At 55.2% G+C, this 57,671-nt stretch carries 47 protein-coding genes (1 of these 47 running past the window's edge); 34 read left to right on the top strand and 13 right to left on the bottom strand.

Features of this window, described 5'->3' with window-relative positions:
• The 6 genes from ACTVJH_RS06895 to ACTVJH_RS06870 all read right to left on the bottom strand — a co-directional run.
• Window positions 1-360, bottom strand: the 5' portion of a protein-coding gene (locus ACTVJH_RS06895) for an ABC transporter substrate-binding protein (RefSeq protein ID WP_455988823.1). Its footprint begins 1,395 nt before the window's first position; 360 of the gene's 1,755 nt are visible here — the first part of the coding sequence; the start codon lies at window positions 358-360; its stop codon lies beyond the left edge, outside the window.
• 92 nt (window positions 361-452) lie between these two features.
• Window positions 453-731 (bottom strand): DUF2160 domain-containing protein, encoded by a 279-nt coding sequence (locus ACTVJH_RS06890; protein WP_455988821.1) that lies wholly within the window; start codon window positions 729-731, stop codon window positions 453-455.
• A 250-nt stretch (window positions 732-981) separates the two neighbouring features.
• Entirely contained in the window at window positions 982-1,785 is an 804-nt protein-coding gene (locus tag ACTVJH_RS06885; RefSeq protein ID WP_455988819.1) for a carbohydrate ABC transporter permease, read from the bottom strand.
• Window positions 1,782-2,654, bottom strand: a complete 873-nt coding sequence (locus tag ACTVJH_RS06880) for a carbohydrate ABC transporter permease (RefSeq protein WP_455988817.1) — start codon at window positions 2,652-2,654, stop codon at window positions 1,782-1,784. Before ACTVJH_RS06880 ends, ACTVJH_RS06885 begins: the two co-directional genes overlap by 4 nt.
• Window positions 2,651-3,757, bottom strand: coding sequence for an ABC transporter ATP-binding protein (locus ACTVJH_RS06875; RefSeq protein WP_455988815.1), 1,107 nt, complete (start codon window positions 3,755-3,757; stop codon window positions 2,651-2,653). Before ACTVJH_RS06875 ends, ACTVJH_RS06880 begins: the two co-directional genes overlap by 4 nt.
• 17 nt (window positions 3,758-3,774) lie before the next feature.
• Window positions 3,775-4,851, bottom strand: a complete 1,077-nt coding sequence (locus ACTVJH_RS06870; RefSeq protein WP_455988813.1) for an ABC transporter ATP-binding protein — start codon at window positions 4,849-4,851, stop codon at window positions 3,775-3,777.
• Window positions 4,852-5,121: 270 nt separating this feature from the next.
• On the opposite strand from ACTVJH_RS06870, the gene glpA reads away from it, so the two are divergent.
• From glpA to glpK, 5 genes are all read left to right on the top strand, one after another.
• Complete coding sequence (gene glpA, locus ACTVJH_RS06865; protein ID WP_455988811.1) at window positions 5,122-6,699, top strand: anaerobic glycerol-3-phosphate dehydrogenase subunit GlpA; 1,578 nt, start codon at window positions 5,122-5,124, stop codon at window positions 6,697-6,699.
• The gene (gene glpB, locus ACTVJH_RS06860) at window positions 6,696-7,988 is read left to right on the top strand and encodes a glycerol-3-phosphate dehydrogenase subunit GlpB (protein WP_455988809.1); all 1,293 of its coding nucleotides are present in this window, start codon (window positions 6,696-6,698) and stop codon (window positions 7,986-7,988) included. Before glpA ends, glpB begins: the two co-directional genes overlap by 4 nt.
• A gap of 3 nt (window positions 7,989-7,991) precedes the next feature.
• Window positions 7,992-9,671 (top strand): 4Fe-4S dicluster domain-containing protein, encoded by a 1,680-nt coding sequence (locus ACTVJH_RS06855; protein ID WP_455988807.1) that lies wholly within the window; start codon window positions 7,992-7,994, stop codon window positions 9,669-9,671.
• Window positions 9,668-10,471 carry a CoB--CoM heterodisulfide reductase iron-sulfur subunit B family protein gene (locus ACTVJH_RS06850; RefSeq protein ID WP_455988805.1) on the top strand — a complete coding sequence of 268 codons (804 nt, stop codon included), beginning with the start codon at window positions 9,668-9,670 and terminating at the stop codon, window positions 10,469-10,471. Before ACTVJH_RS06855 ends, ACTVJH_RS06850 begins: the two co-directional genes overlap by 4 nt.
• A 179-nt stretch (window positions 10,472-10,650) precedes the next feature.
• Window positions 10,651-12,162 carry a glycerol kinase GlpK gene (gene glpK, locus ACTVJH_RS06845; RefSeq protein WP_455988803.1) on the top strand — a complete coding sequence of 504 codons (1,512 nt, stop codon included), beginning with the start codon at window positions 10,651-10,653 and terminating at the stop codon, window positions 12,160-12,162.
• A 185-nt stretch (window positions 12,163-12,347) separates the two neighbouring features.
• On the opposite strand, the gene htpX is transcribed toward glpK, so the two are convergent.
• The gene (gene htpX, locus ACTVJH_RS06840) at window positions 12,348-13,202 is read right to left on the bottom strand and encodes a zinc metalloprotease HtpX (RefSeq protein WP_455988801.1); all 855 of its coding nucleotides are present in this window, start codon (window positions 13,200-13,202) and stop codon (window positions 12,348-12,350) included.
• A 154-nt stretch (window positions 13,203-13,356) separates the two neighbouring features.
• Window positions 13,357-13,812, bottom strand: a complete 456-nt coding sequence (locus ACTVJH_RS06835; protein ID WP_455988799.1) for an Hsp20/alpha crystallin family protein — start codon at window positions 13,810-13,812, stop codon at window positions 13,357-13,359.
• A gap of 211 nt (window positions 13,813-14,023) precedes the next feature.
• Between ACTVJH_RS06835 and ACTVJH_RS06830 the strand changes: the two genes are divergently transcribed.
• The 7 genes from ACTVJH_RS06830 (at window position 14,024) to ACTVJH_RS06800 (ending at window position 18,042) form a co-directional block, all read left to right on the top strand.
• Window positions 14,024-14,449, top strand: a complete 426-nt coding sequence (locus tag ACTVJH_RS06830; RefSeq protein WP_455988797.1) for a Fur family transcriptional regulator — start codon at window positions 14,024-14,026, stop codon at window positions 14,447-14,449.
• A gap of 93 nt (window positions 14,450-14,542) precedes the next feature.
• Entirely contained in the window at window positions 14,543-15,118 is a 576-nt protein-coding gene (rbr, locus tag ACTVJH_RS06825; protein ID WP_455988795.1) for a rubrerythrin, read from the top strand.
• Window positions 15,119-15,171: 53 nt separating this feature from the next.
• Window positions 15,172-15,369: a rubredoxin gene (locus ACTVJH_RS06820; RefSeq protein ID WP_455988793.1), complete on the top strand. Its 198-nt coding sequence runs from the start codon at window positions 15,172-15,174 to the stop codon at window positions 15,367-15,369.
• Between the two features lie 46 nt (window positions 15,370-15,415).
• On the top strand, window positions 15,416-15,577 hold the full coding sequence (gene rd, locus ACTVJH_RS06815; RefSeq protein WP_455988791.1) for a rubredoxin: 162 nt from the start codon (window positions 15,416-15,418) through the stop codon (window positions 15,575-15,577).
• Window positions 15,578-15,914: 337 nt separating this feature from the next.
• Window positions 15,915-17,123, top strand: coding sequence for an FprA family A-type flavoprotein (locus ACTVJH_RS06810; protein ID WP_455988789.1), 1,209 nt, complete (start codon window positions 15,915-15,917; stop codon window positions 17,121-17,123).
• The gene (locus ACTVJH_RS06805; RefSeq protein ID WP_455988787.1) at window positions 17,113-17,847 is read left to right on the top strand and encodes a DVU0298 family protein; all 735 of its coding nucleotides are present in this window, start codon (window positions 17,113-17,115) and stop codon (window positions 17,845-17,847) included. The genes ACTVJH_RS06810 and ACTVJH_RS06805 overlap by 11 nt, the downstream gene beginning before the upstream one ends.
• A gap of 21 nt (window positions 17,848-17,868) precedes the next feature.
• The gene (locus tag ACTVJH_RS06800) at window positions 17,869-18,042 is read left to right on the top strand and encodes a hypothetical protein (RefSeq protein WP_455988785.1); all 174 of its coding nucleotides are present in this window, start codon (window positions 17,869-17,871) and stop codon (window positions 18,040-18,042) included.
• A 257-nt stretch (window positions 18,043-18,299) separates the two neighbouring features.
• Here ACTVJH_RS06800 and ACTVJH_RS06795 read toward each other — a convergent pair whose 3' ends face one another.
• The 5 genes from ACTVJH_RS06795 to ACTVJH_RS06775 all read right to left on the bottom strand — a co-directional run bounded on the left by ACTVJH_RS06795 (window position 18,300) and on the right by ACTVJH_RS06775 (window position 24,355).
• Window positions 18,300-20,978, bottom strand: coding sequence for a cytochrome ubiquinol oxidase subunit I (locus ACTVJH_RS06795; RefSeq protein ID WP_455988783.1), 2,679 nt, complete (start codon window positions 20,976-20,978; stop codon window positions 18,300-18,302).
• A 3-nt stretch (window positions 20,979-20,981) separates the two neighbouring features.
• Window positions 20,982-22,046 carry a hypothetical protein gene (locus ACTVJH_RS06790; protein ID WP_455988781.1) on the bottom strand — a complete coding sequence of 355 codons (1,065 nt, stop codon included), beginning with the start codon at window positions 22,044-22,046 and terminating at the stop codon, window positions 20,982-20,984.
• Window positions 22,047-22,228: 182 nt separating this feature from the next.
• Complete coding sequence (locus tag ACTVJH_RS06785; protein WP_455988779.1) at window positions 22,229-23,107, bottom strand: hypothetical protein; 879 nt, start codon at window positions 23,105-23,107, stop codon at window positions 22,229-22,231.
• 112 nt (window positions 23,108-23,219) lie between these two features.
• Window positions 23,220-23,618, bottom strand: coding sequence for a cytochrome c3 family protein (locus ACTVJH_RS06780; RefSeq protein WP_455988777.1), 399 nt, complete (start codon window positions 23,616-23,618; stop codon window positions 23,220-23,222).
• A 143-nt stretch (window positions 23,619-23,761) separates the two neighbouring features.
• The gene (locus ACTVJH_RS06775) at window positions 23,762-24,355 is read right to left on the bottom strand and encodes a superoxide dismutase (protein WP_455988775.1); all 594 of its coding nucleotides are present in this window, start codon (window positions 24,353-24,355) and stop codon (window positions 23,762-23,764) included.
• A gap of 361 nt (window positions 24,356-24,716) precedes the next feature.
• On the opposite strand from ACTVJH_RS06775, the gene ACTVJH_RS06770 reads away from it, so the two are divergent.
• From ACTVJH_RS06770 to ldhH, 22 genes are all read left to right on the top strand, one after another.
• Window positions 24,717-24,875 carry a rubredoxin gene (locus ACTVJH_RS06770; RefSeq protein ID WP_455988773.1) on the top strand — a complete coding sequence of 53 codons (159 nt, stop codon included), beginning with the start codon at window positions 24,717-24,719 and terminating at the stop codon, window positions 24,873-24,875.
• A 497-nt stretch (window positions 24,876-25,372) separates the two neighbouring features.
• The gene (locus ACTVJH_RS06765) at window positions 25,373-25,720 is read left to right on the top strand and encodes a DsrE family protein (RefSeq protein ID WP_455988771.1); all 348 of its coding nucleotides are present in this window, start codon (window positions 25,373-25,375) and stop codon (window positions 25,718-25,720) included.
• 178 nt (window positions 25,721-25,898) lie between these two features.
• The gene (locus ACTVJH_RS06760) at window positions 25,899-26,147 is read left to right on the top strand and encodes a DUF4492 domain-containing protein (protein WP_455988769.1); all 249 of its coding nucleotides are present in this window, start codon (window positions 25,899-25,901) and stop codon (window positions 26,145-26,147) included.
• Between the two features lie 87 nt (window positions 26,148-26,234).
• On the top strand, window positions 26,235-27,758 hold the full coding sequence (locus ACTVJH_RS06755; protein ID WP_455988767.1) for a cytochrome ubiquinol oxidase subunit I: 1,524 nt from the start codon (window positions 26,235-26,237) through the stop codon (window positions 27,756-27,758).
• A gap of 3 nt (window positions 27,759-27,761) precedes the next feature.
• On the top strand, window positions 27,762-28,898 hold the full coding sequence (gene cydB / locus ACTVJH_RS06750; protein ID WP_455988765.1) for a cytochrome d ubiquinol oxidase subunit II: 1,137 nt from the start codon (window positions 27,762-27,764) through the stop codon (window positions 28,896-28,898).
• A gap of 709 nt (window positions 28,899-29,607) precedes the next feature.
• Window positions 29,608-30,663: a potassium channel family protein gene (locus ACTVJH_RS06745; RefSeq protein ID WP_455988763.1), complete on the top strand. Its 1,056-nt coding sequence runs from the start codon at window positions 29,608-29,610 to the stop codon at window positions 30,661-30,663.
• Window positions 30,664-31,245: 582 nt separating this feature from the next.
• Window positions 31,246-33,264, top strand: coding sequence for a FapA family protein (locus ACTVJH_RS06740; protein WP_455988761.1), 2,019 nt, complete (start codon window positions 31,246-31,248; stop codon window positions 33,262-33,264).
• A 484-nt stretch (window positions 33,265-33,748) separates the two neighbouring features.
• Complete coding sequence (locus tag ACTVJH_RS06735) at window positions 33,749-36,436, top strand: hybrid sensor histidine kinase/response regulator (RefSeq protein WP_455988759.1); 2,688 nt, start codon at window positions 33,749-33,751, stop codon at window positions 36,434-36,436.
• Window positions 36,437-36,487: 51 nt separating this feature from the next.
• Complete coding sequence (locus ACTVJH_RS06730) at window positions 36,488-37,909, top strand: sigma-54-dependent transcriptional regulator (protein ID WP_455988757.1); 1,422 nt, start codon at window positions 36,488-36,490, stop codon at window positions 37,907-37,909.
• 567 nt (window positions 37,910-38,476) lie between these two features.
• Entirely contained in the window at window positions 38,477-40,756 is a 2,280-nt protein-coding gene (locus tag ACTVJH_RS06725; protein WP_455988755.1) for a heterodisulfide reductase-related iron-sulfur binding cluster, read from the top strand.
• Window positions 40,757-40,932: 176 nt separating this feature from the next.
• Window positions 40,933-43,149 carry a 4Fe-4S binding protein gene (locus ACTVJH_RS06720; protein WP_455988753.1) on the top strand — a complete coding sequence of 739 codons (2,217 nt, stop codon included), beginning with the start codon at window positions 40,933-40,935 and terminating at the stop codon, window positions 43,147-43,149.
• Between the two features lie 127 nt (window positions 43,150-43,276).
• A complete protein-coding gene (locus ACTVJH_RS06715; protein WP_455988751.1) occupies window positions 43,277-43,702 on the top strand; it encodes a hydrogenase iron-sulfur subunit in 426 nt (141 codons plus the stop codon).
• Window positions 43,680-44,849, top strand: a complete 1,170-nt coding sequence (locus tag ACTVJH_RS06710; protein ID WP_455988749.1) for a 4Fe-4S dicluster domain-containing protein — start codon at window positions 43,680-43,682, stop codon at window positions 44,847-44,849. Before ACTVJH_RS06715 ends, ACTVJH_RS06710 begins: the two co-directional genes overlap by 23 nt.
• A gap of 10 nt (window positions 44,850-44,859) precedes the next feature.
• Window positions 44,860-47,928 (top strand): FAD-dependent oxidoreductase, encoded by a 3,069-nt coding sequence (locus ACTVJH_RS06705; protein ID WP_455988747.1) that lies wholly within the window; start codon window positions 44,860-44,862, stop codon window positions 47,926-47,928.
• A 27-nt stretch (window positions 47,929-47,955) separates the two neighbouring features.
• A complete protein-coding gene (locus ACTVJH_RS06700) occupies window positions 47,956-48,459 on the top strand; it encodes a 4Fe-4S dicluster domain-containing protein (RefSeq protein ID WP_455988745.1) in 504 nt (167 codons plus the stop codon).
• Between the two features lie 2 nt (window positions 48,460-48,461).
• The gene (locus tag ACTVJH_RS06695) at window positions 48,462-49,346 is read left to right on the top strand and encodes a CoB--CoM heterodisulfide reductase iron-sulfur subunit B family protein (RefSeq protein ID WP_455988743.1); all 885 of its coding nucleotides are present in this window, start codon (window positions 48,462-48,464) and stop codon (window positions 49,344-49,346) included.
• A 357-nt stretch (window positions 49,347-49,703) separates the two neighbouring features.
• Complete coding sequence (locus ACTVJH_RS06690) at window positions 49,704-50,099, top strand: type II toxin-antitoxin system VapC family toxin (protein ID WP_455988741.1); 396 nt, start codon at window positions 49,704-49,706, stop codon at window positions 50,097-50,099.
• Window positions 50,099-50,338: a type II toxin-antitoxin system Phd/YefM family antitoxin gene (locus ACTVJH_RS06685; RefSeq protein WP_455988739.1), complete on the top strand. Its 240-nt coding sequence runs from the start codon at window positions 50,099-50,101 to the stop codon at window positions 50,336-50,338. The genes ACTVJH_RS06690 and ACTVJH_RS06685 overlap by 1 nt, the downstream gene beginning before the upstream one ends.
• Window positions 50,339-50,605: 267 nt before the next feature.
• Complete coding sequence (locus tag ACTVJH_RS06680) at window positions 50,606-51,700, top strand: SWIM zinc finger family protein (protein WP_455988737.1); 1,095 nt, start codon at window positions 50,606-50,608, stop codon at window positions 51,698-51,700.
• On the top strand, window positions 51,697-54,414 hold the full coding sequence (locus ACTVJH_RS06675; protein WP_455988735.1) for a DEAD/DEAH box helicase: 2,718 nt from the start codon (window positions 51,697-51,699) through the stop codon (window positions 54,412-54,414). Before ACTVJH_RS06680 ends, ACTVJH_RS06675 begins: the two co-directional genes overlap by 4 nt.
• Window positions 54,415-54,838: 424 nt before the next feature.
• Window positions 54,839-55,462 carry a lactate utilization protein gene (locus ACTVJH_RS06670; RefSeq protein ID WP_455988733.1) on the top strand — a complete coding sequence of 208 codons (624 nt, stop codon included), beginning with the start codon at window positions 54,839-54,841 and terminating at the stop codon, window positions 55,460-55,462.
• Window positions 55,462-57,618: an L-lactate dehydrogenase (quinone) large subunit LdhH gene (gene ldhH / locus ACTVJH_RS06665; RefSeq protein WP_455988731.1), complete on the top strand. Its 2,157-nt coding sequence runs from the start codon at window positions 55,462-55,464 to the stop codon at window positions 57,616-57,618. Before ACTVJH_RS06670 ends, ldhH begins: the two co-directional genes overlap by 1 nt.
• Window positions 57,619-57,671: the final 53 nt, after the last annotated feature.

The following is a 57,671-nucleotide window of genomic DNA, read 5'->3' as shown; positions in this document are numbered from 1 at the left end:
CTGGATCTTCTCGATAACATCCCCTTCACCGATCAGGTCATGGGTGACCTTGATCCCGGTGATCTCGGCAAAGGCCTGGGCCAGAACCTTGGATTCATACTCATGGGTGGTGATGGTCTCGGAAACGACCTTGATATCCATACCCCGAAAGGGTTTGGCCGCCTGGATAAACCACTGCATCTCCGTCATCTGCTCGGCCTTGCTCAGACTGGACGGCTGGAATTCCTGATCGATCCATTTCTTGGCCGCAGCCTCGTACTGACCCTCAGCGGCAACCCCGACACCGGCCATTCCCACAAGGGCCATACTGGTCATGGCAATCGCCAGGAAATACAGCAAGTTCGACAGGTTCAACTTCATGCTCTCCTCCATTGGTGAAATGTGTTCCAACACAATGTCAACACCAACCACTATACGCTTCCGTCTATTGTCCCGCTTATGGGCCAGGCAACCTATCCCTTCCAGATGACCAGCGCGAGAAAACATACGGAGATGAGCGTGGCGAAATACAGGGGCGCCGTCACAAGCCCGATCCAGGCCAGATGGATGTACGCGCTTCCCAGAAGCCCAATGAAAAGACGATCCCCCCGGGTGGTGACCATGGGCAGAAACCCCTTGCGCGGCACGGTGGGACACACCGCCTGCCATACCCCCATGGTCACGAGCATCACCCCGATGAAGACAAAAAACCATGCCGTAACCGGCGTCCAGGCCATCCATTGCATATTCATGGTCCATATCCTCTGATCAATGCATTCAAATCACCCGCTAATGGGTCACCCCCAACCAGATCAACAATGTCGCTGCTTGATAGAAACAACGCATGCCTTGTCTCTACAACTTTTCGAAGCAGCATGTATTTGGGCCAAAAGGTGCCCAGCTACGAGACGCAAGGGGTTTTGAAACCGCAGTGTATACCAATACATGAGGATTTCAAAACTCCGCAGCACCGAAGTAGATGGGCGCGTTTTGGCCCAAATACTAGACCCGCCCCATGGCAAATCCCTTGGCCATATAATTGCGCACGAACCAGATGACGATGGCCCCCGGAATCAATGTCAGTATGGCCGCAGCGGCCAATCCGCCCCAGTCCATACCCGAGGCGCTGATGGTCCGGGTCATGATCGCGGCAATGGGCTTGGCGTTGACCGTTGTCAGCGTCCTAGCAAGAAGCAGTTCAACCCAGCTGAACATGAAGCAGAAAAATGCAGTCACCCCGATTCCCGCCTTGATCAGCGGGATGAATATGGTGATAAAAAACCGGCCAAAACCATACCCGTCAATGAATGCGGTCTCGTCGATCTCCTTGGGCACCCCGGACATGAACCCTTCCAGAATCCACACCGCCAGAGGAACATTGAACAGACAATGGGCCAGGGCCACTGCAATATGGGTATCAAAAAGGCCCACTGTCTGATAAAACTGGAAAAAAGGAAGCAGAAAAACGGCCGGAGGAGACATTCTATTGGTCAGCAGCCAGAAAAACATGTGCTTGTCCCCGACGAACGCATACCTGGAAAACCCATAGGCCGCAGGGAGAGCCACACTTAAAGAGATGACCGTATTCATGGCCACGTATTTCATGGAGTTGACATACCCCATGTACCAGGAGGGATCCGTGAAGATCATGGTGTAATTGGCCAGTGTGAATTTCTCTGGGATCAGGTTGAAGGCCCCGAGAATCTCGTCCGTGGTCTTGAAGGACATGTTCAGCAACCAGTACAGGGGCAGGACCAGGAAGACGAGATAGGCCACCAGGGCCACGATTTTGACGTTGATTTTCATTGTCGTTCTCCTTTGCCGATGTGCATCATGGCCGTGTAGAACACGAAACAGAACAGGAGGATGATCAGGAAGTACATGAGAGAGAAGGCCGCTGCCGGACCGATGTCGAATTGCCCCAGGGCCATCTTGGTCAGGTACTGGCTGAGAAAGGTGGTCGAATTGCCAGGACCGCCGCCGGTGAGCACAAAGGGTTCGGTATAGATCATGAAACTGTCCATGAATCTGAGGAGCACAGCGATGAGCAGAACCCCCTTGAGTTTGGGGAGCTGGATATATCGGAACACCGCCCATTTGGAGGCCCCGTCGATGCGCGCGGCCTGGTAATAGGCCTCGGGAATGGCCTGCAATCCGGCGTAACAGAGCAGAATGACCAGGGGCGTCCAATGCCAGACCTCCATGACCACCACGGTGAGCCAGCTGTCCAGGGCATTGGACGTAAAATTGTAATCAATACCCAGCCAATTCAAAAATACCCCGGCGAGTCCGATATCCGGACGGGCAAAAACCACCCAGGTAGTCCCGACCACATTCCAGGGGATGAGCAAAGGCAGGGCCAGAACGACCAGACAAAAAGAGGCCCCCCACCCCTTTTTGGGCAGGGTCAGGGAGATTCCAATACCCAGGACAAGTTCGATGGACAGCACGGTGAAAGAGAAGATGATCTGCCGGAGCAATGCCTCGTGGAGCCGGCTGTTATGAAGCATCTCCCTGTACCATTCCGTACCCACAAAATAGGCCTGCCCGGGCCCGAAGATGTCCTGGACCGAATAGTTGACCACGGTCATCAGGGGGATGATCGCACTGAAGGCCACGACCGCGAAGACCGGCAGGATCAACAACCAGGCCTTGTTACTTTCCCATTTGTTCATTGGCCCACCTCCACGCCGACCAGATTGTCATCACAAAAGAGCCTGGTTTTTTCGGAAGGAAAACAGACCCAGCACTCCGTACCAGCGCGAGGGACATAGGTTCCCTCGATCCGACGCGACTTCAGGATGTCACTACCCATCTTGAGGGTGACGATCCTGCTGCTGCCCTCGTCTTCCATACTCACCACATGGGCCTGAAACCCGTTTGCACACGGCTCATCCGCAAGATCGAGATACAAGGGACGAATGCCCAATTGGAACTTTCCGTTCATGGCCTGAGCCTGTTGGGCCAGATCCTCGGACAGGACCAGGGAACCTGCTGAAAAAACAGCCCTGTCACCTTCAAGGATACAGTCCATAAAATTCATCCCCGGACTACCAATGAAATAGCCTACAAAGGTATGGGCCGGATTTTCGAAAAGCTCCTCGGGCGTACCGATCTGGACCAGCCGACCTTCATACATGATGACGATTTTTTCCGCAAAGGTCATGGCCTCGGTCTGATCATGGGTCACATAAATGAGGGTCAAACCGAACTGCTTGTGGATCTCCTTGAGCTTGCGCCTCAGCTGCCATTTGAGATGAGGATCAATGACCGTGAGCGGCTCGTCAAAGAGAATGGCGGCCACATCGTCACGGACCAGACCGCGTCCCAGGGAGATCTTCTGTTTGGCATCTGCGGCCAGACCGCTGGCACGTTTATTCAAAAACGGGGTCAGATCCAGGGCCTCGGCAATTTCGTGCACCCTTTTTTTGATAAACCCCGGATCCTTGCCCCTGTTTTTCAAGGGAAAGGCCAGGTTCTCGAACACGGTCATGGTGTCGTAAAGCACCGGGAACTGGAACACCTGGGCGATATTTCGTTTTTCCGGAGGAAGGGAGGTCACATCCCTGCCATCGTACAAAATTTTTCCATGACTGGGGGTGAGCAGGCCGGAGATAAGATTGAGCATGGTTGTCTTGCCGCATCCCGAGGCCCCGAGCAGGGCGTAGGCTCCTCCGTCATCCCAGACGGTATCGACCTCCTTGATGGCGTAATCCTCAGGGTCTTTCGGATTTTTCAGGTAACTGTGGGCAATGGAATCGAGCTTGATCTGGGCCATGAAATCCTCTGCAACCTCTAGTTTTCCGGGGAAACCACCAGATTCCCCTGTTGGTCGAAGACATAGAAATACTGGGGCCGGACGTACACGCACACCCCGTCACCCACGGCCCGGGAATGAACCCCCTGTTCCTGCATGACCAGAGATCGGTTACGGTAATGGAAATGCAGAAAGGTCTCCGACCCGTTGATCTCGCTCAACTCAACCCGGGAACAGATTTCCATATCCCTTTCGGAATGGGGCTTCAGACTGAAATGATGGGGGCGGATACCGAAATAATAGATCCCCGGGGTAAGCCCCTGGAGATGTCCGGTGAGCGGAAAATCGATGTTGATGCGCAGATGGGCGGTTCCCCCGTTCACCTCGGCCCGGACAAAATTGATCGGGGGATCGCTGAACACCTCGGCCACCCTCATGGTCGCGGGATGGCGATAGATCTCAGAGGTAGGACCGACCTGCAGGATGCGTCCTTCGTGCATGACAATGACATTCCCCCCAAGCATGAGGGCCTCGGAGGGCTCGGTGGTGGTGTAGACGACAATGGATTCGCGTTCGGCAAATATGCGCAGCAGTTCGTCCCGCAATTCCTCACGAAGCTTGTAGTCCAGATTGACCAGGGGTTCGTCCATGAGCAGCAGCTGGGTATCCTTTGCCAGGGCCCGGGCGATGGCCGTGCGCTGCTGTTGTCCACCGCTCAGTTCCTCGGGAAGCCGGTTCAGCAAAGGTGTGAGATGGAGCATGGCGGCAATGGATCTCACCCGCCGATCGATCTCGGTCTTGGTCATCCGGGCGTTTTTCAAGGGAGAGGCGATATTTTTATAGATAGTTAGGGAGGGATAATTGATGAACTGCTGATACACCATACTGATATCGCGCTTGCGCACGGAAACCCCGGTGACATCCTTGCCATTCATGAGCACGCTTCCCGAGGTGGGCTTGTCCAGCCCGGCCATGATTCGCAGCAAAGAGGTCTTACCCGCCAATGTCCGGCCCAGAATCACGTACCTGGAGCCCGACTCCAGGGAGAGGTCTATATCTTTGAGATACATCTCCCCTGCCACGATTTTGTCAATATTGGCCAATTCAAGCCCCATGCATACCTCGTTGTTAGCTGATCGTCGGGTTGTTGTGACTCACAGGGAAGCCTGTAGCAAGCTTTGATCGATAAATCAATGAGATGGTGAAATTTTTTCAAAAGAATTTGAATCATGGAAATATACGCACAATCTGTCCGTACGCGATGCTGTCCTCAGAAATAGTGAAAAAAAATTCTCCACAAATCCAGGCTGTTTTGGTAGCGATCTGAAATATCGATCAACACATCGCGCCTCTTTTGCCCTCAACCTCATGGTATTACATCACTCATGCCCATTCAAACCCACGTACTGATCATCGGCGGCGGGGCCACGGGAACCGGCCTGGCCAGGGATCTGGCCCTTCGAGGTATTTCCTGCGTTCTGGTTGAAAAACGGGACATCAATGCCGGTGCCTCCGGCGGGAACCACGGTCTGCTGCACAGCGGGGCCCGGTATGTGGGCGGGGACAGCGAGGCGGCCATGGAGTGTCGGACAGAGGGAAAAATTCTCAAGAAAATCGCTCCCCAATGCATCGAAAATACCGGCGGACTCTTCGTGGCCGTGGCCGGGGATGATGAAAACTACGTGGCCGATTTCCCGGACATGTGCCGCAAAAGCCATATCCCCTACCAAGAAATCTCGCCGGACCATGCCCGTGAACTGGAGCCCTGTCTGTCAAAGAATGTCATCAGGGCCTTCGAGGTGGAGGACGGAGCCATCGATCCGTTCATGCTCTCCCTGGACAACCTGGCCCATGCCGTATCCCTGGGCTGCAGGGTCATCCGGAACGCACGGGTCACGGGATTTGATATCGAGGGCAGAACCATCCGGAGCGCCCAGCTCGTCGACGAAACCAGCGGCAAGGAGTTCCAGATCCAGGCCGAACTCGTGGTCAATGCGGCGGGCGCGTGGGCAGGAACCATCGCGGCCATGGCCGGGGCAGAAATCCACATTCTTCATTCCATGGGCAGTCTGCTGATCACCCAGGACCGGTTGGCCAAACGGGTCATCAACCGCCTGCGCAAGGCCGCGGACGCGGACATTCTCGTTCCCGGGGGCACGGTCTCCATCCTCGGGACCACCTCCGTACCCATCGACGATCCCGACACCTGCCGTCCGACCATCCCGGAGGCCGACCGGATGATCGAGGATGCCACGGCCATGATTCCGGTCCTGGCCACGACCAGGTACATCAGGGCCTATGCCGGGGTGCGCCCCCTGGTCTTTCACGGCCACGGTGCAGACGGCCGGAGCCTGAGCCGTGGATTCTCCCTCATCGATCACGCCCGCGACCAGGTGAACAATTTCGTCTCCATCACCGGGGGCAAGCTGACCACCTATCGGCTCATGGCCGAAAAAACAGCCGACATGGTCTGCCGGAAACTCGGGGTCGACACACCCTGTACCACACACACCACCCCCCTTCCCGCATCCAGTCAGGGCCATTGGACCGAACCCGGATTCGCCCCCAGATCATGGATCAGGGACAGGACAGACGATGATCTGATCCTGTGTGAATGCGAGATGGTCTCCAGAAAGGGGATCGATCATATCATCAAGGATATGAATGAAATGCGCGGCCGATCCCTGCTCACGGCCATCGGCCTGCGCAGCCGGATGGGCAAGGGGCCGTGCCAGGGAGGATTCTGCGGTCTACGCGTCACCGGCCACCTCTACGACCAGGGTCATGTCTCTGGCGACCAGGGAATCAGGGAGCTGCAATCCTTTATCGAACGTCGCTGGCAGGGATTCTCTCCGATTCTCTGGGACCTTCCCCTGATGCAGGCCGAACTGCAGGAGGCATTGTATTGCGGCATGCTCGATCTTGAACTTCACAACCAGGAACAGGACAGAGAAAAGCCATGATCGAGCATGAAGAACCATTTGACATCATGGTCATTGGAACGGGATTCGCGGGCATGAGCGCGGCCCTTTTCGCGGCCAACCGGGGAATGACGGTGGGGTTGTGCGGTTCCACCGGCGGCATCGACTTCAGCACCGGACTCATCGACCTCATGGGCATCCACCCCGTGGGAATGGGCATCTCCTGGGACGATCCCTGGGCGGCCCGCAAGGCGGTTGTAAAGGACATTCCCAACCATCCCTATGCCCGGGTGAGTCGGGAACATACCCAGACGGCCATCGACGAATTCTGCGACTTTTTGGCCGACCAGGGGCTCCCCTACGCAGGCCATGAAACGACCAATGCCCGCATCCTCACCCCCCTTGGGACCGTCAAGCCGACCCTTAGGGTTCCGTTATCCGCCTGGGAAGGTGTCCGGGCCCTGGAGGAAAAGGGATCCACGCTGATCGTGAATTTTGACGGACTCAAGGGATTCAGCGGCAGGCAGATGGTTGAAAATCAGGGTGCAGACTGGCCCGGGCTGCGCAGTGCGGTCATCGACTTTCCGGGATGCGGCGGAGAACTCTATCCCGAGCATCTGGCCTGGATGATGCGCGATCCCTCGGTGCGCGAGCAGCTGGCCAAAAGGATTCTCGCCCTAGGCCATGACACGGAATACATCGGTTTTCCGGCCATACTGGGGATTGCCGAACCCATGCATATCCTCGAGCATCTCCAGATGCTCACCGGGAAAAAAATCTTCGAGATCCCCACCCTTCCCCCGTCCATTGCCGGAACCAGGTTGCGCCAGGCCTTTGATCGCGGTCTGCCCGCCAAAAAGGTACGTACCTTTTCCCAGAAAATGGTCCTCGATGCCTCCATACCCTCATACGACTACGCCCCCTTTGTCTTCAACCTGGGCACCTCGGGACCGGAAATCCGGCTCCATGCCCGCTACGCCCTGCTGGCCACGGGCCGCTTTCTGGGCAAAGGGCTCAGGGCCGACCGCACGACCGTCAGGGAAACCGTCTTTGATCTTCCCATCGCCCAACCCGGTCCACGGACAGGCTGGCACAATCCGATATTTTTCCATCCCCAGGGCCACCCCATCAACCAGTGCGGCCTGGAAACGGATGCGACCATGCGTCCGCTGGACGGCTCGGCCAAGCCCATCCACCCGCGTCTCTACGCCGCAGGGGCCATCCTGGCCCATCACGATTGGATGCGCATGAAATGCGGGGCCGGCCTGGCCCTGGCAACGGCCTTCCAGGCGGTGGCCCATATCCACGAGCAACACACGGCACAGGAATAATTCATGGATTTGCTGAACACAGGTGTGCGCATCGCACTTTTCATCTGCCTGATCGGCACGGTCTGGCGCGTGCGGGGCTGGTTTTTCCCTTCACCCCTTTCCCCCTGGCAACGAGCGGAGCATTCTTCCAAGCGGGTGAACCGAATCGGGACCATCAGAGGATGGTCCCACAAGGGGCTGGCCCTGATCCTGGATGTGCTGCTTCTGAGGCGGACAGCAGGAACGGGCAGGATCCGCTGGGCCATGCACATGCTTATCTTTTACGGGTTCATGGGCCTGCTCCTTTTCCACGCCTTGGACGATCAGATCACCCTGATCCTGTTCAATGACTACCAGTCCACACTCAATCCCTGGCAGTGGCTGCGTAATCTTTTCGGTCTGATGGTCCTTACGGGCGTCTTGCTGGGGATATGGCGACGGATGCACGACACAGCTCTTCGCTCCCAGTCGCGCGTCCAGGACTGGGCACTTCTTGCCCTTGTCGGGACCATCTGCCTGTCGGGTTTCTTCCTGGAAACCAGCAAGATCATCTCCCCGGCCGTGTTCGAGCGGATGGTCGAGGAATACGCCGGACTGGACGACAAAGACCACCTGGCTCTCACCACCCTGTGGGTCAGGGAGTTCGGCCTGGTGGTCCCGGAACAGGTCGGTTCCGATCCGGCCATCCTCGAGGCGGGCCGGGAGATCCACGAGGACAGCTGCGCATTCTGCCACTCCCCCATGGGTTCGGCCTTTGTCTCCTATCCTCTGGCGCGGGCCATGGCTCCTGCGGCCGGTTTCCTGAACAATGCCGGGGCAGACCGCATTTTCTGGTACGTCCATGTCCTGCTCTGCCTCGCGGGACTGGCCCTGCTTCCCTTTGGCAAGTTCTTTCATATCCTGGCCACTCCGACCAATCTGGTCATACGGGAAGGGCGCAGGGAGAGTGTCAACCAGGTGGATACGTCCGGTTGGCAAAAAATCGCAACCGGCCTGGGACTGGACGCATGCACGCGCTGTGGGGAATGCAGTCTCCACTGCAGCGTAAAGCCCGCCTTTGCCATGCTCGGCAATACCGACATCCTGCCTGCGGAAAAACTCCTTTCCCTGCGCAAAGTGACCAAAGGCAAGTCCCTTGGCCACCATTCCATGGAAGCCCTGGTGGAAGGCAGCCGCATTTGCACGAGGTGCATGCGGTGCACGGACATCTGCCCGGCAGGCATCGACCTGCAACGGTTGTGGATCGAGTCCACCGAGGGTCTGCAGCGTGCCGGGCGGGGCGGCCCCAATTCAGACATCCGAAAATTCCCGCCGGCAACATGGGCCAAGGCCTTTAGTTCGCAGGAAGCAGAGATTACCAATACACCGGGTGGCGAGGGGCTGGCCGACAAACGAGCCTCTTTCTGGGCGTGCATCCAGTGCACCACCTGCACCAGCGTCTGTCCGGTGGTCGCGGTCAGCGAAAACCCCACCAGGGACCTGGACCTGACCCCCCAGCAGATCATGAACCTGCTGCGCATGGGCCTCAAGGAGGAAACCCTGGCCGCGCGCATGGTCTGGAGCTGCACGACCTGCTACAAATGTCAGGAACATTGTCCGCAGAACATTCCCGTGGCCGACATCCTCTACGAGCTGCGCAACATCGCCTCGGCCCGGCTCAGACACCGGCGTTTCCAACATCCCCGCACCGAGACAAAATCATGACCTACGCCTATTTTCCGGGATGCAAGATCCCCTATCATCTCCCTGAATACGGGGAGTCCACAAAAAATGTCTGCGCAGCCCTTGATATCGACCTTGTGCAGATCGAATTTTCCTGCTGCGGATGGCCGCTTCGCCACCGCAGTTTTGAGGCGTCCATGTACTCGGCGGCCCGCAACCTGGCCCTGGCCGAATCCCGGAAACTGGATATTCTGACCCCGTGCAAATGCTGCTTTGGCAATCTCAAACATGCCCAGGAACGACTCGCCAGGGATCCGCGATTATATGATATCGTGGCCAAGCAACTTGAAGAGGAAGGGCTGAGCCCGGCTCAACATATCCAGATCAAACATCTGTTGACCGTTCTGGATGAGGATGTGGGAGCCGATCGTCTCCGCCAAAAAACCGTGAACCCGCTGACGGATCTGAGAATTGCCTGCCACTACGGCTGCCACGCCCTCAGACCAAGCAGAGTGACCGGGTTCGAAGATCCCTTTGCCCCGACCATCTTCGAGCGGATCATCCAGGCCCTTGGGGCCACAACCGTTGAATGGGACCTGCGCCTGGAATGCTGCGGCTATCCCCTGCGCGGCAGAGACGATGTCGTCTCCACCGCGCTGATGCGCAAGAAACTCGAAGACGTGCGCACCTCCGGGGCGAACCTTATGGCCACGGCCTGCACCTACTGCCAGATGCAGTTCGGCCAGGAACGGTCCAAGCTGCCTGCAAGCGATCCCCTGCACACGGCACCCGAAGCCGTTTTATTCACACGGTTGGTGGAAAAAGCCTTTGGATCGGGCTAAAAAACCGGGCAGCTCACTTGAATCTTTGAGAAATGTCTCTTATCCGGAATATCCAGTGTGTCTGATACCACACCACGCGTTCATTGCCTGATACGCAGACAGGAAACAATCATCCGCCCACATTGTTTTGTGGTCATCCGAGTCCTCGGATCCACAGGGGAACAAGCAAAGGAGAGACCATGGCACCCTACATTGGCGCAATCGATCAGGGAACCACGAGCAGCCGGTTTATCATTTTCGACACCCACGGACGCATCGTGGGCATGGATCAGAAGGAACACAAACAGATCTATCCCCAGCCCGGCTGGGTGGAACACGATCCCATGGAAATATGGACCAATACGAAAGAGGTCATTGCCGGGGCCCTGGCCAAGTCCGGGATCAAGGGAAGTCAGCTCCATGCCGTGGGTATCACCAACCAGCGGGAGACAACGGTCGTCTGGGACCGGAACACGGGCGAACCCTTCTACAACGCCATAGTCTGGCAATGCACAAGAACCCATGAAATCTGTAAAAAACTCATGGCCGATGGGGGGCAGGACCGGTTTCGAGAAAAAACCGGCCTGCCCGTGGCCACCTATTTCTCGGGCCCCAAGATCAAGTGGATTCTGGACAACGTCCCCCGGGCCAAAAAGGCGGCCCTACAGGGGGACGCCCTTTTCGGAACCATCGAGACCTGGATCATCTGGTGGCTCACAGGCGGTCCCAGAGGGGGGGCGCACGTGACCGACGTGACCAATGCCAGCCGGACCATGCTCATGGATCTGCACACCCTGGCGTGGGACGAAGAGATTCTCTCCATCCTGGATATTCCGGGGCGGGGACTTCCGCGCATCGTGCCCTCGTCCGACGCAGCCACCTGGGGTCCGACCAGCGAGCAGGGGCCGTTTGGGGCGCGCATTCCGGTCTGCGGGGCGGTGGGTGACCAGCAGGCCGCCCTGGTGGGACAGACCTGCTTCGCCCCGGGCGAGGCCAAGAACACCTATGGGACGGGCTGCTTCCTGCTCATGCACACCGGACACGAACCCATGGTCTCCAAGCACGGGCTGATCACCACCCTGGCCTACCAGTTCAGCGGCCGCAAGCCATCCTACTGCCTGGAAGGCTCCATTGCCATTGCCGGGGCCCTGGTCCAATGGCTCAGGGACAATCTGCAGATGTTCGACTCCGCCCCCCAGGTGGAAGAGCTGGCCCGTCAGGTGGACGATACCGGAGGCATGTACATCGTGCCCGCGTTCTCCGGCCTTTTCGCTCCCTATTGGCGGCCCGACGCCCGGGGGGTCATGGTCGGCCTGACCCGGTACATCACCAAGAACCACATTGCCCGGGCCGCCCTGGAGGCCACGGCCTATCAGACAAAAGACATTGTCGAGGCCATGAACAAGGATTCCGGGGTGGAACTGAAAAAGCTCAAGGCAGACGGCGGCATGGTCGCCAACAACCTGCTCATGCAGTTTCAGGCCGACATCCTGGACGTCCCGGTTGTCCGCCCCAAGGTCGCCGAGACCACCTGCCTGGGGGCCGCCTATGCGGCCGGCATCGCCAGCGGCTACTGGTCCGGGCGCGAGGATCTGTACAACAATTGGGAAGAGGACATCACCTGGTACCCGGACATGGCCCAAAAAATCCGGAACAAGGGATATGCAGGCTGGAAAAAGGCCGTGACCAGGACTCTGGACTGGGAAGCGTAGAGATCCAGACGGCCCCAAAGCCCCTGATCGGGCCTTGGGGTTGCACAAAAAGCCGCCAGACTACCTTCCACTGGCGACACAATAAAAGGTCCGAATCTGTAAACAGATCCGGACCCTTAGTTACAATCACAATGAGCAGTCACTTGTGTACACGGAGAGATCGGCCTTGAACCGATTTTCGTATCCTAGCGCAAGCGCCCCATACTTCGAAGTCGTTGAACACGCTCCTCGGTCGGAGGGTGGGTGCTGAAGAGTTTGGCAGCAGATATGCCTGCAAAGGGATTGACAATGAACATGTGCTCGGTGGCCGGACTGCCGTGCTGCAAGGGAACCCGTCTGCTGTACGCATCGAGCTTTTCCAGGGCATTGGCCAGATAATTGGGATTGCCGGCCAGTTGGGCCCCTGTTTCATCGGCCAGAAATTCCCTGGACCTGGAGATGGCCATCTGGATGAGGGTTGCCGCAATGGGGGCAATCAGGGCCAGGACAAAGGCGAATACGGGATTGCCGCCTTCCTCGTCGTTATGACTCCCGAATCCGAACAGGGTAGCCCACTTGACCATGCTGGCCACGATCATGATCGCCCCGGCCAAGGTGGCGGCAACGGACTGGATGAGGATATCACGATTCTTCACATGCCCCATCTCATGGGCCAGGACGCCCTTGATCTCTTCGGGCGACAGGGTCTGCAAAAGCCCCTGAGTCACAGCCACGACGGCATGTTTGGGATCACGCCCTGTGGCAAAGGCATTGGGGGCGTTTTCGGGAATCAGAACCACGCGGGGCTTGGGCAGCCCGGCCCTTTGGGTAAGTTCATCCACCATGGCATGGATCATGGGGGCATCCGAAGGTGCCAGATCAACGGCCCGGTACATGGACAGGACAATCTTGTCCGAATACCAATAACTGCCCACATTCATGACCATGGCCAGCATAAAGGCAATGACCATCCCGGTCTGCCCGCCCAGAAGACGGCCAAAAAGAATGATCAGAGCGGTGAGTGCCGCCAAAAGAATCCCTGTTCGAAATTGGGAACTCAAGATGATCCCTCCGATTGTTTGCTATAACCACCTAATGCGGCCAAGCCGCAGTTTTAGGTTTTAGGTTTTAAGTTTTAAATTCAAGCGGTTATAAAATTTTCTTGTTTTTTATGGCAGACTTTCACGAATAAGCTACTAAAACCTCAAACAGCCCTTACCCCTCAAGGATCTCTATCCGTCTGCCGACCGATTTCTTGTCCTTCTTGGGAACGGTCACGCTCAAAATACCCTGCTGCATGGTCGCCTTGATGGCCGTCACGTCGGTACTTTCGGGCAGATCGAATCGCCGGGCAAACGGTCCGTAGGAACGTTCCAGAACATGATAGGCACTTCCTCCCACATCCTTTTCGTGCCGGCGTTCGCCGTAAATGACCAATTCCCGGCCAAGGACCTCGATGTTCACGGCATCCCGCTGCATTCCGGCAAGTTCCACCTGGATGACGTACGCGTCCCGGGTTTCATAGACATCGGCTACGGGCTTGAAATGGGCCTGACGTTCCCGTAAGAGACAATGCGATGACTCATCTTGAGGAGTTTCATCCATCATTCTTCCAATTTCGTCTTTCATGGCCTGGATCTCAAGCCAGGGATTCCGCGTGAACTTGGCCATCAAACCATCTCCTATCCGTTTAAGGGTGTCGCCAAAAAAGGACCAAGCTACACGCTATGGTTCCCAAAAAAATACATGGGTTCTGATTGTAACCATCTGAATGATCGTGTCAATATCGCTTCTGACTTTGATATGATCAATGGAAAAACTTGACTTATTCCATCGCGATCAATAAGTAATAATTATTGATAACATCAACAAGGCCTCGACTATGAATGTATCCACTCCCGCACGCAGGTTGACCAAGCAGCGTAAGATCATATTGGAAAAACTTTGCGCGGTCACGTCTCATCCCACGGCTGACGAAATTTACGACATGGTTCGCAAGGAACTTCCCAAGATAAGTCTTGGAACGGTTTACCGCAATCTGGAGGTCCTGAATGCTGACGGCCACATCCAGATCATCCGTGCCCCTGGTGGACAAAAACGCTTCGACGGCAACACCACCCCTCACCATCACGTGGTCTGTATCCATTGCGGCGCCGTGGGAGATGTGTTCAATACCCCTGACTGCCTCGTTGATCAGACCAACCTTGTCTCCACCTTTACCATCCTTGGGCAGACGACTACTTTTTACGGCATCTGTCCTGAGTGCCTCCAGCAACACGGATCCGAAGAACTGGGAGATGTCTCGTAAAGTTTTCCGTCCCTATTGCCCTATCCCGTTTTTTTACTTATAAGTCCCTGAAACACTATTTGTAATCTACCACAAAACCATAAGGAGAAGTACATGGGCTCGATCAAAGGAACTCGTACTGAAAAGAATCTGCTCATCGCATTTGCCGGGGAATCCCAGGCCCGCAATCGCTACGACTATTTCGCCAGCAAGGCCAAAAAGGAAGGATACGTCCAGATCTCCCAGGTTTTTGCTGAGACCGCCCTGCAGGAAAAAGAACATGCCAAAAGGTTGTTCAAGTTCATGGAAGGCGGAGATGTGGAAATCCAGGCCGACTATCCCTGCGGTATAATCGGAAGCACCGAAGAGAATCTTCTGGCCGCCGCCAGCGGCGAACATCATGAACACGAAAGCATGTATCCTGAATTTGCCGATATCGCCCAGGAAGAAGGGTTCCCCATGATCGCCGCTGCCATGCGCAATATCGCCGTGGCCGAGAAACAGCACGAAAAACGGTTCCTGGATCTGGCGGAAAATATCAAGCAGGGACGGGTGTTCAAACGTGAGGAAAAGGTTGTCTGGCGATGTATCAACTGCGGTTTCATCATCGAGGCCACTGAAGCACCGGCCAAGTGCCCCGCCTGCGACCACGAGCAGAAGTACTTTGAATTGCTGGGCGAAAACTGGTAGCAAGAAGATTCACAGCAATATCCATAACGTCAGCAGCACGCACGAGGTAACTTATGGCCAACCCGGAAGAAATGTACCGCTGTCAGACCGTCAATTGCGGGTATGTGTACGATCCCGATCGGGGTGACCGGAAGGGAAAAATTCCCAAGGGAACGTCGTTCAGCGATCTGCCCGATGACTGGAAATGTCCTGTCTGCGGAGCCTCGAAAAAAGCCTTTCGCCCCCTTGCCGGACCTGATGCCGTCGGGTAAAAGGAACCTTTCGACTTTCAATTTTACATGTAAGGAGAAACACACCATGGAAAAGTATGTCTGCACTATTTGCGGCTATGTCTACGATCCTGCTGAAGGCGACCCTGACAACGACGTCGCTCCCGGGACCACTTTCGCCGATATTCCTGAAGACTGGGTCTGTCCCGTTTGCGGTGCCGGCAAGGACGCCTTTGCTCCGGAAGCATAACACCAGACCACAATTCCCCGGAGTCCTGATCTCCAGGATTCCGGGGAAAATTAAATATTTTAAAGTGTTAGGTTTTAAGTTTTAGGTTTTAGGTAAAGGCCTTCCTGTTTCTTCCCGCTCTTTGCGGTGAAAGGACGTTTGGCGTGTAAGAAGAAAAAAACCGATACTACGCCCCACCCTTACCAGGGTAGTGGATTCATTTGTTCGGTATACCTTGGGCTATCATATTTCGTCAGGCGCCCTGAATGAATCGGTCCTCGTCTGCAGCCTCCGAGCCCTTACAACCTACAACTTAAAACCTAACACCTAAAACCTAAAACTACCCCCCGGAGTTTAAATGGCTGTCGTACAAATAAAGGACAACGTCTACTGGGTCGGCGCCATCGACTGGAACGACCATGATTTCCATGGGTATTCCACCGCGCCCAAAGGGACCACCTACAATGCCTATCTGGTGATCGACGACAAGATCACCTTGTTCGATACGGTCAAGGAAGAGTTCAAGATGGACCTCTATCATCAGATTCGCAGTCTGGTGAAACTTGAGGACATCGATTATATCGTGGCCAACCACATGGAACCCGATCATTCGGGCGCCCTTCCCTGGATCATGGAACAGGTCAACCCCGAAAAACTGTTCTGCTCCAAGATGGGCAAGAAAGCCCTGTTGGAACTCTATCATCACGAGGAATGGCCCTATGAAGTCGTAGGTACCGGTGACTCCATCTCTTTGGGCAAGAAAACTGTTCATTTTTTGGAAACCCGCATGGTCCACTGGCCGGACTCCATGTTTTCCTATATCCCCGAGGACAAACTGCTCATCTCCCAGGATGCCTTCGGCCAGAATCTCGCCTCTGTGGAACGGTTCGACGATGAAGTGGATCTTGAACCCCTCATGAATGAAACCAGTTTCTACTATGCGAACATTGTTCTTCCCTACTCCCCCCAGGTTCGCAAGGTCTTCGAGAGCCTGGAAAAGTCCGGCTGGGATATCGATATGATCGCCCCTGACCATGGCGTTGTCTGGCGTTCCCATGTGGACAAGATCCTTGAAGCCTATGATCGGTACAGCCGTCAGGTTACCAAGGAAAAAGCGGTCATCGTCTATGACACCATGTGGCACAGCACGGAAAAGATGGCCAAGGCCATTGGTGAAGGGCTCAGCGATGAGGGGGTCAGCTACACGCTCATGCACCTCAAGGCCTATCATCACAGTCAGGTCATGGGCGAACTCGCCGATGCCACGGCCCTGATCTGCGGATCATCCACCCACAACAACGGCATCCTGCCCCTGGTGGCGGACTTTTTGACCTACATGAAGGGACTGCGGCCCGTGGGACGATTGGGTGCTGCCTTTGGATCATACGGGTGGAGCGGAGAATCCGTAAAGCATATCTCGGATTGTATGGAGTCAGCCAAAATCGAAATGGTCGGTGAAGGTGTCCGAGTCAGAAATCGGCCCACCCACGAGGATCTTGCCGCATGCCGTGACCTTGGTCGTGATGTGGGCAAGGCCATCAAAACAAAACTTGCTGATGATGAATAGACCTGCCGCAATCAAATCAAGCTCCCTTTCAGGACGCACGGTCAAGAAAGCGGTTTTCGATGTTCTTGAAAGTGAAAACTGGGAAGAACGACTCGCCGAGTTCGACAGGTATCCCCCGGAAAAGGTCATCGGGCCGCTTTTTTCAGCCTTGTGCAATAGCGATCCCCTGGTCCGCTGGCACGCCATCACCGGATTTGGCCGGGTCATGGTCACCCTCACCGCTCAGGCACCGGAACGCGCCCGGGTGGTCATGCGCAGGTTCATCTGGAACCTGAACGACGAATCCGGGGGCATCGGCTGGGGGGCTCCCGAGGCCATGGGTGAAATCATGGCCAATGAACCCACATTGTCAAAAGAATTCCACCCTGTGCTCATCCACTACATCTTTGATCGGGACGGCAAACCGGATAGTTTTCTGGAACATATGCCGCTGCGGCGGGGTGCCTTCTGGGGGATAGGACGACTGCTTCAAGAGCGTCCGGAATTAGGGGCCAAGGCACTTCCCCTGCTGATCAGACAACTCGAACGTGAAAATGATCCCGAAATCATTGGTTTGGCCATACGGGCTCTTGGTTTCATCAACGACATGAACGCGAAAAAGGCTATCGCCCCATTCACCGAGGATGCCCGACACATCGACGTCTACATCGATCGCAGGTTCCTCTCCACGACTATCGGTGAACTGGCGCAAAAGGCACTCGATACCCGGCCTGAGACCCCGTAATATCAACAAAAAGGAATGATCATGACCGAGACAACGGAAACCGTGGCCTGCCCCATGTGCGCGACCCCGTGTGAAATATCGACCAATGGTTCCTGGTATTGGATTCAATGTCCGGTGTGCGGCTATTTGAGCAAAAAATACGACTCCAGGGACAAACTCAAAGAAGCCCTTGATCCGACCTCCGGGAAAAAATAACCAACGAACCTCCCTACGCATACGAGAAAGCCCCCTGTGCTGCATGCAGCACAGGGGGCTTTCTCGTATGAAAGACGAAAGGCATTTCTCGCGCAGAGGCGCAGGGACGCAGAGGTTTGAAGCGGAGCTTCAAACAAAAACCAAGCGCTCCATCTGGAACATGGGCTCAGGATTCCGGAGCCGGCCGATCACCAATGACTTCATCCTTCCTCTGCGCCTCCGCGTCTCTGCGCGAGACCGCCTTTATCTTTTCGCCGTTATTTCGTTGAAATCAGATCCTTATTCCGAAACGGCATATTCATCCCGAAATGATGCCCGTCCATACCCTCCATGGACTCGGTGTGACAGACATTGCAGTTGTTGTTGGCCCCTATGGGCAGATTGTTTCCCTGATACTGCAGGGGCGGAATATTGTCCCGGTCACGGCCGTAGATATTGGTGGCCGGATAATTGGCATGGGTCGATCCGTGGCATGCCTCGCACATGATGCCCATATCCCCGGTTCGGGACCGGAAGAGCTCCTCGGGGCCCGTGGTCCAGGTGTTGAAGCCCGAGATGTCCCTGGATGCCGGTGGTTCGAAATATACATGACAATTCAGGCAATCGGGCTCGTTCTCCCAGGGGTTTCTGGGATTGATGGCCTCCCGGGAATCAACCACCCGAGGCGTCAGATTGGCCATCAGCCGTGAGGCACCTTCAATGCCCCGCTGTTCCTCGAACTTGAGCAGACTCAGGGCATGGTCCTCGAGCGTGCCGTGGCAGTTGATGCAGGTCAGTCCGACACCGGCGTGAACTCCGCGCAAACATCCTGTGGCCCCGGTATTCTTGGAGGGATGACACCGGTAACAGGCCTTTTCATCCCGCTCGGTCAGGTAATTGGCATGCCAGCCATGGATGGCCGCGGGAAAGTTGAGCACCCCGTCCATCCCCTTGGTCCCGAGCACAGGGTCGGCGTGGCAGCTCTGGCAGAGGCGGGGTTTCCCGTTACGGGCATCCTCGAGCAGGGTGGTCTTGTTGATCCGGTCATGCACAGCCAGAATATCGGCAGAGGTCTCGTCCGTGAATCCGGCCACGCCCGCAACACGCCAGGTCCCGCCATGACAATTCTTGCATCCCATTTCCGTGGAGGTAGGGGCCACGCATCTAGTGGTGGCCAGCACCTTCCCGGTTTCCTTGTCCCTGGCCGTGACCGTGAACAGGGGATAGGGATTGAAGGTCCCGTCATCCGGATAAGGAACCACCGGAATGAGGGTGGCCTCGAAACCGTTGCCCCCGTGAATCGGCTGCATCACGCCAGCAACCTTGTTTCCGGAAAGCCCGACATTCTCCGCAAGAGATTTGTCAAGGCCGAACAACGGCTGGGCAAACTCCCAAAACCGGACATGACCGGCGGGATTCTCAAATCCGGCCTCGACCTGATACGACAGCTCGACATCCTGGGTGATTATTTCAGGCCACTCTCCCCGCTTGATGAGCTGGGCAAAGATATCATTGGCCGGCGGCAGCAATGTCCAATAGGGATCACTGTCGGAGATGCAGTGCATACCCAGATTGTTCCAGGCCAGAAGCACGTAGTCGTCGTTCTCCTTGGCCGGGACGGGTGTTGGAAGCTGGGCCGGCTTCTGGGCCGGACCATCGCTCAAATGCGGATTGCCCTTGTGCAGTCCGTCAACCACATATCTGGCCAGGGCCCATCGTTCCTGTTGGGTGCCCACAAAAGGCGGCATGTACCTGACGAGTTTGCCCTGCCCGTTGAGATGGGAGTCCATCCCGAAGACCGTGAATTTCTCGGTCAGCGGGAGAATATTGTTCATGGGCCCGCCAATGGAATGGCAGCTGGCGCATTCGAGCTGAAAGAGCTCCTTTCCGGCCTGGATCTCGTTTTCCGGGGACACGGATTTGACCGCAGCCCATTTGGCGACCGGGAGGACGCCGGAGGTGTTCAGCGCCTCCACCTGAGAGGGCAGAATGGAATTGGAATACATATATTCATTGATCAGATAGGGTTTTCTGGCCGCCTCGCGGGAGAACTCGAAACACCCCATGTATCCCAGCCCGATGGCCAGAAGCACAAACGCTGCAGGCCGTTTGATGGTCGCGGGCATCCTGATGGCCATGAACAATCCACCGAGCATGATCACCCCGCCAAGAACCAGAAATCCAGGCACGAACAGACCGAGCTTCTGGATCTTGAAGACGACCATCTCGTAGGCGAAATCGGGCAGCGTGGCCACATACCACCATCCGGACAGGATCACCCCTATAAAGGGAAGTATGGTCCACAGGGAACAGGAACGAACCACGGACAAACGGGTGGTTTCATCCTCTATGCGGGTTGCGGTGACAAACCCGAACAGCCCGGCGAAAATACAGGCAATAAAGGTTCTGAACAATACCGATGGCCAGAATACCGGGTTGAAAAAGCCGTCCCAGAAATTACCCGTTTCGATCCAGTTGCCCGGGGCGAGCATGAAATTGATGATCCCGGTGATAAAAAACAGGGAGAGCCAGGCAAAAACGAAATACAGCCAGCCCACAATGAGGTGATCGCGGGCCTTCATGCGGTCAAAGGCATAGAAATACACGAGCAGGGCAACGATTTCACCCAAGAAACAGACCCATTCCGTGGCCCAGCCAAACACGAAGGTGTGGATGAGGGTTGAAGTGGCTTGAGGACTGATCAGAGCAATGGAGAACCAGATTCCTACCCCGGTGAGCCCTCCGAAAACCATGCTCAAAAGCAGAAAAAATTTGGTATGCTTCTTCACATAGGCGAGCATGGTCGGCGAGTTTTCCCTGCGGGCCTTGTGTTCCGTCAGGACGAGAAAAAGTCCGCCGCCTACGGCGAAATGGGCCACATAGACGTGGACCACGGCAATCAGAGCGATCCAGAAACCGCCGGCCAGCGTTGTCAGTTGCCAGATGGGATATTCCACGGATCAGCCCTCCTTACCCGAACGCAGATAGAGATTGATCATATAAGCCACAGCCACAAGGCCGATAGCCAAGGTGACAAGGAAGAGAACAAAGGGAGAAACCTGCGGCGCAAGGGTCAGATCCGAGGGATGAAAATAGGGTTTGAGATACTCCAATCGAACCATGGACCGAACAGTGGCCATCAAGGAAACCGTCACTACAATCGACCCGACGGACAGGAGAATCCTCCGGGTAAACCCCGCGTAGAGGGCCACCAGGCTGACAGTCAGAGCTGACAAAAAAACCCCGGTTGCAATCCCGTTATCTCCCATAAAGGCGAGCATGACCTCGCGCTTGAGGCTTAAAAGAAACCAGGTCCCAATGATGAACTGGGCCAGGGTCAGGGAGGTGAACCATTTCAGCCCGATGGAGATATACGGTTCCCCTTCTTCGCCCTTGCGGGTCAGCATGTATCCGAGGAGCGCGACAAACAGCCCGCCGACCGCCATGGAAGCGGTCACGAAATGGAGGTACCGGGGAATAAGGGTCGGGTCCGAAAGATTGAGCAATGTTCCGGATGTGTTGGAAAAATAACCCGTCCAAACATCAGGAACGATCATCAGGGTCATGGCGTTGCTAAAGGTGAATGAAACCGCCACGAGAAGGGCTATGGCAAGGCCCAGGACCAGCTTGCGGTTTCCACCCAGGACATCGAATTTGAAATCGTAATAATACAATAAATAATAGGCAGAAATGACCAGAACAATGATCGAAAGCCAGTACACGGCTATGAGGATGGTGGTTGTATACAAAAGATGCCCATAAATGACCTGGGCAAAGAGCAGCGGGGCCACGCCCATGTTCACTGTCAGGGCAACCAGAGTGGGGAGTTTGGTGGACAAGGACTTGGCTACGGGGGAAATCCCCTGCCCGTTCCGTCCCTTGACGAAAAGGGCGATGATGCTTCCTCCGAACATGGCGTTCATGAACAGAAGATGCAGGACAAAGGTCAAGATACCCAGAACCTCGAACCAGATCCAGGGTACGGAGATGGGGTCGGTAGCAGGGATGAGCTGTGAGGGGTCCATGGTCACTCTTCCTGGTTAGAATGGAAAACAATCGGAATACGGGCAGGGATAACGTATTCCAGAAAATTGTTCAAGAATGTATGGGGATTCCTGCAGGGCACATTTGTTCTCAGGTCCGGCTCTCCCGGTTGGAGGCCTTTTCTGTGCACTGCGTCCTGAACACTGCGCACTCCTGTCGAGTCCTATGCCTCCCTGACAATATCTCTTCCGTGCTCGTCCGGTTTCACGAACCGGATCCAATAGCGGCAGGCCAATTGAATGCCCACGGCAAAAAGAATGGCCACAACCCCCAAAAGGACGTCGAAATAGGGAGGAGCGGACAGGCCGATGCGCATGAGCGTGGTACTCACTGCCAGACCGGCATTGCGAAAGACACTCGGAAAAAAGGTAAAATACTGCTGAGCAATGAGGACGATGAAGATATCGGCAAACACCAGGGCGGTATAGCAGGTGGAAAAGAAAGGAATCAACGGGATACCGTCCAGGGCGTGAATCACGTTGTACGCCCCCACACCGAGAAAAAAGCCAAGCAGGACCAGGGCCAGGAGTTTCTTGGTGGCCACGAATCCATCAAGAAAGGAGAGGTCGCTGAACCGCTGCAAGGGTTGCCTCAGGGCAGAGTACACCCCCAAAAGCAGAAAAATGACCAGGGCTCCGAAGCCGTCGGCCATGATCCGCAGCACCGGATCGACGTGATCGGCAAGGGTCAGGACATCGGAAAAATGGACCAGTTCATTAAAGGCGTGACGGAGAAGAATCAGACAGAAAATCTGGAATTGCTTGCCCACGGCCCGGGTGAAGGACTTGGGCAACACAAAGACCATCTCAATGATCTCGACAACGAGCACCAGGGTGAACACAATGTGCACAGCCTGGAAGAGATTGGTGGGGATGAAGGAGGCCGGGAATCCAGGAAGGAATCCCCATTCGTTGGTCTGAATGAGAATGAGAGAGAGGACAAAAACAAAGGCCAGGGATCGGCCGAACCAGACATGTATCCTGTTGAAATACTCATGACAGATATCAAAGAATCGGGAAGCGTATTGCAAGGCAACCTGCATCTACCTCTCCTCTGTGCCCGTCATGAACAATTGTCATGTCTGGCCCGACCCGCGATCCCCGGCCGTTATGGTGAGAATTTGCGAGAGGGGTACAACTTCGGCAAGATTGACTCTACTTAGGATGACACTGGGTACATGACATGGGACCAGTAGGCTTGCCGGCCTTTTTGAGATCCTTGTGACAGCCCTTGTAGCACAGATTGTGATAGGCTGTTTCAAAGTACTTGACGTTTTTCTTTTCAGCGCCCTTTGCAGCCACGATATCGTGGCAGCCGGAATCCGTACACTTCTTGATGGGGCTTGCTCCGTCCCATGTGTGGTGACAGTCCTGGCATTCGAACTCGGCATGTTTGACATGTGAGAAGTTGACAGGGTTTTTCTTGGCATCGGCACCTTCAGGGGCCTTGAGCAGCATGTCTTCGGCCGGTGCATCAACAGCGAAGGCACTGGGTACGGCAAACATGCAGATCAGGGCCATGCTGAACAGGCTGACCAGTAAAGACTTCTTCATAATAATTAACCTCCAACGCATCAATGATACAAATAAACGCAACAGATACAGCGTAATACTTCACCCTCTCGCAAAAAGTGAAGGCCACTTTCTTGTTCCTGCCTGTAATCTTCAGAGGGCGAAATGGCAAGCGCCGGATTTCACTATTTCAAATTGGCGTTGACAAAATCCCAGTTGACCAGCTTGTCCAGAAATGCGGCCAGATAATCAGGACGGCGATTCTGATAATCCAGATAATAGGCATGTTCCCAGACATCGGCTGTGAGCAGAGGATTGAGGCCATGGGCCAGAGGCGTATCCGCATTCAGGGTTTTCATGATTCGCAAGGCATCACCGTCCTGAACCAGCCAGGCCCATCCGCTGCCAAACTGGGTTGCCCCGGCGGTTTTGAAATTATCGGCAAAGGTGTCATAGGAACCAAAGGTCGATATGATTTTATCTGCAATAGGACCGGTAGGTGCACCGCCGCCGCCGGGTTTCATGCATTTCCAGTAAAAGGCGTGATTGAAGGCCTGGGCGGTGTTGTTGAAGATGCCGACACGGGCGTCGTCTCCAGCCGTTTTCTTGATGATCGTCTCCATATCCTGACCTTCGAGATCAGTCCCCTGGAGCAACTTGTTCGCATTGGTCACATAGGCGTTATGATGTTTGCCGTGATGAAACTCCAAGGTCTGGGCACTGATGACCGGTTCAAGGGCATCTTTGGTATAGGGAAGTTCGGGAAGCGAAAAGGACATCTTGATTCTCCTCCTGGTTGATGTGAGATTGCAGACAATCGTAAAAATAGTTCTTATTAATTAAAATCTAATCATTCTTTCGCCAAAATCAAGGCAAAAGGCAAGGAATAAAAAATGTGCAGGGAATACACCAACTGCCCGCACGATTCCGCTTCCGCTTCCAGGCACCCCCGTAAACGCATGAATCAGCGGCCATGTGCCATGCCATTTCTCGGATTTTCCCTGACGTATTGACAAAAAATGCCAAATACTCAAAAAAAGTTATTACTATTCAACTGCGTATTTCCAACAATCAGAATTCTGAATGGAAGAAATTAAACAAGTCTGTTTGTCCAGGCGCAAAGATACAAGGAGACGAGCTATGAAAAAATTCGAATGCCCCTGCGGGTATGTCTATGATCCCGAACTGGGCGATCCCGAAAACAGTATTCCGGCAGGAACCCCCTTTGAGGACCTTCCTGAAGACTGGGTTTGCCCCAAATGCGGGGCTGAAAAAGAGTTTTTTGAAGAATTGGATTAAGCTGGATTTTGAGCACGACGAGGCGGAACCTTTTGGTTCCGCCTTTTTTACTCCTTTTCAAACCACCTGCCCCTACCTGATCGACTCCTGAAAAAATCGCACCTCTTCAGCACGAGAACGCGCCATGAGGTAGTGTCTTTTACCGGGAGGATCAAAACATGATGGGCCACCAGTAGCCGGCCAGTACAATAATTGCTTTTTTCTGCGCACTGCGCCCTGTGTCCTGCGCACTTTTGCCCTACGCACTTTTGCCCTACGCACTTTTGTGTCCCGTCCCTTTCACGACCCTTTTTTCCAACTTTCTCCTTAACCGTCTCTGGTCCACCGAGCAGGCACAAAAGATATAGCGATAACAGTTCCTGATATGGACAATGAATCCGATTCGGGTTATCGAAAAAAAGCTGCGTCATGTGGTTTTTCTTCTTGGAATCTTGAAATTTTTTATGGTATTTTTTAAGTATAGTTACGCTCAATCACTTATGCACCCGGAGGTCTGTATGAAAAAAACAGTTCTTTTTGCCTTTAACGGCGACCCCATGTGTTTTGTCCACGTTCTGCTCAATGCCCTGGATATGGCACAAAAAGGCCGGGAAGTGGGAATCGTCATGGAAGGTGCGGCCGTGAAACTTGTCCCGGAACTCGCGAAAAACGATCACCCGCTCCATCAATTATACACCAAGGCCACGGACAAGGGACTCTTTTTCGGGGCCTGCCAGGCCTGTTCCGCCAAGCTCGGGGTCCTTGCCCAGGTCAAGGAAACAGGCATGACCATGCTCGCGGACATGAATGGCCATCCCTCCATGGCCGGCTATATGGATCAGGGATTCACCGTGATCACCTTCTAATGCGGCCAGGCCGCAGTTTTAAGCTTTAGGTTTTAAGTTTTAAGTTCAAGCGGTTACGGAATTTTCTTGTTTTTATTACAGAATTTTCTGAGTAAGGTACTAACGGGTCCTGCACGACCATGCCCTGTTCGCAGTCGGTTTCCCGGCCAATGATCACCCTTCATCCAGGGAGCAAATCATGCCCTCCTTTGTCAAAAACATGTGCTCACTCTATGTGGACGGTTTCCGATCCATGGTCCTGGGGCGCACGTTGTGGAAGATCATCCTGGTCAAGCTCGTGGTGATATTCGGGGTGATCAAGATCTTCTTTTTCCCTGATTTCCTGGCCACCACCTACGCCACGGACCAGGAACGGACCGATCATGTGCTCTCGGCGCTGACCATGGACACCAACGATCCGTCATCCGAGCTGTTGGACACCAAATGACGGGGTGTCATCTTTCATAAGGTCGTTTCAACCTGTATAAGATATCATTCATCCTGCATCTTTTATCTTCCTCAAAAGGGGCTCACCGTGTTAGAACAAATCGATTGGAGTCAGGTCAATTGGGCCAGGGCTCAATTCGCCCTCACGGCCATGTTTCACTGGATTTTCGTGCCTCTCACCCTGGGACTTTCCTTTTTGCTCGCCTTTTTCGAGTCATTGTACGTGAAAACCGGCAATGAAACCTGGAAAAGGATCACCAAGTTCTGGATGTCCCTTTTTGCCGTCAATTTCACCATTGGAATCGCCACCGGACTGATTCTGGAATTTGAGTTCGGCACCAATTGGGCCAACTATTCCTGGATGGTCGGAGATATCTTTGGTGCCCCGCTGGCGGCTGAGGGCATTTTTGCCTTTTTCATCGAGGCCACCTTTTTCGCGGTCATGTTCTTCGGCTGGAATCGAGTCTCTAAGGGATTCCATCTCTTTTCCACCTGGATGGTGGCCATTGGATCAAACCTCTCGGCCCTGTGGATTCTGGTAGCCAACGGGTGGATGCAATATCCCGTGGGCATGGCCTTCAATCCCGAGACCGCCCGATTCGAGATGGAAAATTTCTGGCAGGTTCTCTTCTCCCCCACGGCCATCGGCAAGTTCACTCATGCCACCAGTTCGGGATTTCTTCTGGGCAGCCTCTTTATGGTCAGCATCTCCGCATGGTTCCTGCTCAAAAAACGACACACGGACATGGCCAAGAAGAGCATGGTCGTCGCCTCGGTCTTCGGTCTGCTGACCTCGGCCTTTGTCATCTTCACCGGTGACGAGGCCGCCTATACCAGCGCCCGGGTCCAGCCCATGAAACTCGCGGCTATGGAAGGTCTGTACAAGGGAGAAACCAACGCCGGCCTGGTCATGCTCGGCATCCTCGACCCTTCACACATGCCGGGAGAGGACGACGATCCCTTTCTCTTTGACATCAAGATCCCGGGAGTCCTCACCCTGCTGGCCAACCGGGAGCTGGGCACCTTTGTCCCCGGGGTGGACGATATCGTCTATGGCAACGAATCCCAGGGCATCATGAGCACGGGTGACAAGATCAATCAGGGACGGGCAGCCATCAGGGCACTTGACGATTTCAAGAAGGCCGACAATGAAGCCCAGGCCCAGGTGGCTTTGAACGAATTCAACAAGTACAAGGAATTCCTGGGATACGGCTATCTGACGTCTCCGGAACAGGCCGTCCCTCCTGTGGGGCTGACCTTTTACAGCTTCCATATCATGGTCATGCTCGGGTTCCTGTTCCCTGTGATCTTTCTTGGCGTCCTGTTCTTCCTGTTCAAAAAGACCCTGGAAAAACAGACCTGGTTCCTGCGCTTCACGGTACTCTCTCTGCTGCTCGGATATGTGGCCCAGGAAACCGGATGGATCGTGGCCGAAGTCGGACGCCAGCCCTGGGCCATTCAGGGACTTCTGCCCGTGGGCGTGGCCATTTCCGATCTGACCACGGGAACCATTCAATTGACCTTTTTCATGTTCCTGACCCTTTTCACTGTCCTGCTCATCGCCGGCATCAGGATCATGACCCGACAAATCGCTCTCGGACCGGAGGAATAATCCATGTTTGGACAACTCACACACAGCCAACTTCAGGAACTCTGGTGGATCGTGGTTTCCCTGATAGGTTCCTTGTTCGTGTTCATGACCTTTGTTCAAGGGGGGCAGAGCCTGCTGGGCACCCTGGCCAAGACGGACCGGCAGAAATCCCTGGTCCTCAATTCCCTGGGCCGTAAATGGGAGCTGACCTACACGACCCTGGTTCTGTTCGGCGGGGCCTTTTTCGCGGCCTTCCCCAAATTCTACGCCACGAGCTTCGGCGGGGCCTATTGGGTGTGGATCCTGATTCTCTTCACCTTCACCCTTCAGGCAGTGAGCTATGAATTCCGGAGAAAAGAGGGCAACCTGCTCGGTCCCAGGGTGTATGAAACCTTTTTGTTCATCAATGGATCCCTTGGCATTCTGCTCATCGGCGCGGCCGTGGGAACCTTTTTCACGGGTTCGCATTTCCAGATCAATGCCTTTAACCTGGGTTCGTGGAAACACCCCTTGCGCGGACTCGAGGCCGCCCTGGTCCCCTTTAACCTGGCCATGGGCCTGCTCCTTGTCTTTCTGTCCCGTGCCCTGGGGGCCATGTACCTGGTCAACAACATCCGACACGCAGAGATCGAGAAAAAAACCAGAGCCGCGGCCTTCAGAAACTTTCTCTATCTGGTCCCCTTTCTCCTCTATATCCTCTACAGCCTGCTGACCATGCAGGGATTCGCCCTGGATCCGGCAACCGGAGCCATTTCTCTGGAAAAGGGCAAATACTTTGCCAATCTCATGGCCATGCCCGTGGTCATGCTCCTGCTCATCGCAGGTATCCTGCTCATTGCCACAGGAGCCGTGGCCACCGGATACACAAACAAACGGCTGGGCATCTGGCTCGCCGGACCGGGTACGGTGTGCACCTGTCTGGCCCTCTTCTTCCTGGCCGGATTCAACAACACGGCGTTCTATCCGTCGGTCTTTGATCCCCAGAGCAGTCTGACCATCTACAACGCCTCGAGCAGCCACTACACCCTCACGGCCATGTCCTATATCGCCCTGGCCGTGCCCTTTGTCCTGGCCTACATCGCCTGGGTCTGGAGATTGATGGACAGAAAAAAGCTCGACGTATCCGAATTCGAAGGGGAAGCAGCCAAGGAATTATACTGAAAAAGTACGCAGGACGCAGTGCACAGTGCGCAGAAAAAATGCGAAAGGCATGCACACGCCAACGATGCAGCGCCATCTCGTAGGGGCACGGCGCGCCGTGCCCTGTTTGAACGGCCCCGGGGAGACGCGTGTTAACCAGATTCATCCTCACGGACATCTGCCCCGACCACCAAGCCACCAAAGGAGACCATCATGTCAGCTGTACTTCTCATCGGATGGGTCATTCTCATCGCGGCCTCGTACAAGGGGGCCGAATTCGTGCTCAAAAAGACCAATCTGCTCTAACCGCCGGGGGATGATTCCTTGCAGACAGGAATCATCCCCCGATTTACACCCAGGAATCAGGCATGATTTGCCCCTTCCCTGCCGTGTACGCGCTCCTTCATGACCAAAACAACTGTCTGCATTTCCTGGTATCTTTCATGGTCGGACAATCTCGTTTGATAACGAATCCGACCACAGGACGTGAAAGCAACAGACATACCCCCGTGATTGCCCATCCTTCTTGACGCATACGAGGCCGACACTTAGAGAGACAGGACGCTTTCAAGCTCTCCTGCGCAAAGGGGGCGGCCCAGGAGCAGCCCCTTTGACGAAGCATCGTGTCCCAGCCCGGATTCCGGTTCAGGAAGGGGTATGACACGCACCACCCGGGCTCTTTGCCTGCATCGGCCTTTTTCCGTCACTGTGGAATCCGGACCTTCATGCCATGAAAAAACGAACCATCTTTCTTGTGTTGGCAATCCTGGGGTATCTGACAATTATCATCGCCCTTCAGTCTGTGGAGTCTACTGGTCCTGACTCGAATATCCGAACCCTTTTCGACGCATTCTGGTATTCCCTGGTCACGTTGACCACAGTGGGGTATGGCGACTATTATCCCACAACCATACCGGGCAAAATCCTTTCCTTCACCCTGGTGGTAGCCAGCATCGGGGTACTTGGATATTTTGTCGGCAAACTCACCGAACACATCCAAACCGCTGCAGAGAGGCGAAGAATGGGATTGAACGGCACTGATTTTACTAATCACGTGATCATTGTAGGCTGGAACGATTTTTCCGAAGGAGTTGTTACCCAGTTGATCAATGCAGGCAAAAAGGCCTGCGTGATAACAGATACCAAACCACATATCGATCTGGTCTATGACCGCTTTCCACGTTCGCAGGTCTTTGCCATCCATTCAGAATACGGATGCCGCGATTGCCTGATCAAGGCCAATGCTGCCAAGGCGATCAGTCTGATGCCCTGTCTGGATGACGACACCAAAAATCTCATTTTTATTTTGAATGCCAAGAAGGACTATCCCGACCTCTCTTTTGTGGTCACCCTGGACAACGCCGAACTCAAGGAAACCTTTTCCAACGCCGGAGTCAGCTTCACCATTTCCAGAAACGAAGTGGCTTCCAAAATCGTGGCCAGCTATGCCTTCGAACCCTCGGTGGCCCGATTCAACGAAGATCTGCTCGCCTCGGCGTCCAAAAATGAGGATTACGACATCCTCCAATACTATGTCACGCCAACCGGTCCCTTTGCCGGAACATCCTATGGCAACGTATTTACAACATTGAAGGATACCTGCAACGCATTGGCCATCGGCCTCAGCCGGAAGACCGGCAGGGAACGAACCCTGTTCAAGCTCCCGGGCAACGAGATGCAGGTCCTGGCAAAGGATTATATCCTGGTCATGGCCTCGGGCGGCTCCCTGAAACAATTGTCCGAACTCTTCGGCTGCCCCGAAGGTCTGTACGAGGGCGACCGTTGAGACTGTTTCTGTATGCAGGGGGCTGGTGATGACTGAACCTCTTTTGAACCCGTGCCGCTATCCCGGTCTTTGACTCCTTCCAGCCTCCGGCACGGTACGTTGGATGCCATCCGAAACAGATCGTCTGCATTGCGATCATCCCGAAGAATGCGATCATCGACCGGTCCTGAGGGTTGCCCATCTTCCTCTTCGAGGGGACCGTTCGCCGTACTCCACCAGAACCAAGAGCGCCCGCAGGGATTATTCTCCCGGTGGGCGCTCTTGGTTCTGATCCGCACTCCATGCGATTCGTTCCCGGAAAATACTCAGGACCACCTAGAGGGTCCGAGACCTTCGCTTCTTCCAACGTTTTGATCCCGGTTTACATCCCTGCCCCCTTCGCTGATACAAAAAAATCCCAAAAGAAAACATGGGGACAGATAAAAAATTACTGTCTTGAAAATTGACTTTGATCTTTAAGTGATGGTCAAGATTGTTTTTGCCCGCACCGATATTGAATAAAGCCTTGCCTCTAAGATTTTTTCCGGGCAATATGTAATAAAATATATTGGTTGAAGATCTGTAACCAAGGGTACCCTCTACATGCGCCAAACAGAGACGACCATTACCGCATCCGATCTGGAAGAGGCCATGGAACAATCCATGGAGTTGTTTGAAGCGCCGGCGGAAAGTATCATTGTCACCGAGCTGGACGCAGACAAATTCAAAGCCGAACTTTTGGATCACAACGCAGATGTGCAGGTGAAGATTTCGCCGGACAAGATAACGGCTGCTGTCGTGGATTTCCTGCCTCCCAAAGGAAAAGGTCGGCATCTGAGCCGGGACGAGTTTCTGGACAAGATCCGCCAGGCCGGTGTGGAAATCGAATCTGACACCCGGATTGTGGACCGGGTGCTCCAGGATATGGCCGGCGACCTGGATGTCTGCGGAGCCATCGTTGCCAGAGGCGTCGAGCCCGTGCCCCCTGTGGATGCGTCCATTCGTCCCAGGGGTGATTGGGATCTTCCGGTTTTTCCCGGGGATGTCATTGGCCGGTATGAGCCTCCTGCGCCGGGCACCGACGGTTTGGCGGTGACCGGAGAAACGCTGCCCTTTCCTGACCTCAAGCCAAAGGACATTTCCTTTCCCGAGGATGGCGGATGCCGACTGGACAAAGAATCCTCGCAGGTGATTTCTGATAGATACGGCCTGGCAACGGTGCAGGACGGGCAGGCGCGGGTTCGGCCCCTTGTTTTTGTGGATACCGACAAAATGGCGGTCAGAGCCACCATTTATGCGCAGACCTTTGCCCACGAGCCGATAACTCCCGAGCTTTTTCAAAAGGTCCTCAAACAGATGAACGTCATGGTGGCCTTGAGGAAACAGGCCTTGGAGCAGGCGGTGGCCCTGGCCGTTGAAACGGGTTCGCCGGTGGAAGATGTTGTTCTTTGCCGCGGAATTCCATCCCAAAAGGGCAAAGACGGCTATTTTCAGCTGGAGGTGCCTTCTTCGGCCGACGACGCCGACCATGGCAAGGAAACAGAGGGCGGTCGAATCGACTACAAAGCCAGGAATAGGATCCAAGCCGTTGCAGCCGGCGATCTGCTGGGCCGCCTCATGCCTCCGCAACCAGGAGCGCCGGGGCGCGATGTGCTGGGCAATCCCATTCCCGTCAGAGAGGGACGCCCCTTCAAGCTGGTGACTGGTGAACATGTTCTGGTCTCTGAAGACGGGAATGAATTTCGGGCCGCAGCCGAGGGAATGGTCTTTTTCCGGGGCAATACGCTCAAGATAACGGAAATTTTTCAGATAAACGGCGATGTGAATCTCCAGGTGGGCAATGTGGTGCTCGAACGGGGATCGGTCAACATCACCGGATCTGTTCTGGCCGGATTCCGCGTAGAGGCCCCGGGCAATATCGTGGTCCGGGATGTGGTGGAAGACGCTGTCCTTGTAGCCGGAGGAGACGTCGTAGTTGGCTGCGGCATTGCCATGCAGCAACAGGGGTCCATCCAGGCAGAAGGAAACATTTCCGCCATGTACGCCCAGAACGCATCCCTGCGCGCGGGCAATGAGGTGAACATTGCTCACGAAATGAACAATTGCTCGGTGTTTGCCAGGCAGAAGGTGGTGGCCACCCGGGGGCGGGGAAAAATTGTCGGCGGTGTAGTGCGGTGCGGCCAGGAGGTGCTGGCCAGGGAGATCGGCTCACCCATGGGTGTGAAAACAGTTATTCTGCTGGGCGTGAACCGCAGCATGGAAGAAAGTCTGGCGCGGAAAAGGGAATTGAAACAGACCCTGGAAAAGATCTATACATCCCTGGGCAAAGATGATGTCAGGGATATCCTGAAAAAGTTCCCCCAGGAAAAGCGCCAGGACGTGGCCCAGATTCTCAAGACCCGGCTGGCCTGTGAAAGGGAATTGCAGGAAATAAGAGCCCGCATCGCCCAGGAGCGTGAAGATCAGCGGGAAATGTTCGAAAAGGTCCGGGTCAAAGCCTTGGCAGTGATTCATCCCGATGTGACCATCAAATGCTTTAAGGGGTATTTTAAAACCACAGAGACCTTACCGGCTCCAACTATTGTCTACGACCTGGCCCAGGGCCAGCTGGTTTTGGCTTAAAAATTTGGGGGGCAGGTCAGGCAAAAAGTTGCTGTCATGTCAGGCTTCCCTTTGATGTCTTGGACAAAGCCCAATCTGCCTGTCCCAGAATCTCACCTGCTGCCCCTCCTCCGTGATCAGATCATGTCGTTCGACAGCAAATCCGACCGCAGATCTTTACGGCAAAAACCACGCTCTTATGATTGCCCATCTTTCTTGACGCCTCCGAGCCCGGTACTTAGAGAAGCTGGGCGCCTTCGATTTCTCCTGCGCAAATGATATATTCGATTTCTCCTGCGCAAATGATATAACCTGCAAACAGCCCGTTTGACGAAACATCGGGATCAGGTTCAGGATTTCCATCCTGTTGGCGACCGATCTCGGGGCGCGACTATTTGATTTTCTTCTTTTTTCACCCATGGCCCGCCTCTGATTGTTCAACCATGCCGAAACGGTATCCACGATCCGCACTTCCGGGATCACCTCGCACCAAGGTCCCTTTTATATGTTCATTTTCACGACATCGTCTCTGTATCGAATCGCCCTGGCAACCCTTTTTCTGCCGCTTCTGCTCGGAGTTTTTGCCCCGCAGGACTCCCTGGGGGCCAAGCCGCGCAAAAATGTCCTGCTCTTCAATTCCTATGAGAACGGCTATTCCTGGTCGGACACCATCGTGCAGGGGGTCAAACAGCGCTTTGCCCAGAGCCCGTACACCGTGGATCTCCAGGTGGAATACATGGACTCCAAGCGGCACGCATCCAGGAGCATGCAGGAGATGCTCCTGGAGCTCTACGCCTACAAATTCAAGCACACCCGATTTGATGCCATTATCGCCTCGGACAATTATGCCTTTGAATTCCTCCAGGAACACGGCCCGGCGTTTTTTCCCGGGGTACCGTTCGTTTTCTGCGGGATAAACGATCTTGACGGCCGGGACATCCTGCACAGAGAGCTCTTTACCGGAGTTGGCGAGAGCATCGACGCCGTGGACACCATCAAGCTCGCCCAGCGACTCCGGCCGGGCACACGAAATATCGTGGTCATCGGCAACAACGACATCACCAGCCAGGCCATCCGCAACCAGGTTGCCAAGGCCCTGGAGAACTTCAAGGATTCCCTGGATGTTGAATTCTGGACCGAATATTCCCTGGATGAATTGCGCGCACGGGTTCCGGGCATCCCCAAGGACACCATCATCTACATGATCCCCTTTTACAAGGATGCCCATGGGCAGTTCTATTCGGCCGAAGAGGTCCTGGACTCCCTTGCGGAGGTTTCCAAAGTACCCATTTTCAGCAACTGGCACTTTTTTTTAGGACACGGGATCGTCGGGGGCCGTTTGCTCGACGGCAAACAGGTCGGCGCGCTGGCCGCCGAACAGGTGCTCACCCTCTTTCAGGGGGCGACCCCCGAAGAGGTCCCCATTGTCGAGGAGTATCTGGGCGAGTACAGCTTCGATTACACCATGCTCAAGCGCTTTTCCTTTGATCAGGACGCCCTGCCTCCCGGCAGTGTGATCATCAATCAGCCGAATCGGTTTTACGCCCTGGACAAGCAGATCTTCTGGCTGATCATGGCCAGCATTGTCGTGCTGCTGATCATTTCCCTGCTGCTGATTCTGAACATCATGCAGCGCCGCCGGATGGAAGACGACCTGCGTACAGCCGAGGAAAAATATCACAGCATCTTTGAGAATTCAGCCCTGGGCATCTTCCGGACCACCCCTGACGGACATTTCCTGGACACCAATCCCGCCATGGCCCGAATGCTCGGTTTTGATTCCCCAAGCGACCTGGTGGAAAACATACAGTCCCTGCCCAACGAACTGTTTGTCGACCCCCAACGCTGGGAAACCCTGCTTGCCGCTAACAACGAGTCCGGTGAAACCATCAACTTTGAAAATCGATTCAAGCGCAGGGACGGGACGGTCATCATTGCCAATCTGCACGTACGGGTCATTCGCAAATCCGATGGAACCCTTACATACATGGAAGTATTTGCCGAGGACATCACCCAACGGATCAGTCTGGAACGTCAACTCCTTCAGTCCCAGAAGATGGAAGCCATCGGGACGCTGGCAGGCGGAATCGCTCACGATTTCAATAACATACTGACATCGATCATCAATTCTACGGAACTCGCACTCATGGATATCGACGAGGATTCCATGACCCATGAGGATCTGACCCGGGTACTCACTGCCTCCCAGCGAGGCAGTCGACTGGTCAAACAGATCCTGACCTTCAGCCGGCCCAGCCAGGAGGGGTTCGTGCCCATCAATGTCTCGGAGGTAGTCCATGAGGCGGCCGGTCTGATCAAGGCCTCGTTTCCGGGCAACATTCGAGTCGGAGAACATATCGTGACCCCCCGCATCCAGTGCTTGGCCGATCCCACCCAGATCCACCAGATCGTCATGAATCTGTGCACCAATGCCTTTCAGGCCATGCGGACACAGGGAGGAGATGTGAGTTTGATCCTGTCCACGGAGATTCTGGCTGGAACCAGGGCCAAGGTTCTGGATGTGTCCCCCGGCTACTATGCCAAGCTGACCATCGAGGACAACGGCCCCGGCATGGAACCAGATATCATCGACAAAATCTTCGACCCGTTCTTCACCACCAAGGACAAGAGTGAGGGGACCGGACTCGGACTGGCCGTGGTCCATGGGATCGTCAAGGGACACAAAGGCGCCATAGAGGTATGGAGCCAACCGGACGAGGGTACATCCTTTTCCATCTACCTGCCCTTGGCCGAACAGCCGTTGACCGACACCTCCACCGGGGTGGACCGTGCCATTGAGAGAGGTTATGGAAGAATCGTTTTCGTGGAGGACGATGCCGACCAGTTGCAGACGATCCCCCGTGTCCTGGCCCTGCTCGGATATAAGGTCACCCCGGTCAAGAACGCGCGTAACGCCCTTCGGATAATCGAGCACCAGGCCGAATGCGATCTTGTCATCACAGATTTCGACATGCCGGAAATGAACGGCCTGGAACTGGCCCAAAAAATCATGGACACGGCTCCACATCTACCCGTGATCATGGTCTCGGGCAGAAATATGGCCATTGAGGCTGAGGCCACCAAAGCCCTACCCAATATCCGAGAGATCCTGCCCAAACCCTATAACAAGACGACCCTTTCTGCGGCCATTTGCCGTGTTCTCGGCAGCGCTGAAACAGCCGATCTCGGCTAGATCACGGGATCACCCGGCGCAGACCATAAGCGAACCACCTCAGACCATATTATGAACACCATTCTGATCATCGATGACGACATTCAGGTTTGCGAAACCATGCAGAGCCTGATCTCCCGCATGCGTTTCTCCTGCCGATGCGTACACACCATTGCCGAAGGGCTGAAATGCCTGGCAGAAGAACCCGTTGATGTGGTCTTTCTGGACGTACAGCTTCCTGACGGCAACGGCCTGGACGTCCTGCCCGAGATCAAGGGCGCGCCCTCGGAACCCGAGGTGATCATCCTCACGGGCAGGGGCGACCCGGACGGCGCTGAACTGGCCATCCGAGGCGGAGTCTGGGACTATCTGGTCAAACCCTCCCCGATCAAGGACACCATGCTCACCCTGAACAGGGTGCTGGCCTATCGCAAGGAAAAGGCCAAACAAAAAGCCCCCATGGCCCTGAACCTGGAAAACGTGATCGGCAAAAGTCCTGCCATGCGGGCCTGCTTCGATCTGGTCGCCCAGGCTGCCCAATGCGATTCCAATGTTCTGATCACCGGAGAGACCGGCACGGGCAAGGAGCTTTTCGCCACAACCATCCATGCCAACAGCTACCGGTCCGAAGGCCCCTTTGTGCCGGTCGACTGCGCCGCGCTCACGGAAAATCTCCTTGAAAGCATTCTCTTCGGCCACGTCAAAGGGGCCTTCACCGGGGCCGACCGGGACAGAACCGGGCTCGTCAAACTGGCCGACAAAGGGACTTTGTTTCTGGACGAAATCGGGGAACTCCCCCTGACCACCCAGAAGGCTTTTTTGCGCTTCCTTCAGGAACGAACCTTCCGGCCCGTGGGCGGACAACGGGAAATACAGAGCGATTTCCGTCTCATCGCCGCCACCAACAGGGATCTCGAGATCATGGTCGGCAAGGGGACCTTTCGGGAAGATCTCTTTTTCCGGCTGAAAACCATCCAGCTCAAGCTCCCTCCCCTGAAAGAACGCAGGGAAGACATCAAGCCGCTGACACTCTATTTCATCAACCAGCTCTGCGAAAAATACGATAAACCCAACAAGGGCATCGACGCCGAGTTCTTTGCCACCCTCGAGGACTATGACTGGCGCGGCAATGTCCGCGAGCTCTTCAATACCCTGGAAAGGGCCTTTGTGATTGCAGGTGAGGAGGAGACCATCTATGCGGTCCACCTCCCCTCGGATATCCGCATCAAGGTGGCCAGGACCCACCTTCTTTCCAATGGCAAGCCGATCGGAGAAAAACCGGCCGCACAGCCTTCTGTCGTCCCCTCCCCGCCCCTGACGGATCACCCCGAACAACTCCCCAACATCCGGGAATTCCGCTCGGACCTGGAAAAACGCTACCTTGAGGAACTGGTCGAACAAACCGGAGGCAATCTGAAAAAGATCCTCGAATTATCCGGCCTGTCCCGCTCTCACTTCTACGCCATGGTCAAGAAATACGGGATAGAATTCTAGGCCAAACCACAATCCGCACACTCGTTCCCTCCCAAACTTGTCCGAAAAACAGGACCCCCTGATACTTCCTTTTATATCGAGCTACTAGGGCATTCTATCCTGTTTACAGGATGTAAAAAAATCCGTCACCCAAAAATCATCCAGCCCACCGATCACAGTAACTATCAGATAATGCTCGCTCGGATTATTCAGCCCCGTCCCCATTCAAGAGAGAGGGCCGTATAATGACGGGTCGAGTTATCTCCCCCCTTTCCCAATCGTCCTGAATCCAGGACGCTCCCCGCATTTTGGTGCCGACCAAAACTTTCGAGATCCGCTTTTGCTCTGCCAGGCAGGATCTGAACAGTCAGTTCATGCCGCAAAAAATAATGGTCCATCCCCTTTCAAACCACACTCTTTTGGCGTAGGAGAAGCGGGTTTTATCCCGGGATGAGCCATGTTCATTTCTCAAAGTTTGACCAGACCGACAGACAATATTCAAAAGAGGTATATCTCTTGCTTTAGGGGCCTCAAAAAAGTTTTCTCTTCCAGCATACCCATTCTTTCACATTCACCCAAGGCACCCCCATGGATGGAGCATCAAATGATTATTGTACCGAGCCTGAACTAGCCCGTGAGGTCCAGGCCTATGGGGCCAAGGATATGGACCTGTGCATGCAATGCGGCACCTGCAGCGCATCCTGCCCCCTGTCACGCGGAACAGACTCCTTTCCCAGAAAAATCTACCGCTACCTTCAGCTGGGACTCAGAGACAAACTTCTCGCGTCAGTTGAACCCTGGCTGTGCTACTATTGCGGCGAGTGCAACCAGAACTGTCCTCGAGGGGCCGAGCCGGCTGAAACAATGATGGCAGTACGTCGCTGGCTGACCGCTCAATACGATTGGACCGGACTGGCCAAACGATTCTACACCTCGAAAAAATGGGAATTCGGGGCACTTGGAGGGATGGCTCTATTCATTATCCTCCTGTTCGCATTTTTTCACGGTCCAGTGATCACCGACCACGTTTCCGTGAACACCTTCGCTCCAGTGCTGTGGATCGAGATCGGCGATCTGACCATGGCCCTTATCCTTTCTGCCTTTCTCCTCTCCAACGCCTTGCGCATGCACCGGTTCATCATGGCCGGGACCAAAATTCCTTTCAGTCTTTATCTGCATGAACTAAAGGCGTTCGCTCTCCATTTCATCACCCAGAAACGGTGGAGCGAATGCAGGGGGAACCGAGCCCGATGGCTCAAGCACCTTTTTCTGGTCACCGGCTACCTGACCATGATGTCCCTGATCATCGTATTCATCCGCTGGTTCCAGGTGGATGACAGTTCCTGGCATTTCTCCGCCCTGTTCGGGTACTATGCCACTGCGACGATCATGGGCATCACCGGGGAAATGATGTACAGCCGGTACAAACGCAAAGAGCTCATGCACCGGTACTCGGAACTCTCGGACTGGCTCTTTCTGATCCTGTTGTTCTCTACGGCCTTCACCGGCCTGGTCATGCACCTGTTTCGTTTGGCCGGATGGCCCGTGGCCACCTACGTGACCTATGTCATCCATCTGGCCATTGCCGTTCCCATGCTCATGATCGAGGTTCCCTTCGGCAAATGGTCCCATCTGTTCTACCGACCCTTGGCGATCTTTCTCTCCAAGGTCCGGGAAAAGGCAACTAGGCCGTCGGTCTCCGATTTCGAAGAAACAAAAAAACGGGCGCAGGAAACCTTCCTGACCTGTATGCAATGCGGTACCTGCACCAGCGTCTGCCCCCAACCAGGGCTCAGCCCCCGGCTCGCGCTCAGAGCTATCAGTCTGGGTACAGCCACCCGGGATGATGTTGACGCGGCGGCCTGGCAGTGTCTGACGTGCAACAACTGCATGGAACATTGTCCCCGGGGTATCGACATGGCCGGTCTGCTCACGGCTGTGCGCGCCCAGGACGTTCTGGCTCACAACCTGCCGACCCTTCTTGAAAATCCCCTCGAGAGTCTGAGACAGAACAACAATCCCTGGGGAAGCAGCCAGGATCAGCGCACTCAATGGGCCCGCCCTTTCGAGCTGGATCCCTGTTCAACGGGCAAAGAATATTGTCTGTTCACCTGCTGCACCACGGCCCATGACACTGATCCCGCTCAGGGCAGCCGCAGGGCGGGCCAGGCACTGCTCGGGCTGCTCCACAAGGCCCATGTCACCTTCGGGACCCTGGGCGACCAGGAACGGTGTTGCGGCGAACTGGCCCGAACCTCGGGCTCTGAAGAACTTTTTAACGCCTTCAAAAAACTGAACACAACAACCCTGCTCGATACCGGAATCTCTCGGCTTTTGGTCAACTCCCCCCATTGTCTGCAGACCTTCACCCGCCACTACGAGGGGTTGAACGAAAAAATATCCATCCACCACCATACCGAAATCTTGGCCGGTCTAATCCAGGGAAAACGTCTCGTACCCGAACGGTCCGTTCCTGCCAGGGTCACCTTTCACGATCCCTGTTACCTGGGACGTCATGCAGGCATCTATGACCATCCAAGAGACATCCTGGACAGCATCCCCGGGATTGAACGGGTGGAAATGGCCCATGCCCGGGAAAACAGCCTGTGCTGCGGCGGCGGGGGCGGAGGCGCATGGCTGCAGGAGGATTGCCCGCCCGAAAATCGTCTTTCTCACAGGCGGGTTCGTGAGGCATTGGACACCCGGGCAGATATCATCGCCACTGCATGCCCGTACTGCATCCGCATGCTGAATGCGGCCATCCGGGACATGGGTGTACAGGCAAAGATCCGGGTCTGCGACGTGGCCGAACTCCTCGCACAATCCGTAGGAACGGAATCAACGAACATCGATATAAAAAAAATATAATTCTGGATTTAAGAAATTTAAGATATTGCAGGCTGTTACCGTTCTGGTCTTTAATTTCTTAAATTTCTGAAATTTTTCAATTTCCTAAATCATGTGAGATGGCAGGGAAGGCATTTTCGTAGCAGACCATCTCGACATTCATGTTTTCCAAATAGTTTTGGTTGAGGAGAAACATCATGACTGAACGAATCGGTTTTTACATATGCCACTGCGGGGCGAACATCGCCTACCGCGTCCGCGTCAAGGAGGTTGCCGAAGAGATGGCCAAGCTCCCGAACGTGGTCGTTTCCCGGGACTATCTGTTCATGTGTTCCGATCCCGGCCAGGAACTCATTGAAAAGGACATCAAGGAATACGGGTTGACCCGCGTGGTCGTGGCCTCGTGCTCCCCGCGCATGCACGAAAAGACATTCCAGGGGGCCTGCAAACGGGGAGGGCTCAATCCCTATCGGGCCTTCCACATGGTCTGCGTGCGCGAACACGTCTCCTGGGTCACCGAAGATGAGGACGAGGCCACGGAAAAAGCCAAAATTCTGGCCAGGGCGGGCATCGCCCGAGTGGTTCACCAGAACGATCTGACCCCTTCCACCTTTGATGTGTGCACGAACACCCTGATCGTGGGCGGCGGGATCGCCGGGATGCAGGCCGCCCTGGACATCGCATCTGCCGGGTACAAGGCCTATCTGGTGGAAAAGGCCCCGACCATCGGCGGACACATGCTCCAATTCGACAAGACCTTCCCCACCCTGGACTGCGCCGCGTGCATCGGCACCCCCAAGATGGTCTCAGTGGGCCAGAGCAAAAACATCGAACTCCTCTCCTACAGCGAGGTCCTGGATATCTCCGGGTATATCGGCAACTTCACCGTGCGGATCAAAAAACATCCCCGGTATATCGACATGAACAAATGCACGGGCTGCGGGGACTGTGCCAAGGTCTGCCCGGTGAGCTACAAACTCTTTCCCGACCAGAGCGTACCCACGCCCTTCCACTATGAGATCGATCCGGAAAAATGCATCGGCTGCACCCTGTGCGCCCGCAAATGTCCGGAAAAGGCCATCTCCGGCGACAAGAAGCAAACCCATGTCATCGACAATGACACCTGCATCCGCTGCGGCCTGTGTCAGACAGTGTGTAAGAAGGATGCCATCCGCATCGTGGACGCGGACGGCAACCCGCCGGAAACCCTGTTCTCCCAGTGGGACCAGGGGCTCATCACCCGCCACGCGGCCGACATCGCATTCCCCCAGGCCATCCCCCAGGCGCCCACCATCGATCCCGAGGCGTGCATCGGCCTGAACACGGGCAAGTGCAAGAAGTGCGTGGCCGCCTGCAAGGCCGGAGCCATCGACTTCTCCCAAAAAGAGGAGATCGTGGAGATCAAGGTAGGCTCGTGCATCCTGGCCACGGGCTACGACGCACTGGATCCCTCGCCCATGAAAGAGCTCGGGTACAGGACCTCTCCCAACGTGCTCACCAATCTCGAGTTCGAACGTCTTTCCAACGCCACCGGCCCCACCAGCGGCAAGATTCTCAAAAGGGACCCGGACAATCCCCAGAAATTCACCGAAGCGCCCAAGAGCGTGGCCATCCTCCACTGCATCGGCAGCCGGGACATCCGGTACCACGAATATTGTTCCCGGACCTGTTGCATGTACGCCCTCAAATTCGCCCACCTGATCAAGGACAAATGCGGGCACGACACCGAGGTGTACAATTTTTACATCGACATGCGCTGTTTCGGCAAAGGCTATGAAGAGTTCTACAAGCGGGTTCAGAGCGAAGGGGTGCGCATGATCCGGGGCAAGGCTTCGGAGATCAGACAGTCGGGCGACAGGCTCGTTGTCCGGGCCGAAGACACCCTGTCGGCGCGCATGGTCGAGATCCCCGTGGAAATGGCCATTTTATGCACGGCCATGGAACCGCGCAAGGACCTTCCCCATGTGGCCCGAACCTTTGGAGTCACCGTCGGCGGCGACGGATTTTTACTGGAAGAACATCCCAAGCTGGAGCCTGTCTCCACCTCGGCCAGCGGGGTATTCATCGCCGGAGCCTGCCAGGGTCCCAAGGATATCCCGGACACCGTGGCCCAGGCAAAAGCGGCCGCGGCCCAATGTCTGGCCCTGAGCTCCTGCGGCACGGTGGAGGTCTCGCCCATGGTCTCGACCATCGACCCGGACGTGTGCGTGGGGTGTCAGATATGCATCGGCCTGTGTCCCTACGGGGCCATTACCTTCAACAGTCTCAAGGGCATAAGCCAGGTCAACAGCGCCGTGTGCAAGGGCTGCGGCAGCTGCGCCGGCCACTGCCCCAGCGGCGCGGCCAAGGTGCAGCATTTCACGGACAAACAGGTCCTGGCCGAACTCGACGGCATTTTCTGCAACTGCGACTGACCGGGCACCCCGGTTGTGCGCATGGCTGTCGAACCGTGCGTAAAAAGCCGGGATGACGGAAGCAGACATCACTTCACATACTCTAATCAATCATCAGAGAATAGTTACCCTGAATCAGGAGTTGATAATGGATACATTCGAACCGAACATCGTGGCATTTTTCTGCAATTGGTGCACGTTCACGGCCGCGGATCTGGCAGGGACCTCGCGCCTCTCCTACCCGCCCAACCTGAAGATCATCCGGGTCATGTGCAGCGGCATGGTGGATCCCAAATACGTGATCAAGGCCTTTTTGAACGGTGCCGACGGCGTACTCATCGGCGGCTGCTGGCCGGGCGACTGCCACTATATCAACGGCAATCTCAAGGCCAGGCGACGGGTGGCCATGCTCACCGAGGTCCTCAAGAGTTACGGAATCGACGAACAGCGGTTCTGGCTGCGCTGGATCGCGGCGAGCGACGGAAACATGCTCCAGGAAGTCACCAAAGATATGACCGAAAAGCTGCGGGTTCTCGGCCCGAGTCCGGTCCATGCCGCACAAATGGCCGGGTAACGGCGGGGAGACGATCATGAGTACATGCTGCACATTGTCCTTTGGCAAGGACACCATGAACAAGGAACTGGCCGGATTTTTCAAGGGACTGCTGGAAAAGGAGATCGTGCACTCCCTGCTGGTGCCGGTTACAACCGGATCGGGCATGGTCCGACAGACCCTGGTGAACGATCCCGCCAAGCTGGAAAACGTGGACCCCTTTGCCCCGGTGGTACCGGTGAACACGGCCAAACTGGTCTCGTCCATCACCACCCGCCCCAGCGAGCGCAAGCTGGGCGTGGTTCTCAGATCCTGCGAGATGCGGGCCCTGGTGGAACTGGTCAAGCTCAAACAGGCCGATCTGTCCAAGGTGCTGCTTGTCGGCATGGACTGTTACGGCCGGTACGAAAACAAGGATTTCACCAAACTGTGTTCAGGAGGCATGACCACGGAGTCCTTTCTGGAACATGCCCGTCAGGGAACGACCGCAACGGGCGACACAGACATAGCCGGGGCCTGTGCCATCTGCGAATTTCCCGCCACCGACAACGTGGACCTGAACCTCTGCCTCATGGGCACGGGAGCAAATGAAATATGCGTCCAGGCGGTCTCGGACAAAGGGACCACGGCATTGGAAACCCTGGGGCTACCCACATCGGAGCTTCCATCCAAGCGTGCCTCCGTCCTGGAAGCCCTGGTCAGGGAACGGACGGAAAAGCGCAACCAGGTTTTGGGGAACTACCGGGAAACCATAGCCTCCATCCCCGCCCTGACCGACTATCTTGCCTCCTGCGTCAACTGCTACAACTGCCGGGTGGCCTGCCCGGTCTGCTATTGCAAGGAATGCGTGTTCGTCACCGACACCTTCAGGTACACGGGCGACCAGTTCATGGACCGCTCCGAGGCCCTGGGCGATCTGCCCATGCCCGCGGACACGGTCTTCTATCATATGACCCGCATCTCCCATATCGGCACATCCTGCATCGGCTGCGGGCAGTGCACCAGCGCCTGTCCCAACGGAATCGACCTGATGCCCATTTTCAGATCAGCCGGCGAAAAAATCCAGAAGCGGTTCGACTATCAGGCCGGTCGCTCCCTGGACGAACCTCTGCCCTTGTCCGTGTTTTTCGATAACGAATTCACCGACGTCACCGGTCAGGTCAAATAGGAGCGCTCTCATGGCAGAAGAACAGCGTATCGGCACGGTTCTGGTCGTGGGGGCCGGGATCTCCGGCATCAAGGCGGCCATGGAGCTGGCTGAAACAGGATACAAGGTGGTGCTCACGGATATCTCCCCCCAGGTGGGCGGCATCCTGGACATGCTCGATTATCAGTTTCCCAACGACCATTGCGGCATGTGCAGACTTTTGCCCATGGTTGGTCGCGAAGCGGGATCGCAGTTCTGCCTCCGAAAAGGGATGTACCATGACAATATCCAGATTCTGGCATCCACCGACGTGGTCGCCATTGAAGGGGATGTCGGAGCATATAAGGTTCAACTGGTCACCAAGCCCACCTTTATCAATCAGGAAATCTGCTGCGAATGCAACAAGTGTATCGAGGTGTGTCCGGTTGAGACCAAGGACGAGTTCAACCAGGGGTTGACTCTTCGCAAGGCCATCTATCAGCCCATACCTCATTCCACACCCGGCAATTACGTGCTGGATGCGGATATATGCACCCGATGCGGCAAATGCGTCGAGGTCTGCAAGGCAGGAGCCATCAACCTGGATGCAGAGACCACTGAGCAGACCGTTGTCGTTCAGGCGATCATCTTCGCCTCGGGTGTTAAGCTGCACGATCCGCATACGTCCAGGGAAGGTCAGACCTATACAGCATCCCCCGATGTCGTCACCAGTCTGCAGTTCGAACGGATGCTCAGCGGTTCGGGCACCTACGACGGGAGTATCCGACGTCCCTCCGATGGAAAGGAGGCCAAAAAATTCGCCTGGATACAATGTGTGGGTTCGAGAAATCGCCATCAAAAAACCCCGTTTTGCTCTTCCATCTGTTGCATGTTCGCCCTTAAAGAGGCCGTCCTGGCCCACAAAAAAGGCGGGGAAGGTGTAGAAACGACCATCTTCTACATGGACATGCGTACCTTTGGGAAAGACTTCTACCGGTATCAGGAAAGGGCGGAGCAGGAATACGGAGTAGAAAAGATCCGTTGCCGGGTCCAGGGGGTTCGCAAGAGCAAGGACGGACAATTACACATCCGCTACTTCGATCCAGCGACCCAGGCTTTTTCCACGCAATCCTTCGATGTGGTCATCCTCTCAACAGGCCAGGATCCCTTTGAAGAACACAAACGCATCGCTGAACTTACCGGAGCCGAGCTAAACGAAGACGGCCTTCTTGCCCGTGACGGCCTGGAAAAGGTTTGTCTTTCCAAAGCCGGCTTGTTTGTATGCGGATCGGTCATGGGACTTACAGATATCAGCGAGGCCATTTCAAGCAGCACGGCAGCTGCCGGAAAAGTTTCGGAACTTTTGAGTTCCATGGATGTCCAGTTCGCGGAAGCGGAAAGCGGACCACCCCCCTCGCCCGAAGAAAACGAACTGCCCGCATTGACCCTGGTTCTATGTGCCTGTTCCAAAAAACTGGGATCACGCATTCAGGATATCGATCTGCTTGCCAACACATTGCACCAACTCCCCGGTGTAAAAGATATCCATGTAATCGACACCCTATGCACGGAAGAGGGTCACGAGAAACTCCGCTCCCTGCTTGCAACGACCAGGGGCAATCGGATCCTCATCGGAGCCTGCAGCCAATATCTTTACACGAACAGACTCAGAAAAATAATCGTCAGCGCAGGAATCAACCCGTCTCTGGTCAAGATATTCGATTTCCTGGGGCTCATGGATCATCATGATCTCATTGTGAATGAAGAAACAGTCCACAAGGTGATACAAGGTATTCGCCCGGACATGGAAAGTCTCAGATACCGCATGCCCCTGCATGGGAAAAAACTCTCTGTCGACCAGAAAGGGCTTGTTGTCGGAGGCGGCATATCCGGGATGACCGCTGCTCTCTCCCTTGCCCGACGCGGCATAGATGTAGCCCTTGTCGAAGCAGCGTCAGAACTTGGAGGATATTCCGGCAACCGGGTTTCTCGCACACTCACCGGCCTTGATCCCAAGTCCATGGCCACGTTGCTCAAGGAACGGATCGAGAAAAACACGCATGTCACTGTCCACCTGAACAGCCGGGTCAAAACATCCCAGGGAAGTCTGGGGGCCTTTGAGACAACCATTGTGGACAACGAATCCGGAGAAGAAACCATCGTCAATCACGGGGTATCCATCCTGGCAACGGGATGCATCGAAGCCCCCACCGACGAATATGCATTCGGTTCATCCAAGAGAATACTCACCCAGGGCGAGTTCAGAGACAAACTCGCTGCAGACGATCCGGACACGAATCAGGCCAGAACCATCGTCATGATCCAGTGCGTGGGTTCCCGGGAAAAAGGCAAAAAAGAGTATTGCAGCCGAGTATGCTGTCAGGGTGCAGTGGCCAATGCCTTGGCCGTCAAGGGAAAAAACCCGGACGCCAGGATCGTTATTCTCTACAGGGATATGATGACCTATGGGGAGTATGAAAAATACTACACCCTGGCCAGAAAAAAGGGAGTCATCTTTGTCACCTACTCCCCGGAGGAAAAACCCGAGGTCGTGCTTGAAGACGACAAGCCGCTGATCACATACCGGGAAACGGTCCTTGATGTTCCGGCACAAATTCGTGCCGATCTGCTCGTCCTGTCCACAGGACTTGCCCCCTCACCGACCAATGTGGAACTGGCCCAGGCCTTTGGTGGACTGCCGCTCAATCAGGACGGCTTCTTTGTCGAGGCCGATTCCAAATGGCGACCCGTGGAATGTACCAAACCCGGGGTCTATGTGGTGGGCACGGCCCATTCGCCCAGGACGCTTCCCGGCTGCGTGGTCCAGGCCCAGGCCGCGGCCCAGAAAGGGTACACGTTTCTGGCAGGGAGAGTGGAACATTCAGCCGGGGAGATTTCCATCACCCACGACGCATTGTGCGCCAGATGCCGGAGATGTGTAGCAGCCTGTCCGTACGAGGCCAGACGGTACGATGCTGTCTACAATCGCATCATTGTCGACCCCGCTGTCTGTCAGGCCTGCGGCGTCTGCGCGGCCACCTGCCCGAACAATGCAGCTGAAGTCCTTGGCTGGCAGGACAAACAGATGCTGGCAGTGCTCGATTCCATGCTCATGTCATAGCATGAACCAAAAAAGGAGATCCACGTTATGGATATGAACCAGACAAATCCTAATCTGTGGAAGGAAATATACAACAACGACGACCTGCTGCACTGCTACAATTGCAGCACCTGCATTTCAGGATGCCCGGCCTCCCAGGCCGATCCGCCCCTGCTCATCCGCAACCTGGCCCGCAAGGTCATCTTGGGTCTGGAAGACGAACTCTTTGACGACGACACCCCATGGACCTGCGTTTCCTGCTCGTTGTGCGAGGAGATGTGCCCCATGGACGTCAAGCCCTTCGAGCTCTGCCTGGCCGTACGCAAATGGCAGAGCAGAAACGACGAAACCCGCATCCCCCCCTCCATCGTGGATATCTTCCGCAGAGGCTATACCCAGGCGGTCGGGATGAACACCGAACTTCGGGAGCAACTCGGTCTGCCCGAGTTGCCCACCCTGACCAAACTTCCCGAGAAGCGCAAACAATTCCAGGAAATGCTCATGAAAACCGAACTCATCAGTGAAAACGCCTATATGTTCAGCGAGGAATAGCCATGGAAATGGGATTTTTTTTGGGATGTAACATGCCGGCCATCCGACCGGATCTGGAAAAGGCCATCCGGGCAACCATGCCGGAACTGGGCGTGGATCTCGTTGACATGGAAGGATACGTTTGCTGCCCCGCCTTTGGCTCCTTTCCGTCCACGGACGACGAGTCCCATCTTGCGGCCAGCGGCTGGAACCTGTCCATTGCCGAAGAAAAAAATGTCGACATCCTGGTGGAATGCGGATCCTGCTACAGCTCCCTGAGTATGGGCCGCCACCACCTCATACATGACGAGAAAAAGCTCTGCCGGGTAAACAAGCTGCTCGAACCCACGGGCAGATCCGTGAGCGGCAAATCCAAGGTCCGCCACATAAGCGATGTCCTGTACAACAATGTGGGCACGGAAACCATCACCCGGTCCCTGAAACACACCCTGGAAGGATTCCACGCCGTGATCCAATACCCCTGCCATACCCTCTACCCCAGCGAGATCGTGGGTTTTGAAAAAGAAGCCCGCAAACCCGTGGCCCTGGAAAACCTGACCCAGGCCCTGGGAGCGGAGGTGGACCATTTTTCCAGAGAACACACCTGCTGCGGCGGGGCAGGCGGATTCACCAACAATTCCCCGGCCGAGGCCAACGCCTTCATCCAGGAGACCCTGGACACCATCATCGAGGAAACCAGGGCCGACTTCATCGTCACCTCCTGCATCACCTGCCTCATGCACCTGGACAACGTCCAGAAAACCCTGAACCAGCAGGTCGGCGAAGAACGCTACACCATCCCGGTCTTCGACTACAGCCAGCTTTTGGCCCTGTGCATGGGCAAGGACCCCAAACAGGTCGCCTGTATCTCCACCATGCCGAGGGATGCGATCCTCGAGCGGTTCTGATTTTTTTGCCATCTCCCCGCCTCGAGGAGCACGGCGAATCGTGCTCCGCCTAACGCAGATCGCCCGTAGGGATTCTCCTCCCTACGGGCGATCTGCACTACGAACTCCACGCAACATAATCCCAATGCGGCCAAGCCGCAGTTTTAGGTTTTAGGTTTTAAGCTTTAAGTTCAAGCAGTTATAAAATTTTCTTGTTTTTTATTACAGAAACTTTTGAGTAAGGTACTATGAGGCAAGACGAGATCCCTGAAAACCACTTCGGGGATTCCTACGAGCACGTTTTCCTGCGCTGATGGCTACGCACGGGATCAAAAAATTATCTTGACAGAAATCATACCCACAAGCACAATTGTACATATGAAAATAATAGCAGATACAAATACGTTTTTGGCAGTTACTCTCAATGAACCGGAAAGAAATACGATCATCAAACGTACCTTAGGCCACGATTTAATTGCCCCGGATATCTTGCCTTTTGAGATTGGAAATGCATTATCAGCAATGCTGAAACGACGTAGGCTTGAACCGGATGATTTATTGTCTGTCTGGGATGCTACACAACAAATACCGGTCGATTTACGTAGCATTAATATTCGTGATGCACTTAAAATAGCATCTCAATGTAATATTTACGCATATGACGCATATTTTTTAGCATGTGCTCTTTCTTTACATTGTCCATTGCTAACTCTTGATCGACGTATGATTGAAGTCGCTCATGATTTGGGTATTCAAGTTATGGAGGTGGTCTGATGAAAGTCTATACATATTCAGAGGCGCGTCAAAAATTTTCAGCGGTTCTCGATTTTGCAAAAACAGAGGATGTCATAATTAAACGTAGAAGCGGCGAGACATTTAAAATTGTATTTACAAAATCACCTCAATCACCATTTGACGTTCCAGGCATACAAACAAAAGCAACAACAAAGGATATCCTTGATGCAATAGAAGAATCCCGTTCAAGGAATGCCGAACACTCAAATCAAGACTGACCCCCTAAAAACAGAGGGAGCACAATGCCAGGCTCCTCGCTGTTTCGTGTGGGTAAGCAAAAAATCATGCAGCGGGCCTGCTACCGGGGTCGGACCAAGATAATGTTCTGAAATAGTTATTGATAACAATCCAAAAAGGGCTGTTTTTGCTCTTAAAACCACAAACGAATTTGACAAACAATTCGCTAACAGCGAAGAGAGCTCCCTGGAATTCGTGGTCCCTGCTGCAAGCATCCTGCGTATCTGAACGTAACCTGAGGAAACATCATGAGTGCCTGGGGATGGCAACGCTACGTACCTGTGGCTGAAAGAAGACAAATGGCCCTGCGGGAAATGGCCAAACTGCGAAAAAAAGGGAAAACCATCTGCCCGGTGGAAATCGAAGGACGGACCATTGCCCGCACCTTTTGGGGGAAAGGCTGGTGCACCCATCTGGAATCGTTTTCCGATTATGAGAACCGTCTGCCCAGAGGGAGGACCTATGCCCGCAACGGCTCGGTCTGCCATGTGGAGATCAACAAGGGGCACATCGCCGCCATTGTCAGTGGTTCTGAATTGTACAACGTCACAATCACCATCAGGAGCCTGCCTGCCACCAAGTGGTCCTCCATCAAGAAACTGTGCGCCGGACAGATAGGGTCCATGCTGGAGCTGTTACAGGGCAGGATTTCCAAACAGGTTATGGAGGTGGTGGCCAACAGAACCAACGGGTTGTTCCCATTGCCCGGAGAGATCGATTTCACATGTTCCTGCCCGGACGATGCCGTCATGTGCAAACATGTGGCCGCTGTTTTGTACGGCGTGGGCAATCGTCTGGACTGCGATCCGGGGCTGCTGTTCGAACTCAGAGGGCTTGATGCCCAGGAACTGATCGCCGAGGACATGAATCTGTTTGCCTCGCACCAGTCAGGTCAGGCCGACACCTTGGCCGACCAGGACCTGGGAGGGCTCTTCGGCATCGAGATGGATACTGCAGCCCTTCAGGAACCTGGAACAACCAAAAAGCAACAACCCTCCAAAAAACAGCCGCGCAAAACGTCCAAACATCCACAAACCAAAACAGCCGCCCCAACAAATTCCAAATCATCTTCTCACGCAGGGCCGACCAAACGGACACCCAAAACAACCAGGACAAAACCAGCAGGCGCGACCCAAACAGCGGCCAAACCCAAACGATTCAGCCCCACAGGCCCGAAAATCAGAAAGCTGCGTCAGGCCCAGGGCCTTTCTTTCCAGGAATTCGCCGACAGGGTAGGCGCATGCGAAAACACCATTCGCCGCTGGGAATCAAAACGCGGGAAAACCAAAATGCGTCCTGAATTCTTCCAGGCCCTCCAGAATATGTTTGACGAACTCTCATGACCTGGATTCATGACCTGGATCTATCCATCTGTCGTTATGCCCCCGTCATGTCGATCATAACACTCTCCCCATCCGGTCGCCTCAGCCTGAACCCGACCGAAGACCAGGAACTTGACGCCCTGGCCGCAGCCTTCAGCCGAAACTGGTGCGAGGGTCTGTTCTGCCTGGCCGCCAGGCGGAACTCCTGGCCTGCGTACCCTGAGCTGAAATTCTGGTCCAATCTGCCTGTCACCTACCTAGGCAGACTCTGCCATACCCCCCCGGAGCTCGACAACCCGGCCATCGAACCCCCATTGGAAACCGAGTTGCAATCCATGCTCGAGACAGCTCCTCCCATGCGCGGCGGTGAGTATCTCAATGCGGACCTGCTCCTTGCCATCTGGCATGCCCTGGAGGGATGGGTGGAGGATCGCATTGCCTCCCATGGAGGCATCCGACCTTTCCTGCAGAAATATGCTCCCGACTGGAACCTGGTCGGACGGGTCACCTTTCACCTGGCCGAGAACAAAAACGATGAGCAGCGTCCTTTTGCGTTCATGGCAAGCTTCAGTACCTCTTTGGGAGCTGATGGTCAGGCCCGGCATCTCCCGTTGCGCAAGGCCCTGGAAATGTATGCCGGAGCCGGAAACAAACAGGCACTGGTCAACCTCCTTGGCCCCATCTACACGGCCGCATCCTGCTGTGACTGGGTTCAGACCATGGTTGAAACCGGCGATATCTACCGCCCCATGGCCTGGACGCCGGAAAGGGCCTATACATTACTCCGCGCCATTCCACGCCTCGAGGACAGCGGGCTCATGGTCCGTGTCCCGGACTGGTGGCAGAAACGCCCCCGGCCCAGAGTCAGAGCCACCATCGGGGAAAAACAAAAATCCATCCTGGGCATGGAGACCCTGCTGGACTTCAAGGTCACCCTCACCCTGGATGGAGAATCCCTGACCCGGGAAGAGCTGCGCGAGCTCCTGGCCCAGGACGACCACCTGGTGCTCTTCAAGGGCAAATGGGTGGAAGTCGATCGGGAAAAACTCACCCAGGCCCTGGAGCACTGGAAAAAACTGGAACAAACGGCCCAGGATGGCGGCATATCCTTTATCGAGGGTATGCGCCTTCTGGCTGGAACCGAAACGGATCTCTCGGCCGTACAAAGCCAGGACGAGGAAACGGCAGATTGGGTCCAGGTACTGGCGGGCAAAGGACTGAAACACATTTTACGTGCCCTCAGACAACCGGCCGGTCCGGGCGACCCGGAACTGACAAAGGGCGTGCACGCAACCTTGCGACCCTACCAGCACCAGGGGGTGAACTGGCTGCACTTTGTAACCAGCCTGGGACTGGGAGCCTGCCTGGCTGACGACATGGGGTTGGGCAAAACCCTGCAGGTCCTGACCCTGCTCAATCATCTGGCCGACAGGGGCAACCAGCCTTCCCTGCTCATTGTTCCGGCCTCTCTGCTGGGCAACTGGCGGGCCGAGGCGGAAAAATTCACCCCGGGACTCAAGCTGTTTTTTGCCCATCCCTCCCAAACATTGAAAAAGGATCTCCAGCGTGCGGGCACACATCCCCGGGAAGTCATGCAGGGGTATGACCTGATCGTCACCACCTACGCCCTGGTCAGCCGCATGGACTGGCTCAGGGAACAACGCTGGCACCTGGTGATCCTGGATGAATCCCAGGCCATCAAAAACCATGCCACCAAACAGAGTAAGACCGTGCGGGGAATTCCAGCCCATGCCCGCATTGCCCTGACCGGCACCCCGGTGGAAAACCACTTGAGCGATCTCTGGTCCCTGTTTGATTTTTTAAACCCCGGTCTGCTGGGGACGGCTCCAAAATTCAAATCCTTTGTCAAAACCATGCAGGAAAGGGCCGGGACCTACGCGCCCCTGCGCAAACTGATCAGCCCGTATATCCTGCGACGCCTGAAAACAGACAAATCCATTATCGCCGATCTCCCGGAAAAAACAGAAACCATCCGCTTTTGCGCCCTGAGCAAGAAGCAGATCAAGCTGTATCAGCAGGTAGTCGAGGGTATGAAAAAGGGTCTGAACGAGGAAATGGAGGCCGAGGCCATGAATCGCCGGGGGCTGGTCCTGCAAAGCATGATGCGTCTCAAGCAGATCTGCAATCACCCGGCCCAGTTCGTGGGAGACGGGGATTACGACCCCAGACAAAGCGGAAAATTTGTCCGTCTCAAGGAAATTGGAACGGAGCTCTGCGAGCGGCAGGAAAAAATGCTTGTCTTCACCCAGTTCAAGGAGATCATTCCTGCCCTGCATGATCATCTGGAAGAGATATTCGGCCGCAGCGGACTGATTCTGCACGGAGGAACCGCGGTCAAAAAACGAAAAAACCTGGTTGAACAATTCCAACGAGAAGACGGCCCGCCTTTTTTCATTCTGTCCATCAAGGCCGGGGGCACGGGACTCAATCTGACCGCGGCCTGTCATGTGGTTCACTTTGATCGCTGGTGGAATCCAGCCGTGGAAAATCAGGCCACGGACCGCAGTTTTCGTATCGGCCAGACCAGAAATGTCCTGGTCCACAAATTCGTGACCTCCGGAACCATCGAGGAAAAAATCGACGAACTCATTACCAGCAAACAGCAACTCGCTGCCGATCTGCTTTCGGACAGTGGAGAACTCCGCCTGACAGAACTGGGGGATGAAGAGCTTATCAATTTGGTCAACCTGGATATCGACCGAGCCTCTTTCTGAACTTCTCGCGCCACATTTTCTTTTGGTATCTGTTGACAGGTTCTGATTCCCCACCCCTTGGTTGTCCGGAATCCCGGACGACGAACCACGTCTTTCTGTCCTGTTTTTCAGCCTACATTCTTAACATCCTGCGATAAAAGAACAATCGTTCAAAAAGAATTGTTGCACATTTCTTGCTTTATACAACCATTCATGTTTCCTGCATCATTTCGTGTGACCCAAAATTTTTCTACAACTTCACCCCGAATTCCTGTAGGGTAGTATTTGACGTGTCCGTTCTCGGCCCTCCTGAAGGGACAGAACCACTTCTCGGCATTCGGAAAAACCCATGCCCTTTTGCCTGTCGAACCACTGGGGGGACTAGCGCAACCACCTGCTAGCATATGCACTCCCAACAAACGCATTCGTTTCCAAGGAGCACCCTATGAGTGAAGTGATCCAGCAATTCCAATCCAAGGCGGAAGCGGTCTCCGCCATTGTTTCTTCTGTCCCCTCCATCGAACAGGCCTTTGCCTACACCGTGGACCTGTGCCTCAACAAGGAAGCCTGTCAGATCCTTGCATCGGGGTGCGAAGAAGATCTCTCAGCCAACGCCGAGGATCTCTGCAGCCTCAAGGAGTGGGGAAAGATCATCGCCGCCCCGGGCTGGAATCAAAGCGAGCTCGACCAGCTCGTCCCCATGGCCAAAGAACAGGGAATCTCCGTGATCAAGGACGGCATGCGCAGCCAGCTCGGGGGCATCGATATCGGCCTGACCCTGTGCGACTACGGGATCGCCGAGACCGGAACCCTGGTTCTCGACTCCTCCAGCGAGGAGCTGCGACTGGCGACCATGATCAGCGAGATCCATGTGGCTGTCGTTCCGGCATCGAAAATCGTGGCCTCGTCCAATGATATCGTCGATACCCTGGAGGCCATGATGGGGAAAAATCCCGAATACCTGGCCTTCATCACCGGAGCCAGCCGGACTGCGGACATCGAACGGGTCCTGGCACTGGGCGTACACGGCCCACTTGATCTGCATATTCTCATCTGGGAGGACAAGTAATGCAAAACGCCAAGAATCTGAAAGAATACAACCAGGAATTGAGCCAGGCCCTGGACAATGACTTTCTGCGCAAGGCCATGGACAAATTCGCGGTCGCCTACCGTTCCGGTCGGATAAACGCCTTCAAGGAATACGAGGTCGAGGGACTCATCGACGAAGTGGTCCGGGTCAAGGACGCGGGTATCGAGAACATGGAGGCCCTGTATGAGGAGTTCAAGACCCGGGCCGAAGCCGCAGGGGTCCATGTCCATCTGGCCAGGACCGCCCATGAGGCCAATGAGATTATTGCGGACATCGCCCGCAGCAACAATTGCAAAAAGATCATCAAATCCAAATCCATGACCGCAGAGGAAACCCTGCTCAACCACCATCTGGAGCCGGAATTCGAGGTCACGGAAACCGATCTGGGCGAATGGATTATCCAGCTCCGGCACGAAGGCCCTACCCACATGGTCATGCCCGCCATCCATCTTTCACGGTATCAGGTGGCCGACCTGTTCACGGATGTCACTACCCACAAACAGGATCCGGACATCCAGCGGCTGGTCAAGGTGGCCCGGCGGGAATTGCGTGCCAAATACATAGAAGCGGACATGGGCATTTCCGGAGCCAATTTTGCCATTGCCAAAACAGGTACCCTGGGCATCGTGACCAACGAAGGCAACGCCAGGCTGGTGACCACCCTTCCCCGGGTCCACGTCGCCCTGCTCGGACTGGACAAATTGTGCGCCTCTCTAAAAGACGCCCTGACCATCCTGCGCGTCCTCCCCAGAAACGCCACAGGCCAGGCCATCACCTCCTACGTCACCTGGATCACCGGGGCCAACGAGTGTCTGGCATCTCGATCCAAAGACGGCAAAAAAGAGATGCATATCGTCTTTCTGGACAATGGCCGTCGGCAGTTGGCCAAGGATCCGCTTTTCAAGCAGGTCCTTCGGTGCGTACGTTGCGGGGCCTGCGCCAATGTCTGTCCGGTCTACCGGATGGTCGGCGGTCACCAGATGGGCCACGTATACATCGGGGCCATCGGGCTCATCCTGACCTATTTCTTCCATGGACGGGACAAGGCCAAGAATCTGGTCCAGAACTGCATCAACTGCGAGGCCTGCAAATATGTCTGCGCCGCAGGAATCGATCTTCCCCGGCTGATCAAGGAGATCCATTCCCGTATCCAGGACGAGGAGGGCCATCCCCTGAGTTCGGTTCTTCTGGGCAAGGTGCTCAGAAACCGCAAACTCTTTCACACCCTGCTCAGAACGGCCAAAGCGGCCCAGCGGCCGGTCACCGGCGGGACCAAATATCTGCGCCATCTGCCCCAGATATTTGCCAAGGATCAGGACTTCAGGGCCCTGCCGGCCATCGCCAAGAAACCGTTTAGAGATATGTGGAAGGACATAGCCCCCCGAAAACCGGCCAACCCCAAATACAAGGTGGCCCTGTTTTCCGGATGTGTGCAGGACTTCGTCTATCCCGAACAGCTCGTGGCCGGGATCAAGGTGCTTGCGGATCACGGGGTGGAACTCGACTTCCCCATGAACCAGTCCTGCTGCGGACTGCCGGTTCAGATGATGGGTGAAAAACAGGCGGCAAAGGATGTGGCCGCCCAGAACGTCGCGGCCATCGATCCGTCCGATTACGATTACATCCTGACCCTGTGCGCCTCCTGTGCCTCCCATCTGAAGAACAACTATCCCTTTCTGATCGGCGATGAGCCCATTGTGGGCGTCAAGGTGCAGCAATTTTCGGACAAGGTGATCAGCTTCTCCAGTTTTGTGAACGACGTCCTCAAGGTGAGCAGCGAGGAATTCAATCCGTCCGGCATCAAGACGACCTTTCATTCTCCCTGCCATCTCTGCCGGGGCATGGGCGTGATCGACGCCCCCCACGAGCTGATTGAAAAATCCGGCTACGATTTCGCCCTTGCGGACGAGGAACAGGTCTGCTGCGGGTTCGGGGGAACCTATACCTCCAAATTCGCCAAGGTCTCGGAACAGATCCTGAAAAGCAAACTTGATGACGTGGAAAAGACCGGGGCCGAGCTCCTTGTGACCGAATGCCCGGGCTGCGTGCTCCAGCTCCGCGGGGGCATGGAAACACGAGGCAGCAAGGTCGAGGTCCTGCACATCGCCGAGGCGATGGCCAGAAACAAGAAATAACGAGAAACCTCCAGAACCATCAAACGGCCTGCGACGTGTATGCGTCGCAGACC

This window comes from Desulfoplanes sp. PS50 (assembly GCF_053851535.1).
The sequence above is the reverse complement of the archived record's forward strand: the minus strand, read 5'-3'. Positions and strand labels throughout refer to the sequence as shown.

Bases quoted from the DNA above. Each gene is read 5' to 3' on its own strand.
- rbr (WP_455988795.1), top strand. From the start codon at position 14,543: ATGGGCTCGATCAAAGGAACTCGTACTGAAAAGAATCTGCTCATCGCA.
- ACTVJH_RS06680 (WP_455988737.1), top strand. From the start codon at position 50,606: ATGAGTGCCTGGGGATGGCAACGCTACGTACCTGTGGCTGAAAGAAGA.
- glpB (WP_455988809.1), top strand. From the start codon at position 6,696: ATGATCGAGCATGAAGAACCATTTGACATCATGGTCATTGGAACGGGA.
- ACTVJH_RS06690 (WP_455988741.1), top strand. From the start codon at position 49,704: ATGAAAATAATAGCAGATACAAATACGTTTTTGGCAGTTACTCTCAAT.
- ACTVJH_RS06740 (WP_455988761.1), top strand. From the start codon at position 31,246: ATGCGCCAAACAGAGACGACCATTACCGCATCCGATCTGGAAGAGGCC.
- cydB (WP_455988765.1), top strand. From the start codon at position 27,762: ATGTTTGGACAACTCACACACAGCCAACTTCAGGAACTCTGGTGGATC.
- glpA (WP_455988811.1), top strand. From the start codon at position 5,122: ATGCCCATTCAAACCCACGTACTGATCATCGGCGGCGGGGCCACGGGA.
- ACTVJH_RS06880 (WP_455988817.1), bottom strand. From the start codon at position 2,654: ATGAACAAATGGGAAAGTAACAAGGCCTGGTTGTTGATCCTGCCGGTC.
- ACTVJH_RS06780 (WP_455988777.1), bottom strand. From the start codon at position 23,618: ATGAAGAAGTCTTTACTGGTCAGCCTGTTCAGCATGGCCCTGATCTGC.
- ACTVJH_RS06705 (WP_455988747.1), top strand. From the start codon at position 44,860: ATGGCAGAAGAACAGCGTATCGGCACGGTTCTGGTCGTGGGGGCCGGG.
- ACTVJH_RS06835 (WP_455988799.1), bottom strand. From the start codon at position 13,812: ATGGCCAAGTTCACGCGGAATCCCTGGCTTGAGATCCAGGCCATGAAA.
- ACTVJH_RS06710 (WP_455988749.1), top strand. From the start codon at position 43,680: ATGCCGCACAAATGGCCGGGTAACGGCGGGGAGACGATCATGAGTACA.
- ldhH (WP_455988731.1), top strand. From the start codon at position 55,462: ATGCAAAACGCCAAGAATCTGAAAGAATACAACCAGGAATTGAGCCAG.
- ACTVJH_RS06745 (WP_455988763.1), top strand. From the start codon at position 29,608: ATGAAAAAACGAACCATCTTTCTTGTGTTGGCAATCCTGGGGTATCTG.
- ACTVJH_RS06685 (WP_455988739.1), top strand. From the start codon at position 50,099: ATGAAAGTCTATACATATTCAGAGGCGCGTCAAAAATTTTCAGCGGTT.
- ACTVJH_RS06800 (WP_455988785.1), top strand. From the start codon at position 17,869: ATGACCGAGACAACGGAAACCGTGGCCTGCCCCATGTGCGCGACCCCG.
- ACTVJH_RS06720 (WP_455988753.1), top strand. From the start codon at position 40,933: ATGACTGAACGAATCGGTTTTTACATATGCCACTGCGGGGCGAACATC.
- ACTVJH_RS06885 (WP_455988819.1), bottom strand. From the start codon at position 1,785: ATGAAAATCAACGTCAAAATCGTGGCCCTGGTGGCCTATCTCGTCTTC.
- ACTVJH_RS06695 (WP_455988743.1), top strand. From the start codon at position 48,462: ATGGAAATGGGATTTTTTTTGGGATGTAACATGCCGGCCATCCGACCG.
- ACTVJH_RS06715 (WP_455988751.1), top strand. From the start codon at position 43,277: ATGGATACATTCGAACCGAACATCGTGGCATTTTTCTGCAATTGGTGC.
- ACTVJH_RS06790 (WP_455988781.1), bottom strand. From the start codon at position 22,046: ATGGACCCCTCACAGCTCATCCCTGCTACCGACCCCATCTCCGTACCC.
- ACTVJH_RS06725 (WP_455988755.1), top strand. From the start codon at position 38,477: ATGGATGGAGCATCAAATGATTATTGTACCGAGCCTGAACTAGCCCGT.
- ACTVJH_RS06830 (WP_455988797.1), top strand. From the start codon at position 14,024: ATGAATGTATCCACTCCCGCACGCAGGTTGACCAAGCAGCGTAAGATC.
- ACTVJH_RS06670 (WP_455988733.1), top strand. From the start codon at position 54,839: ATGAGTGAAGTGATCCAGCAATTCCAATCCAAGGCGGAAGCGGTCTCC.
- ACTVJH_RS06820 (WP_455988793.1), top strand. From the start codon at position 15,172: ATGGCCAACCCGGAAGAAATGTACCGCTGTCAGACCGTCAATTGCGGG.
- ACTVJH_RS06675 (WP_455988735.1), top strand. From the start codon at position 51,697: ATGACCTGGATTCATGACCTGGATCTATCCATCTGTCGTTATGCCCCC.
- ACTVJH_RS06730 (WP_455988757.1), top strand. From the start codon at position 36,488: ATGAACACCATTCTGATCATCGATGACGACATTCAGGTTTGCGAAACC.
- ACTVJH_RS06810 (WP_455988789.1), top strand. From the start codon at position 15,915: ATGGCTGTCGTACAAATAAAGGACAACGTCTACTGGGTCGGCGCCATC.
- ACTVJH_RS06770 (WP_455988773.1), top strand. From the start codon at position 24,717: ATGAAAAAATTCGAATGCCCCTGCGGGTATGTCTATGATCCCGAACTG.
- glpK (WP_455988803.1), top strand. From the start codon at position 10,651: ATGGCACCCTACATTGGCGCAATCGATCAGGGAACCACGAGCAGCCGG.
- ACTVJH_RS06875 (WP_455988815.1), bottom strand. From the start codon at position 3,757: ATGGCCCAGATCAAGCTCGATTCCATTGCCCACAGTTACCTGAAAAAT.
- ACTVJH_RS06890 (WP_455988821.1), bottom strand. From the start codon at position 731: ATGAATATGCAATGGATGGCCTGGACGCCGGTTACGGCATGGTTTTTT.
- ACTVJH_RS06765 (WP_455988771.1), top strand. From the start codon at position 25,373: ATGAAAAAAACAGTTCTTTTTGCCTTTAACGGCGACCCCATGTGTTTT.
- rd (WP_455988791.1), top strand. From the start codon at position 15,416: ATGGAAAAGTATGTCTGCACTATTTGCGGCTATGTCTACGATCCTGCT.
- ACTVJH_RS06775 (WP_455988775.1), bottom strand. From the start codon at position 24,355: ATGTCCTTTTCGCTTCCCGAACTTCCCTATACCAAAGATGCCCTTGAA.
- ACTVJH_RS06735 (WP_455988759.1), top strand. From the start codon at position 33,749: ATGTTCATTTTCACGACATCGTCTCTGTATCGAATCGCCCTGGCAACC.
- ACTVJH_RS06870 (WP_455988813.1), bottom strand. From the start codon at position 4,851: ATGGGGCTTGAATTGGCCAATATTGACAAAATCGTGGCAGGGGAGATG.
- ACTVJH_RS06855 (WP_455988807.1), top strand. From the start codon at position 7,992: ATGGATTTGCTGAACACAGGTGTGCGCATCGCACTTTTCATCTGCCTG.
- ACTVJH_RS06850 (WP_455988805.1), top strand. From the start codon at position 9,668: ATGACCTACGCCTATTTTCCGGGATGCAAGATCCCCTATCATCTCCCT.
- ACTVJH_RS06700 (WP_455988745.1), top strand. From the start codon at position 47,956: ATGGATATGAACCAGACAAATCCTAATCTGTGGAAGGAAATATACAAC.
- ACTVJH_RS06785 (WP_455988779.1), bottom strand. From the start codon at position 23,107: ATGCAGGTTGCCTTGCAATACGCTTCCCGATTCTTTGATATCTGTCAT.
- ACTVJH_RS06805 (WP_455988787.1), top strand. From the start codon at position 17,113: ATGATGAATAGACCTGCCGCAATCAAATCAAGCTCCCTTTCAGGACGC.
- ACTVJH_RS06760 (WP_455988769.1), top strand. From the start codon at position 25,899: ATGCCCTCCTTTGTCAAAAACATGTGCTCACTCTATGTGGACGGTTTC.